Raw genomic sequence first — 57,671 nt, 5'->3', positions numbered from 1 at the left:
CGATGCGCGGCCTCGGCGCCCGCGCGGGCGTCCGCGGCGAACGCCGTCGGCGCCTCCGCGTAGCGCGGACCGCTGCCGCCCGCCGCCGTCCACGCCTCCACGAGCGACGCGTCCGGATCCGTCGAGAAGATGCCGTCGCCGAGCTCGGCCGCGAGGCTCGCCGCCTGCGGGCCGCCGGCAGCCACGACGATCTCGGGCAGCGTCTCGGGCAGGTCGTAGACGCGCGCGTCCTCGAGCCGCAGGTGCTCGCCGCGATACGAGTGCGTGCCGCCGGACCAGAGCATGCGGATGATCTCGAGCGCCTCGCGCAGACGTGCGTGCCGGTCGCCCACCTCGGGCCAGCCCTGGCCGACGATGCGCTCGCTCAGCCGCTCGCCCGCACCGATGCCGAGCGTGAAGCGGCCGTCGGAGATGATCTGCAGCGTCGCGGCCGCCTGCGCGATGATCGCGGGGTGGTAGCGCACCGACGGGCACGTGACGCCCGTCGCGATGCGCAGCGTCGTCGTCTGCGCGGCGATGGCCGAGAGGATCGCCCACGCGAACGACGAGTGGCCGTGCTCGGGCAGCCACGGGTGGAAGTGGTCCGAGATCTCGACGAAGTCGAAGCCCGCCCGCTCGGCCTCCACGGCCCTGCGGATGAGCTCCTTGGGCGCGACGTCCTCGGCGAAGAGCTTGTATCCGATCTGCATGGTGCGACGCTCGCAGCCGCGGGCGTCGCGCCGCGACCGGTGGCGCCCACGCCGCGGGCGCGCTATGCGGGTCGCGTCGTCGTGCGCACGCGGTAGACGCTCGTCGTCGCCGTCATCCACAGCCAGCCGTCGTCGCCGAAGGTCACGTTCGCGACGACCTCGGGCACGGGCACGAACGCCAGCCGCTCGCCCGAGGGCGCCAGCACGTGCACGCCGTCGCCGCTCGACGACCACACGCGGCCGGCGACGTCGACGGCGATGCCGTCGGGCGTCCCGCCCTCGATGCGCGCGAGGCGGCGCCCCTCGATCGCGCGAGCGTCGGCGCCCTCGCCCTCGAGGCGATAGGCGCGGATCGTCGCGACCTCGTCGGTGTCCTCGGGTCCGGCCGACTCCGTGACGTAGAGGACGCGCCGATCGGGCGAGAAGGCGATGCCGTTGGGCTTGGCCATGTCCGTCACGACCGGATGGATGCCGTCGCGCTCGCTCCAGCGGAAGACGAAGCAGCCGCCGTACTCGCGCTCCCCGGGGTAGCCCTCCTTCGGCTGCTCGATGCCGTACGGCGGATCCGTGAACCAGATGGAGCCGTCGGGGTGCTCGACGAGGTCGTTCGGCGAGTTCAGACGGTGCTCCCCGAACCGGTCGACGAGCACCGTCACGACGCCGTCGCGCTCGAGCTCGAGCGCACGTCGACCGTGCGAGCACTGCACGACGCCGCCGCGAGCGGCGATGCGCGCGTTCGTGAACTCCACCCGCTCCCGGTGCACGCGCGCGACGCCGGCCTCGTCGACCTCGAGGATGCGGTCGCCGTGGATGTCCGACCAGCGCAGCACGCGCGACTCGGGCATCCACAGCGGTCCCTCGCTCCAGCCGCAGCCGGAGGCCATGCGCTCGACGACCGCGTCGGCGGCGAGGAGGGCGTGCGGGTCGAGGATGGCGGGCTGGTCGTGCGAGGACGGCGTCGTCATGCCTCGAGCCAAGCAGCACGAGGCGGTGGCGCGCGAGACCGTGCACCCCGCATGGAGCCGCGGCTAGCCTGGGAGGGCATCCCCCGCCTCACGACTGGAGCAGCATGCCCACCGCCAACATCGCCGTCGTCGGACTCGCCGTCATGGGCTCGAACCTCGCCCGCAACCTCGCAAGCCGCGAGGGCAACACCGTCGCGGTGTACAACCGTACGACCGCGAAGACCGACGCGCTCGTCGAGGCGCATCCCGAGGCCGGCTTCGTGAAGGCGACGACGATGCAGGAGCTCGCCGACAGCCTGCAGACCCCGCGCACCGCGATCATCATGGTGAAGGCCGGTCGTCCCACCGACGCCGTCATCGACGAGCTCGTGTCGGTGTTCGAGCCCGGCGACATCATCGTCGATGGCGGCAACGCCCTCTTCACCGACACCATCGAGCGCGAGCGCCGCGTGCGCGAGACGGGCATCCACTTCGTCGGCTGCGGCATCTCCGGCGGCGAGGAGGGCGCGCTGCACGGCCCCTCGCTCATGCCCGGCGGCACGGCGGAGTCGTACGAGACGCTCGGCCCGATCCTCGAGCGCATCGCCGCGGTCGCCGAGGGCGAGCCATGCGTGACGCACGTCGGCGCCGACGGCGCCGGCCACTTCGTGAAGATGATCCACAACGGCATCGAGTACGCCGACATGCAGCTCATCGCCGAGGCGTACGACCTCATCCGCCACGCGACGGGCAAGAGCCCCGCCGAGATCGCCGACATCTTCGCCGAGTGGAACGAGGGCGACCTCGAGTCGTACCTCATCGAGATCACGGCCGAGGTGCTGCGCCAGGTCGACGCGAAGACCGGGAAGCCGCTCGTCGACGTCATCCTCGACGCCGCCGGCGCGAAGGGCACGGGTGCGTGGACGGTGCAGACGGCGCTCGACCTCGGCGTGCCGGTGTCGGGCATCGCCGAGGCCGTGTTCGCCCGCTCGCTGTCGTCGAAGCCCGAGCAGCGCGCCGCGGGCGCGAGCCTGCCCGGCCCCTCGACGCCGTGGTCGGTGCAGGACCCCGAGCAGTTCGTCGAGGACGTGCGCCTGGCGCTCTACGCGTCGAAGGTCATCGCCTACTCGCAGGGCTTCGACGCGATCGTGCAGGGCGCGATCGACCACGACTGGGCGATCGACAAGGGCGAGGTCGCGCGCATCTGGCGCGGCGGCTGCATCATCCGCGCCCGCTTCCTGAACCGCATCACCGAGGCGTACGCGGCCGACCCGGGCCTCGTCGCGCTCGTGACGGCGCCGTTCTTCGCCGACGTCATGGCGACGGCGCAGGACTCGTGGCGCCGCATCGTCGCGGGCGCAGCCCAGTCGGGCATCCCCATCCCCGCGTTCGCCTCCTCGCTCGCGTACTACGACGGCCTGCGCGCGACGCGCCTGCCCGCGGCGCTCGTGCAGGGGCAGCGCGACTTCTTCGGCGCGCACACGTACAGGCGCGTCGACGCAGAGGGCACGTTCCACACGCTGTGGTCGGGCGACCGCTCCGAGGTCGAGGCCGAGGACACGCACTGAGCCGCTGAGCTCGCGCGCACGGCGCGTCGCCCCTCGCGGGCGGCGCGCCGCTCGCGAGGGGCGCATCCGCCCGCGTGGCACGATCGAGGGATGAGCGCCTTCCACGCCGACGCATCCGACCTCCCCGAGCCCGAGCGCGAGGTGCTGACGTGGCAGGGATTCGGGGATGCAGGGCGCGAGCTCGCTCGCACGATCGCCGCCGACGGCTACCAGCCGGAGATCGTCATCGCGATCGCCCGCGGCGGCCTGCTGCCCGCCGGGCACCTCGCGTACGCGCTCGGCCTCAAGCTCGCCGACGCGATCAACGTCGAGTTCTACACCGACGTGCACCAGACGCTCCCCGATCCCGTGCTGCTCGAGCCGATGCTCGATGCGGAGGCGATCCGCGGTCGACGCCTGCTCGTCGTCGACGACGTCGCCGACTCGGGCCGCACGCTCGCGCTCGTGCTCGACGTGCTGCGCAGGATGGGCGCCGAGGCCCGCTCGGCGGTGCTCTACGCGAAGCCGGCCTCGGTCGTCGATCCCGACTTCGTGTGGCGGCGCACCGACCGCTGGATCGTGTTCCCCTGGTCGGCCGAGCCGCCCGTCACCGCCTGACGCGTTCGCTCACGCGCGGCGGCGGTACTCGAGCTCCGGCCGGCCGCGCGTGCCGTAGCGCGGGGTGCGCTCGACGACGCCCGCGTCCGCGAGGTGCTCGAGGTAGCGGCGCGCCGTGACGCGCGAGAGCCCGAGGTCGGCCGCGACCTCGGTCGCGCTGCGCGCACCGCCCTCGCCGAGCAGGGCGGACACCGACTCGAGCGTCTCCGCCGACAGGCCCTTCGCGAGCCCGGGCGCGTTCGTCGTGCGCAGCGCCGCGATCGCGCGATCGACCTCCTGCTGCGTCAGGCTCGACGCCCCCTCGAGCTCGTCGCGGTAGGCGCGGTACTGCCGCATGCGCTCGGCGAAGACGGCGAAGCCGAACGGCTTGATGAGGTACTGCACGACGCCCACCGCGACCGCCTCGCGCACGATGTCGAGCTCGCGCACGGCCGTGACGGCGATGACGTCGACGACGAGGCCCGCCGCCCGCAGTTCGCGGCACACCTGGAGGCCGTGGCCGTCGGGCAGGTTCATGTCGAGCAGCAGCAGGTCGATGCGATCGCCGCCCTGCTGCGCCTCGCGCAGCGCGCGGATCGCGGCGGTCGCCGTGTGCGCCACGCCGGCGAGCTCGAAGCCGTCGCAGCGGCCGACGTACGCGGCGTGGGCCTCGGCGGTGCCGCGATCGTCCTCGACGACGAGCACGCGGATCACGACGGCCGCCTCGCGCGCCCGGCGGCATCCGCCGCATCCCCCGCTCCACCCGCGTCGCCGTCGGCGGGTGCCGCGGACGCGGGCCGCGGCAGCACGACCGTGACGACGGCGCCGAGCTCGCGGCCCAGCTCGATCGTGCCCCCGAGGCGCTCGACCGTCTGGCGCACGAGCGCGAGGCCGAAGCCGCGGCCGTCGGCACCGTGCTCCTTCGTCGTCCACCCTTGCTCGAACGCGAGCTCGCGCGCGTCGTCGGGAACGCCCTCCCCCGAGTCCGACACCTGCATGACGATCGCGCCGTCGTCGTCGGCGCCGAGGTACACGGCGACCCATCGCGCGCCGAGCTCCCGCGACGTCGCGCCGGTGCGCGCGCGAGCGGTCGCCGCGGCGTCGATGGCGTTGTCGACGAGGTTGCCGAGGATCGTGACGAAGTCGATGGGATCGATCCAGTGCGTGCCGGGGTCGAGCCGCGTCTCGAAGTGCAGCTCGACGGCGCGCTCGCGCGCCTGCGCCGTCTTGCCGAGGAGCAGCGCGGCGATGACGGGCTCCTCGTCGGCGCCGACGACGCGGTCGGCGAGCCGCTGGCCGAGGTCGCGCTCGGCGGCGGCGACCTCGAGGGCGCGCTCCGACTCGCCGAGCGAGAGCAGCGACGCGATCGTGTGCATCCGATTGCCGAACTCGTGCGTCTGCGCCCGCAGCGCCGTCGCGAGCGTGCGCACCGCGTCGAGCTCGCCCGCCATGCTGCTCAGCTCGGTGCGGTCGCGGATCGTGAGCATCGTGGCGGTGCCGGATGCGACCGCGGCGTCGTGGCGTTCGACGAGGAGCGAGCGGCGATCCACGAGCGCCGGCGCGACGCCGTCGCCGGGCTGCGCCAGCGCATCCTGCACCGTCTGCGGCAGCGCGTCGTCGACGGCGACGGGCAGGTCGACGTCGTCGAGGCCGAGCAGCGTGCGCGCACGATCGTTCGCGAGCACGACGCGACCGCCCTCGACGAGCAGCAGGCCGTCGTCGACGGTGTGCAGCACGGCCTCGTGCGCCGCGAACAGCCGCGCGAGCTCCTCGACCCCGCGACCGCCGGTCGCGGCGCGCAGGCGACGCGCGAGGAGCCAGGCCGCGAGCGCGGCGAGCAGCACGGCGGCGACGAGCACGATCGCGACGACCACGAGCCGCGTCACGACCTCGCCCGACACCTGCGCGATCGTCACGCCGCCCGAGACGAGCCCGACGACCTCGCCGTCGACGACGACGGGCGCGACGGCGCGGGCGGACGGGCCGAGCGTGCCCTCGAAGGTCTCGGTGACGACCCGGCCGGCGAGCGCAGGCGCCGTCGTGCCGAGGAACTGCTGACCGATCCGATCCTCGTCGGGATGCGTGTAGCGGATGCCCGAGGTGTGCATGATCGTGACGAAGTCGAGCCTGGTGCCGTCGACGACGTCGCGTGCGAACGGCTGGAGCGCCTCCGAGGCACGGCGCACGGTGCCCGCCTCGTCCGCGTCGAAGGTCGCGTACGCCTCGGCCACCGCCTCCTGCACCGTCGGGTCGGCGGCGAGCGTCAGCACGACGTCGCGCGAGAGCACCGTCGCCTCGTGCTCGGCATCGGTGCGCGCGTCGATCGCGAGCAGCGTGAACGCGACGACGGCGCTCAGCACCATGAGCACGGTCGACTGCACGAACAGCCGCGTCGCGATGCTCGCATCGCGCCATCGACGACGCATGCGCTCCCCCCTCGTCGCGGACCGTCCCCGCTGCGAACACTATGCACGAAAGGCGCGTCGTGCGACGGCCGAGGACGATGCTCGACGACGCTAGGCGCCGCACCGCTGCGGCGCCGAGGAGGAAGCACCATGGCGACGACGCCCACCACCAGCACATCGAAGCACCGCGCGCGCTTCGCCACCCACGGCCTCTACGTCGCCGTGATCATCGCGGTCGTGCTCGGCGCCGCCGTCGGCCTCATCTGGCCCGAGGTCGGCGTCGCGCTCAAGCCCATCGGCACCGCGTTCGTCGCGCTCATCAAGATGATGATCGCCCCCGTCATCTTCTGCACGATCGTGCTCGGCATCGGCTCGATCGCGAAGGCCGCGACGGTCGGCAAGGTCGGCGGCCTCGCGCTCGGCTACTTCGTCGTCATGTCGACCTTCGCGCTCGCGATCGGCCTCGTGGTCGGCAACTTCGTGCACCCCGGCGAGGGCCTCAACATCGCGTCCGCCGAGTACGACGCCCCGGCCGCCGAGGAGGGCGGCCCGATGTTCGGCATCATCCCGACGACGCTCGTGTCGGCGCTCACGGGCAGCCACGTGCTGCCGGTCCTCTTCGTCGCGCTGCTCGTCGGCTTCGCGCTGCAGAAGATGGGCGACCGCGGCAAGCCGCTGCTCGAGACGCTCGGCCTCATCCAGACGCTCGTGTTCCGCATCCTCACGATGATCCTGTGGCTCGCACCCATCGGCGCGTTCGGCGCCATCGCCGGCGTCGTCGGCGAGACCGGCTGGGCGGCCATCGGCGCCCTCGCGACCCTCATGCTCGCCTTCTACGCCACGTGCGTCGTCTTCATCGTCGGCGTGCTCGGCACGCTCCTGTGGGTCGTCGCGCGGGTCAACATCTTCACGCTCATGGCGTACCTGGGCAAGGAGTACCTCCTCATCGTCTCGACGTCGTCGTCGGAGTCGGCGCTCCCCCGCCTCATGGCGAAGCTCGAGCACATGGGCGTGTCGAAGCCGGTCGTCGGCATCACGGTGCCGACCGGGTACTCGTTCAACCTCGACGGCACCGCGATCTACCTCACGATGGCATCGCTGTTCATCGCGACGGGCATGGGCGTGCCGATGTCGATCCCCGAGCAGATCGGCCTGCTGCTGTTCATGATCATCGCCTCCAAGGGCGCCGCAGGCGTCACCGGCGCCGGTCTCGCGACCCTCGCCGCCGGCCTGCAGACCTACCGCCCCGACCTCGTCGACGGCGTGGGCGTCATCGTGGGCATCGACCGCTTCATGTCGGAGGCGCGCGCGCTCACGAACTTCACCGGCAACGCCGTCGCGACGGTGCTCATCGGCACCTGGACGCGGCAGATCGACCACGGTCGCGTCGCGAACGTGCTCGCCAAGCGCGACCCGTTCGACGAGGCGACGATGGAGGACGCGCACGGCGCGGGCTCCGGCACGCCGCAGACGGCGACCGAGGCGGTGCGGGTGAGCGCGGGCGTGCGCTGACGCCACCCCTCCCGTGAGACGCGAGCGGGCCGGATCCTCCCCATGGGATCCGGCCCGCTCGTTCGCATGCGCGTGCGACGCGGCGCAGGTCAGTCGGCGGCGCGACGCAGCCGGACGGCGCGGATGCCGAGCGCCAGGGCGAGCCACAGCGCAGAGGCGACGACGCCGTACCAGGGCAGCGTGACGACGAGCAGCGCGCACAGCACGAGGCCGACGAGCGAGACCCACGCCGGCACCCACGCCTCGCGCCGCCGGGCGCCGCCGTCGCTCGAGTCGGCGTCCGCGGCCGCGAGGCGCAGCGTGCGCCGCATGCGGAGCGCGCCGACGTGGCCGATGCCGTAGTACGCGAGCACCGACGTCGACGAGAGGGCGACGAGCACGACGGGCGGCGCGACGAGCACGAGCACGATCGCGAGCGCCGCCATCGCCCCCTCGGCGACCGCCGGCGCCTTCGTGCGCGCGGAGATGCGCGCGAGCGGGCCGGGCAGCTCGCCGTCCCGCGCCATCGCGAGGCTCGTGCGCGAGAGTCCGGCGAGGATCCCCATGAGCGAGCCGAGGCACGCGATGGCAGCGACGACGAGCAGCACCCGGTGCAGCGCCGGATCGCCGACGAGCGAGGCGACGGGCGTCTCGGGCCACAGGATCGCGTCGGCGTACGCGGTCGTCGTCGCCCACGCGACGAGGGCGTAGATGGCCAGCACGATGCCGAGCGCGCCGAGGATCGCGAGGGGCAGGGTGCGACGCGGGTCGCGCACCTCCTCGCCGAGCGTCGCCATGCGCGCGTAGCCGGCGAAGGCGAAGAACAGCAATCCGGCGCCCTGCAGCACCGCGAGCGGTCCGGCGGGCGTCGCGAGCGCGCCGACGTCGCTGCACGCGGCGCGTGCCGCCTCCGCGCCGCCGACGAGCCCGAACGAGCAGCCCTCGCCGCCGGCCATGACGAACGTCGAGTCGGACAGCGGGGCGTACGCCGTCCAGGCCCATCCGCCGGCCGCCGACGGCAGGCCCAGCGCCGTCCACGTCAGCGCGAGCGCGATGCCGGCGAGCGCGAGCGCGACCACGACCCACGTGATCCACGCGGTCACGCGGATGCCCTGCGCGTTCGCGAGCGCGAGCACGACGATCGCCGCGATCGCGATCGGCTGCTCCCATCCCGGCCACAGGTGCGAGGCGGCGACGAGGGCGATCGCAGCCGCCGAGCACGTCTTGCCCGTGAGGAACAGCCAGCCGGCGGCGAAGCCCGTCGTGGGCGAGAGCTCGGCGCGCGCGTAGGCGTAGCCGCCGCCGGAGACCGGATGCCGCATTGCGAGCTGCGCCGTCGACAGCGCGTTCGCGATCGCGACGGCCGCGGCGAGCACGAGCGCGAGCCAGAGCCACTGCCCCGCGACGGCGACGGCTGGCGTCCAGACGAAGAAGACGCCCGCGCCGAGCATGGCGCACAGCCCCACCACCATCGCGCCGGGCACGCCGAGGCGTCGTTCGAGCGCGGTCACGAGGTGCGGGCGGAGGTCGGCACGAGCGCACGCTAGCAGGGCGAGGTGACGCGCTCGTGCCGCGTCCTGCGCGTCAGCGGCGCTCGAGCAGCACGAGCACCTCGGCGTGGTCGTTGTGCGGGAACATGTCGAACATCCGCGCCCGCACGGGCCGCAGCGACGGCATGGCAGCGAGGTCGCGCGCGAGCGTCGCGGGATTGCAGCTCGAGTAGACGACGTGGCGGGCGGCCGACGCCTCGAGCCTCGCCGCGAGCGCGCCGATGCCGCGCCGCGGCGGATTCACGACGACGAGGGCGGCGTCGACGGTCCGATCGTCCGCAGCGGTCGCGTCGCCGACCGCGAAGCGCGCCGACGATCCCATGGCGCTGGCCGTCTCGATCGCGCCCGCGATGGCCTCGGCGCTCGTCTCGACGCCGACGACGTCGCGATGCGGGCGCGCGGCGTGCAGCGCGAAGCCTCCGACGCCGCAGTACAGGTCGGCGACGGAGGCGGGGTCGACCTCGTCGATCCACGTCGCCGCCTCCCGGTAGAGGGCTGCCGCGACCGCGGAGTTCGTCTGGAAGAAGCCGCCGGGTCGCAGGCGCAGCGGCACGTCGTTCAGCCGCATCGTGAGCGACTGCCGATCCGTGAGCGGCACCTCGACGTCGCCCTCCACGACGGCCTTGTGCTCGGGCAGGATGCTCGCCGACGCGACGACGAGGCCGGGGATGCGCTCGCGCAGCGCGTCCATCCGCTTGGCGATGCGCGGCACGGCCTCCGTCGAGCGCAGCACGAACCGCACCATGAGCTCCGCGTCGGGACTCGCGGTCACGAGCACGTGCTTGAGCTCGCCGCGCCGCTCGGGCACGTCGTACGGCGGGATGCGCGCGTCGGTGACGAGGGCCGCGAGGTGCGGCAGCGCGTCCCGGATCGGCTGCTCGTGCAGCGGGCACGCGCGCAGGTCGATGCCGCGGCGCTCGCCGTCGAGGATGCCGAGCGTCGGCGCGTCGACGGTGCCGCCCGCCACCATCTTCGCCTTGTTGCGGAAGGCCGAGATGGCGGACGCGTGCGGCGCGAGCCATGCGGCGCCGGGCGCCGCGGCCTCGGCGCCGAGCTGCTTGCGAGCGAGCTGGGCGTCGTAGGCGTCGTCGATGCGCGTGCACGAGTGGCACAGCCCCGCCCGGTGGTAGCCGCAGTCGAGCGCGGGCGCGAAGACGGTCATCCTCGCATCCTGCCGACGAGCGGATCGTGCCGCATGCTCGGCAGCACCACCGCACGCCAGCGTTGCGCCTGCACGGCGCCGAGGACGCCGAGCGCGAGGGCGCCGACGGCCGCGGCGAGCGCCCAGGGACCGAGCCCGCGCCAGCCCTCGACGATCGCGAGCCGCTCGGGCGACGGATTCGCGATGCCCGGGCCGAGCTCGGCGGCGACGACGAGCATCGCGAGCGCCGCCGCGACCGTGCCGACGACGCGGCCGACGAGCTCGAGCGCGCGCGGCCACGCGATCGCGTGGTCGAGCCACTCGGCCGGCGGCAGCGCATCCGTCGCCGCGCGCCGTGCCGCCGCCGCCTCGCGCACCGTCTCGCCGACCAGCCACACGACGCCCAGCAGCCCTGCCAGCGACAGCATCGTGACGAAGGCGACGAGCCCGACGGCCGCGACGCCGTCGACCGCGCGCTCGCCCCACGGGTCGTACGTCACGGGCTCGCAGGTGCGGCACTGCTTGCGGAGGAAGACGCCCAGCACGACGATGCCGAACGCCACGGGCAGGCCGACGGCGACGACGCTCGCGAGGCGGTCGAACACTCCGCGGGCTCCCGGATGCCGGCTGCGACGACGCTCATGCCGCGGCCGTAGGGCGCGCTCGCGAGCCAGGCGCGGGCCCGTCGCCTCGTCGGCGGCGTCGAAGCGCGGCCACGCCGCGCGGAGCCGACCCAGCGCGTCCTGCCACGCCGCATCCGCCGCGCGCAGCGCCACCGCGGCGACGACGTGCGCGCCGCCGACGACGAGGGCGATCGCGCCGACGCCGACGAGGACGCCGTCACGGGAGGCGATGCCCGCACCACCCGCCACGAGGGCGACGAGCGCCGCGATCGACGCGAGCACGACGCACAGGATCCGCGCCGTGCCCACCGCGCCCCGCACGAGCTCTCGGCGCTCCGCGGCGGGTGGCATCGGCGCGCCCTCGGCGGCGAGTCGCAGGGCGGTGCGCATCCGCAGCGCGCGCTCGAGCGCCACGCGCACGGCCTCGCCGACCCCACCGACGCCTGCGACGACGAAGAGCCCGACGATGCTCGTGCGGGCCGCGACGTCCACGTCGCCCGGCAGGACGCCGAGCAGCTCCTCGACGCCGACGATCACGAAGACGCCGACGAAGATCCACAGCACCACGACCGCGAGCGCACCCTGCGTCAGCGCTGCGGCACCGGCGAGGATCGCCGTCGCGGGCCCGATCGGCGCGGGCGCGATCCGCGGCATGGTGGCGACGACGTGCGTCAGGCGGCGCCGTCGAACATCGACGTCACCGAGCCGTCCTCGAAGACCTCGCGGATCGCACGGGCGAGCAGCGGTGCGATCGAGAGCACCTCGAGGCAGTCGAAGCGCTGCTCGGGCGCGAGCGGGATGGAGTCGGTGACGACGACGCGGTCGATGACGCCCGAGCCGAGCAGCTCCGGTGCCGGGTCGGAGAAGATCGCGTGCGTCGCCGCCACGATGACGCGGGTGGCACCGTTCTTCTTGAGTGCCTCCGCCGCCTTGAGGATCGTGCGCCCCGTGTCGATCATGTCGTCGACGAGCAGGCACGTCCGCCCCGCGACGTTGCCGACGATCTCGTGCACGGAGACCTGGTTCGGCACGAGCGGGTCGCGACGCTTGTGGATGATCGCGAGCGGCGCGCCGAGCTTGTCGCTCCACACGTCCGCGACGCGCACGCGGCCCATGTCGGGCGAGACGACCGTGAGGTCCGCCGGGTCGAGGGTGTCGCGGAAGTGCTCGAGGAGCACGGGCATCGCGAACAGGTGGTCGAAGGGCCCGTCGAAGAAGCCCTGGATCTGCGAGGCGTGGATGTCGACCGACATGATGCGGTCGGCACCGGCCGTCTTGAACAGGTCCGCGACCAGGCGGGCCGAGATCGGCTCGCGGCCGCGGCCCTTCTTGTCCTGCCGCGAGTACGGGTAGTACGGCATGACGACGGTGATGCGCTTCGCGGAGGCGCGCTTCAGCGCATCCACCATGATGAGCTGCTCCATGAGCCACTCGTTCACGGGCTTGCCGTACGACTGCAGCACGAACGCGTCGGAGCCCCGCACCGAGTCGAGCATGCGGGCGTAGATCTCGCCGTTGGCGAAGGTGCGGGTGTCGGTGCCCATGAGCTCGGTGCCGAGCTCGGCGGCGACGGCCTCGGCGAGCGCGGGGTGCGAGCGACCCGGGATGAGCACGAGGTGCTTCCGGTTCTTGGCGACGATCGAGGACACGGTGCTCCTACTGCTGCTGGTCGGCGTCGGGCTCGGCGGCATCCGCCGAGGGCTGGCTCGCGTGCTGGGCGGCGAGGGCTGCGTCGGCGGCTGCGGCGGCATCGGTGCCGGCGCGGCGCTCCTGCACCCAGCCGGCGACGTTGCGCTGGGGTGCGACGGTCATGGCGAGCGCGCCCGGCGGCACGTCCTTGCGGACGACGGCGCCCGCGGCGGTCTTCGCGCCGGCGCCGAGCGTCACGGGTGCGACGAGCACCGTGTGCGACGAGGTGTGCACGTGGTCGCCGACGATCGTGCGGTGCTTGCGCACGTCGTCGTAGTTGGCCGTGATCGTGCCGGCGCCGAGGTTGACGCCCTCGCCGATCTCGGCGTCGCCGACGTACGAGAGGTGCGGCACCTTCGAGCCGTCGCCGATGACGGCGTTCTTCGTCTCGACGGCCGCGCCGATCTTGCCGCCCGCACCGAGGATCGTGCCGGCGCGCAGGTACGAGAAGGGGCCGACGGAGGCGCCCGCTCCGATGACCGCGAGCGTGACGTCGGAGCGGCGGATGACCGCATCCTCGCCCACCTCGGTGTCGGTCACGGTGGTGTCGGGGCCGATCGTCGCGCCGCGGGCGACGCTCGTCGCGCCGTGCAGCTGGGTGCCCGGGAGGATCGTGACGTCCTCGGCGATCGACACGTCGGCGTCGATCCACGTCGAGGCGGGGTCGACGATCGTCGCGCCGGCGAGCTGATGGCGGCGGACGATGCGGCGGTTGAGCTCGAGCGCGATGTCGCTCAGCTGCGCACGGTCGTTGACGCCGGCGACGAGCCAGTGGTCGTCGATCGGCACGGCCTCGATGCGGCCGCCGGCGGCCTGGATGCGCAGGGCCGCGTCGGTGAGGTACTTCTCGCCCTGATCGTTGTCCATGCCGATGCCGGCGAGGGCGTCGCGCAGCTGCACGGCGCCGAAGACGTAGATGCCGCCGTTCACCTCGTCGATCGCGCGCGTGGCCGCGTCGGCGTCGCGCTCCTCGACGATGGCCTGGAAGTGGCCGGCGCGGTTGCGGATGATGCGGCCGAAGCCCGTCGGATCGGGCAGGCGCGTCGAGAGCACCGTGAGGGCGTTCTGCGCCGTCTCGTGCTCGCGCACGAGCTCGCGCAGGGTGCCGGCGTCGATGAGCGGCACGTCGCCCGAGAGCACGACGACGAGACCGTCGAAGTCGGCGGGGAGCTGGGCCATCGCGACCTCGACCGCGCGACCGGTGCCGGGCACCTCGTCCTGGTCGGCGATGCGCGCGCTCGGCGCGTGGTGGGCGATCTCCTCGACGAGCAGGTCGCGCTCGTGCCGCACGACGGCGACGAGGTGGGCGGGATCGAGCTCGTGCGCCGTGTGCAGCACGTGGGCGATGAGCGAGCGGCCGGCGAGCGCGTGCAGCGGCTTGGGGGTCGCGCTGCGCATGCGCGTGCCGGCTCCGGCCGCGAGCACGACGACGGCGATCTGGGGCATCCGCACCTTCCCTCGTCTGACCGGCATCCACCGTATCGCTCCTCGCGCGTCGTGCGGCACGCCGGGTGACCGCCCCTACCCGCCATCGCGCTGGCCCTGACCGGTCACGACTGGCCACGAATGGCGCCACGGTGGCCACGGGAGGCGACCAATGGCCACGAAGGGCAGCCCTTCGTGGCCAGTCCCGATGACGGAGAGGAGCGGCGTGCGGGCTCAGGCGCCCTGCGGCGGATGCACCAGCAGGTCGACCTGGTCGGCGAGGTAGGCGTCGAGCCGCGTGCGCTCCGCCGCGGTGCGACCCCACCGCACCCACGCGACGTCGTCGCGGATCGCGAGCACCGCATCCGCGGGCGCGTCGACGAGGGATGCGTCGATCGGGATGGGCGCGGTGCCGTGGTTCACGACCTCCCCGAGCGCGAAGCCGCCCGCGAGCGCCGCCGCCCGCTCCGCGCGCCGCAGCTCCACCGATGCCGTGAGCCCCTGCGGTCGGCCGGGATCCGTCACGCGCGTGATCGTGCCCGTGGCATGCACGGATCCGTCGCGTGCGAGCAGCAGCGCTCCGACCCTCCAGACGCGCCCGCGGCGGTCGATGCGCGGCGGCCGGCCGACGCCGAGGATGCGACGCGGCACCACGACCTCGCCGAGCCACTCCTCGCGCGCACCCGCGGCGGCGAGGCGCCGCACGGCGTCGTCGATCGTGGCGCGCACCGCGGCGACGGCAGCGTCGTGGGTCACGAGCTGCGCCGTCCGGCCGGGCTCGCGATGCGCATGCAGCGAGCGTAGCGAGGCGCTCCGCCACCAGGATTCGAACCTGGACTGCACGGCTCCAAAGGCCGGCGTGCTGCCGTTACACCATGGCGGATCGCGCCCTCCAGCCTACGAGGCGCGCACCGCGCCGCCGTCCGCGTCAGCGTGCCTCGTCGGACGCGCGACGGTCGCGATCGTCGGCGCGACGCTCGGCCTCGACGTCCTCGTCGCCCTCGGGTCCCACGTCGAGCCCGGGGTCGCCGGCGTGCGGCTGCTCCTCGGCCTCGGGCAGCTGTCCTCGGGTCTTGACGAGGCTCGCGATCGTGGCGACGACGATCGTCGCGGCGATGACGATGAGCGAGAGCCACGTCGGGATCTCGGGCACCTGCTCGAGCGGCTCGCCGCCGTTGACGAAGGGCAGCTCGTTGACGTGGAGGGCGTGCAGCAGCAGCTTGACGCCGATGAAGGCGAGGATGAACGCGAGGCCCTGCGCGAGGTAGACCAGCCGCTTGAGCAGGCCGCCGACGAGGAAGTACAGCTGCCGCAGGCCCATGAGCGCGAACGCGTTCGCGGTGAAGACGATGTACGCCTCCGACGTCAGGCCGTAGATCGCGGGGATGGAGTCGACGGCGAAGATGAGGTCGACGACGCCGATCGCGACGATCGTGAGCAGCATGGGCGTGACGTAGCGCTTGCCGTCGAGCTCGACGGTGAGCCGGTCGCCGTGGTACTTCTCCGTGACCGGCAGGCGACGTCGAAGGAAGCGCATCGCACGGCTGTTCGTCGGGTCCGCCTCATGGTCCGAGAACGCCTGGCGCCATGCGAGCACGAGCAGCAGCGCGCCGAAGACGTAGAAGATCCACGAGAAGTTCGAGATGAGCGCGGAGCCCGCGGCGATGAACCCGCCGCGCATGACGAGCGCGATCACGATGCCGATGAGCAGCACCTTCTGCTGGTACTCGCGCGGCACCGCGAACGCCGTCATGACGAGGAGGAAGACGAAGATGTTGTCGACGGAGAGCGCCTTCTCCGTCAGGTACCCGGCGAAGTACTCGCCGCCGAAGTCCCACCCCGACACGAGGCCGATGCCGACGCCGAAGAGCAGCGCGAGCCCGATGTAGAACGCCGACCAGCGCGCCGCCTCGCCGAGCGACGGCTCGTGCGGCGTGCGCACGTGCGCGAAGAACTCGAACACGAAGAACGCGATCGTCACGGCGATCGTGACGATCCAGACCAGCAGGCTGACCTCCACGAAGGCCCCTCCCCGACGGGTGCGATGGACGAGTTCAGGATCGCAACGCCGACTCGGGTGCAGCAATGCTGGGCATTCCCATAGCAATCCATGCCATCGGCGGGATGCGAGACTGGCGTCGTGCCCGCACACGACGAGGTCGACGACATCATCGCGCAGTGGGTGCGCGTGCGCCCCGACGCCGACGTCGCCCCCTTCGCGGTCCTGTCCCGGCTCACGAGGCTCGCGCGCCGCCTCCAGCGCGTGCGCGCGGCGGCATTCGCGGATGCGGGGCTCGAGGCGTGGGAGTGGGACGTGCTGGCGGCGCTGCGGCGCGCGGATGGCGCGTTGACCCCGAAGGAGCTCATCGCGCAGACCATGGTCACGAGCGGCACGATGACGAACCGCATCGACGGGCTCGCCGCGCGCGGGCTCGTCGAGCGCATGGCCCACGACAGCGACCGTCGGTCGACCCGCGTCCGCCTCACCGACGACGGGCTCGACCGCGTCGACTCGGCGCTCGACGCGCTGCTCGACGCCGAGCACCGACTGCTCGCCGGCATGGGCGACGACGACCGTCGACGCCTCGCCCGTCTGCTGCGCGCGCTCGGCGAGGGCCTCGACGACTGAGTCGCTCGCGCACGAGATGCGCGCGGGCGCAAGGTCGAGGGTGCATCGCGCTCGATGCGCCGCTCGGGATCATCTCCTGCGCGGTCCCGTGAGCCAGCGCCCGGCCGAGGCTGGGATGCTCGAGGCGTGGACCGCCCTGCGTTCGTCGCCCGCGCCTCCTGGCGTCGCATCTTCGCCTCGTGGCTCGGGCTCGCGCTCGCGGTCGCGGGCATGGCGATCTTCGCGGTCGGCGCGCTCATCGGCCCGGTGGGCGCCGCGCTGGCGCTCCTCGCCATCGGCGTCCCGGCGTGGCAGTGGCAGGCGCTGCGGCGACGCCGCATCGAGGTCGACCTTCCCGGTGCAGGAGCCATGCTGCGCCTCGGCCGCGACGCGGCGGCGACGACGGTGCCGCTCGACGCCATCGCGGGCGGCATCGTCCATCGCACGCCGGGCGCGACGTCCCGTGGCATCCGCGTGGGCGCGGACGTCGAGCGCTGGCTCGTCGTCGGTCAGGACGGCCGCATCCTCGCGCGCCTCGACGGACGCGGCTTCGCCGAGGCCGACCTCGAGACGGCACGCGAGCGCATCGGCGGCGTCTGGATGTCCGCGGCCCGTGCGCGGCAGCTCGGCGTCCTGCCTGCGGACGCGCCGTGGCACATGCGCCGACCGCGCCTCGCCGTGACGCTCGCGCTGGCCGCGGTCGTCGGCACGGCGCTCGTGCTGCTCGTGGTGTTCGTCGTGCTCGCGGAGCTGGGCCGCGCGGCGTTCCTCTGGCCGTGGTGGGCGTAGGGACGACGTCGGCTCGTCGTCCCTGCGCCCTCAGTACCGGTAGTGGTCCGGCTTGAACGGGCCCGCGACGGGCACGCCGATGTAGCGCGCCTGGCGGTCGGTGAGCGTCGTCAGCCGCACGCCGAGCGCGTCGAGGTGGAGGCGGGCGACCTCCTCGTCGAGCACCTTCGGCAGCACGTGCACGTCGGTCGTGTACTCGCTCGCGCGCTGCGCGAGCTCGATCTGCGCGAGCACCTGGTTCGAGAAGGAGTTCGACATGACGAACGAGGGATGCCCCGTCGCGTTGCCGAGGTTCATGAGGCGCCCCTCGGAGAGCACGAGGATCGAGCGGCCCGTCGGCAGTCGCCACTCGTGCACCTGCGGCTTGATCTCGATGCGCTCGGCACCCGTCCTCGCGAGGCCCGCGACGTCGATCTCGTTGTCGAAGTGCCCGACGTTCGCGACGATCGCGAGGTGCTTCATGCCGAGCATGTGATCGGTCGTGATGACGTGCTCGTTGCCCGTCGTCGTGACCCAGATGTCGACCTCGTCGAGCACGTCCTCGACGCGTGCGACCTGGTACCCGTCCATCGCCGCCTGCAGCGCGCAGATCGGGTCGACCTCGGACACGATGACCCGCGCGCCCTGGCCGCGCAGCGACTCCGCAGCACCCTTGCCGACGTCGCCGTAGCCGACGACGAACGCGACCTTGCCGCCGATGAGCACGTCGGTGGCGCGGTTCAAGCCGTCGGGCAGCGAGTGCCGGATGCCGTAGCGGTTGTCGAACTTCGACTTCGTGACGGCGTCGTTCACGTTGATCGCCGGGAACAGCAGCTGGCCCTCGCGCGCGAGCTCGTAGAGGCGGTGCACGCCCGTCGTCGTCTCCTCGGTGACGCCGAGCAGGCCGTCGGCGATGCGCGTCCAGTACCGGCCGTCGGCCGAGATCGACGCCGTCAGCACCGCGTCGACGACGCGCTCCTCCTCGCTCGCGTCGTCGGGCGTGACGGGCAGGCGCCCCTCCTGCTCGAGCGCGCGGCCGCGATGCACGAGCAGCGTGGCGTCGCCGCCGTCGTCGAGGATGAGCGTCGGGCCCTCCGCGAAGGCGAAGATCTGCTGCGTGCAGGCCCAGTACTCCTCGAGGGTCTCGCCCTTCCACGCGAAGACGGGCACGCCGGCGGGCTCGTCGACCGTGCCCGTCGGGCCGACGACGACCGCGGCGGCCGCCTCGTCCTGCGTGGAGAAGATGTTGCACGACGCCCAGCGCACGTCGGCGCCGAGCGCGACGAGCGTCTCGATGAGCACGGCGGTCTGCACGGTCATGTGCAGGGAGCCTGCGATGCGCTGGCCCGCGAGGGGCTGCTCGGCGGCGTAGCGCTCGCGGAGCGCCATGAGGCCGGGCATCTCGTGCTCGGCGAGGCGGATCTGGTGGCGTCCGGCGTCCGCGAGCGCGAGGTCGCGCACCTGGAAGTCGAGTCGGCTGGCTGCATCCACGGTCATGCCTTCATCCTCCCACCCGGCGCGCGGGCGAGGCGACGGGTGGCGAGACGCGTCAGGCGCGGATGATCGCCAGCGCAGCGTCCCGGATGCGGTCGGCGGACCGCAGCACGCCGCACGCCCCGAGCCGTCCGCGTGCGAGCCGGCGGACGACGCGGACCCTCGGATCATCAGGATGCGACCAGCACACCCGTTCCGCGGCGCGCGTCGGGCAGCATCCGGGCGCCACGCCGACCCTCACGACGACTCAGGCGCGGATGATTGCGAGCGCGGCGTCCCGGATGCGTTCCATGGTCCCAGCATCCTCCGCCTCGACGTTGAGGCGCAGCAGCGGCTCGGTGTTCGACGGGCGCACGGACAGCCACCACGACCCGTCGTGGGCGGTGAGGAACAGGCCGTCGAGGTCGTCGAGCACGCCGTCGTGCGCGAACGCCTCGACGATGCGCGCGTAGGCGGCGGGCACGTCGTGCACGGTCGAGTTGATCTCGCCGGATGCGTGGTACGGCGTGAAGCGGGCGGCGAGCGAGGACATCGGCTCGTCGGACGCGCCGAGCTGCGCGAGCACGTGCAGCGCCGCGAGCATGCCGTTGTCGGCGCCGAAGAAGTCGCGGAAGTAGTAGTGCGCGCTGTGCTCGCCGCCGAAGACCGCGTTCGTGCGCGCCATCTCGGCCTTGATGAGCGAGTGGCCGACGCGCGTGCGCACGGGCGTGGCGCCGGCGGCGACGATGGTCTCGGGCACGATGCGCGACGAGATGAGGTTGTGCAGCACGACGACGTCCGTCTCCCCCTCAGCCTGCACCCGACGCACCTCGCGCAGGGCGACGATCGCCGAGATCGCCGACGGCGACACGGCGGCGCCGTGCTCGTCGACGACGAAGCACCGGTCGGCGTCGCCGTCGAAGGCGAGCCCGAGGTCGGCGTCGTGCTGCACGACCGCGGCCTGCAGGTCGACGAGGTTCTTCGGCTCGAGGGGGTTCGCCTCGTGGTTCGGGAAGGTGCCGTCGAGCTCGAAGTACATGGGCACGACCTCGATGGGCAGCGCGGGAAGCCCTGCGGCGGTGCCGAGCACGGCGGGGACCGTGAGCCCGCCCATGCCGTTCGCGGCGTCGACGACGACCTTCAGCGGTCGGCTGCGGGAGAGGTCGACGAGCGAGCGCAGGAGGCTCGCGTAGTCGGCGAGGACGTCGCGGTCGACGACCGTCCCGCGCTCGACCGCATCCGGGATGCCGGACGCGAGGTAGCCGGCTGCGCGGTCGCGGATCGCCGCGAGCCCCGTGTCGAGGCTCATGGCCTGCGCGCCGGCGCGCGAGAGCTTCATGCCGTTGTACGCCGCGGGGTTGTGGGATGCGGTGAACATGATCGCGGGCGCGTCGAGGCTGCCCGAGGCGAAGTACGACTCGTCGGTCGAGCACAGCCCGATGCGCACGACGTCGCCGCCGCGCGCGACGACGCCCTCGGCGGCGGCGGCGGCGAGCTCGGGCGACGAGGGACGCATGTCGTGGCCGATGACCACGGGAGCGGACGCGCCCACCTCGTCGAGGAAGGCGGCGCCGAGCGCTCGCACGACGTCAGGGGTGAGCTGGCCGTCGACGAGCCCGCGCACGTCGTAGGCCTTGACGATCGTGGCGAGGACGTCGGCGTCGGTCATGGTCGGTCCAATCGGTGTCGGGTCGGGCCGTCGCGGCGCTCAGGCGTCCGTGCGCCCGGCGTCGGCGCGGTGCTGCACGATCGTCCATCCGGCCGGCGGCTGGATGCGCGCGGCGTGCACGTCGCAGAGGTCGTAGCCGCCCTCCTGCCTCGCGTCGAGCAGCGGGCCGATCGCCATCATGCGGTCGTCGTAGTCGTACGTGAGCGTGCGGTCGGCGTAGTTGCGGCACGTGGGCCTCGAGCACAGCCTGCCGTCCATCGCGCCCAGGCTACTCGTACGATGGGGAGCATGCCCCGTGCACGCACCCGACGACGGCACGACCGGGGTCCCAGGTCCTCGCTGGCCGGGCCGGTGCTGCCGCTGCTCGAGTCGCGCGAGACGCGGTTCGAGGACACGGTCGCGGACGCCGCGGAGTACCTGCTGGGGCTGTGGCCCGACGAGCTCGCCGGTGCGCGCTTCCGCTGGTCGGACATGCCGCCGTCCGAGCTCGCGCCGACGGCCACCGAGGTGCCGCAGTGGTGGGTCGACCATCACGAGCGCACGATCACGGTCTTCCGCCTGCCCATCCAGCGGCTCGTGCAGCTGCACGTCGACGACGACTGGCATCGGCGCGTCGCGATCGAGTCGTGCGTCTTCCGCGCGGCCGCCGAGCTCATCGGTCGCGAGCCGTGGGAGATCGCGCCGGACCGCTACCGGCATCACTGACGAGGCGGCGTCAGAGCACGACGTCGATGCTCGATCGCACCGCGATCGGCGGCGTGATGGCGTAGCCGGCGATGCCGGAGCCTCCCGCGTACGAGACGGCGGCGACGACCTGCGAGCCCTCGATCGTCGTCGTCCCGGCCGCGAGCGGCACGGAGCGGATGCCGCCGGGCACGAGCCCCACCTCCGTCTCACCCACGCGCACGGTGGTCGGCTCGTCGGCGAGGGAGAGCAGGTGGAGCGTCGGAGACTCGCCGGGCGCCACGGCGACGGCCGTCGCGCCGTCGAGCGCCTCCGTCTGCCCCTGCACCCAGTCGAGGTCCACGGCGTCGCCGTCGACGCGGATCGCGCGCGCAGCGGCGACCACGGGCACGTCGGAGGCGATCCTGAACGCGTACGTGCCGGGCGCGAGCCCCGAGAGGTCGACCTCGGCGACGCTGCCGCCGACGAGGTCGAGGGTCGAGTCGATGGGCTCCTCGCCCGCGGCGATCGTCGTGATGGTGACGCGCGTCGACTCCTGGGCGAGCAGGCGCAGGGCCGGCGCGGCGTCGGCGAAGCCCTCCTGCGTCTGCAGGCCCGTCGCCTCCCCGATCGTGACGGCGGGGATCGCGACGTCCGTGCCCGCGTGGGACGGGTCGACGATCTCGACGCCGCCCGGATCGAGCGTGCGCACGACGCGGTGCTGGAGGTGCGCGACGACGGGCCCGCCGGTCGTCGCGACCTGCACGACGGGCGATACGAGCCCGGGGGCCAGGGCCGCGAGGTCGACGAGCACGACGCTACCCGCCCCGACGGCGATGCCGGTGCTGCCGACGGCGTCGACGCGACCGTCGGGGCCATGGACGGCGAGGTCGACGGACGTCGGGGTCGTGCCGGGGTTCGCGATCGTGAGGACGCTGCTGCGCCCCGTCGTCGTGGAGCCGCCGACGAGCCACTGCGACGTCGCCGGCTGGCCGCACTCGCTCGCGGCGGCACCGCGTGCGACGTCGCTCGCCACCGTGAGCCACTCGGCGCCGGCGAGGTCGGTGCCTCGCAGCACCTCGGGCGCCGCGTCGACGCCCGCGACGGCGAGGGGCTCCCGCTCGCTGGCCGACGCCTCGAGCCGATCGTCGGCGAGCACCTCGATCGCCGCGGCGTCGCCGCTGGCGTCGCCGATGCCGATGAGCGGTCCCGCGCACACGCGGGTCTCCTCGGGGGCGTCGGGGGCGACGGTCGCCGTGCGCGGGTCGGCCTCCACGCTCGGCAGCGTCGGCGCGGCGAGCACGCCGAGCACGCCGACCGCGATCGTCGCGGCCCCCGCTGTGGCGCGCAGCGCCCAGAGCCCGGGCCTGCGCCGCTCGCGAGCCCGCTCCCGCTCCGCCGCCTCGTTGGCCGCCGCCTCCCGATCCGTAGCCACGACGTCGGTGGCGAGGTCGACGTCCGCGTCGCCGTCACGAGCCGGGGGCTCGCGGGACGCGTCGACGTCGTCGAGCGGGGCGCCGGGGTCGGCGTCGCCGGCCTCGACACGAGTCGCGTCGACGGTCGGAGCCGACGCGTCCGGCGCCTCGGGTCGCGGCGCGTCCGCGTCGTCCGGCGCGGTGGCTGGCTGCACGTCGTCGCGCTCGTCGGAGCCGCTGCGGTCGTCGCTCATGCCCAGTCCTTCACGATCTTCGCCCGACGCGACCGCACGCGTGCGCCGCGCCGCGCCGACGGCAGCGCGAGGACGATCGCGATGCCGAGGGCGAGCAGCTGCCCGGCCAGCAGGAGCGCGGCCCACGTCGACGGCGCCGCCGCGGGCTCGACGACGACGTCGCGCTGCCAGAGCACGCCGAACGTCGTCTCCCCGATCGTCTCGAGCCCGTCGCGCTCGGAGAGGCTCGACTCGACGACGTCGCCGAGGGAGGCGTCGCCGTCGGCGAGCAGGACGTAGCGGACCGACCAGTCGTCGAGGCGTCCGTCGACGTCGCCGCCGCCCGCGACGAGGTTCGCGGCGACCGTGGCGAGGGCCTCGTCCTGCGGTCCGACGGGCGCGGTCGCGACGAGGGTGGAGGCGTCGGTGAGCGTGGAGCCCGCTCCGCGCTCGATGCGCGCGGCGATCGTGCCGTCGTCGAGGGGCGCGAGCACCAGGGTGCCGACGTCGGCGTCCGCGTCGGCGACGACGAAGGCGGGCAGCGCGCGCTCGGGCGCCGCCTCGAGCGCGGGGGCGAGCATGCCGAGCACGACGGCGGGCGCGGCCCCGAGCGCGGCGACGAGGGTCACGAGGGAGATCGGGATGCCGGCGCGCGCCTCGAGCGCGTCGACCGCGCGCGTCGCCGCGACGAGCAGCCCCAGCAGCATGAGGCTCACGCCCGAGCCCGCCCACACCGTCACGACCTCGGTGCCGGTCGAGGCGACGGCGACGTGCGTCTGCCCGATCGCCGTCGCCAGGCCGAGCGCGGCGATCCCGATGCCCACGAGCGCGCGCAGGCGCAGGATCGGGCCGAGCACGGCGAGCACGAGCAGCGGCGCCGCGAGCGCGATCGCGAGCCAGCGCGCCTCGAAGCCGAGCGCGTCTGCGACGAGCCCGACGCCGCCGAGGTCGCCCTCCGGCATGCCCAGCAGGAGCTGCAGCGGCGTCGCCGGCGGGCTCGCGAGCGGCACGCCGGGATCGGCGAGGGCGTGCAGCGGCGTGCCTGCGAGCCACTGCGTCACGACCGTCGGGCCGACGAGCAGCAGCGCGGGCACGGCGGCGAGGAGCACGCGCGGCGATCGCCACGACGCCGCCGCGACGCCGAGGACGCCGACGAGCAGCGCGGGCAGCAGCGACGGCGCGCCTGCGGCGACGGCCGCGAGTGCGAGGGCGGCGCCTCCGGTCGCGCGCCAGGATGCCGACGCGCGCAGCGCGCACCCGGCGGCGACCGGCAGCAGCACGTGGGCCACCACGGCACCGAGTCGACCCTCGTGCACCGCGAGCAGGAGCGCGGGCGCGAACGCCCACGCGGCGGCACCCGCCGTCGGCATCCATCGGCTCGTCGTGCACGACCGCACGAACCACCAGGCGGCGATCGCCGCGAGGGGCGCGGCGAGCACGAGCACGAGCACGACGATCACGCTCGCGGACGGCATCCACGGCGCGAGCGTGCCGAGGGCTGCGACGAGGATCGCGAAGCCGTCGGCGGGGCCGACGACGTCGCCGACGCCGTCTCGCACGCCCCACGTCGCATCCGCCCACAGCCCGCCGACCGTGGCGTCGAGCGGGAGGAGGGCGCCGCCCGTCAGGGCACCGGCGCCGATGAGCGGCGCGAGCACGAGCACGCCGACGACGGCTGCGAGCGCAGCGACCCAGAGGCCCGCGCCCTCGACGAAGCCGACGCGCTCGTCGACGACGCGGGCGTTGTGGTCGACGTCGTCGCCGACGCGCTGACGGTGCTCGCGCAGCGCGCGCCACGACACGCGCAGCGGTCGCAGGTCGCGCCAGCGCGCCACGCGCGTCCGTCGGATGCGGCGCCGCGCGCGGGCGACGCGACCGAGCCGCACGGCCGCGGCCGCGGCAGCGGCCCACTCGGCCGGGATGCTGCCCGGCCGCTTGGCCAGCACGTGGCCGATGGATCGCACGAGCGCGAGCGGGAGCAGCGCGAGCCAGTGCAGGGGCACGAGCACCGCGGCCGCGTACGCGAGCCGCCGATGCAGCTGCGCGGCACGCCCGATGCGCGTGCGTCTGGCGTCGGAGACGTGCCGCAGCCGGAAGTGCTCGGGACCGCCGGCGCGCCGCACGCGTGCCGCGGGCTGCAGCGCGACCCGATGGCCGGCCAGTCGCGCGCGGACGCCGAGGTCGAGCCCCGCGTCGACGCTCGGCAGCGCGGGGTCGAGGCCGCCGAGCGCTTCGAGCACGTCGCGCCGCACGAGCACGCCGGACTCGGCCACGCCGAGCGCATCGGAGTCCCCGTCGTGCTGGCCCTGGTCGAGCTCGCCGTCGTGCAGACGCACGCTGCGGCCGAGGGGCGTCATCGTCTGGCCGTACTCCGCGAACGTATCGGGCTCCGCCGCGCGCATGACCTTCGGTCCGACGACGGCGACCGACGGGCTCGTCTCGACGGTCGCGAGCAGCATCTCGAGCGCGCGGTCATGCGGCACGGCGTCGTGCGCGAGGAACCAGAGCCAGTCGCCCTCCTCGGCCGCCGGCAGCGACGCGACCCCGGCCCGGATCGCGTCGACGTACGACGCGGTCGAGGGTGCGTCGACGAGCGCGACGTCGGCGCCGTCGAGCAGTCGACGCGATGCGTCCGTGCTGCGCGCGTCGACGGCGACGACGCGCTCGGGCGCCACGGACTGCGCCGCGATCGCCTCGAGCGTCCGCTGCAGGTAGTCGGCGCCGTTCCGGACGGCGAGCACGACGAGGACACGCTGACGCACCCGGCAAGGCTAGGCACCCGCGCGGCGCTTCGGGCACAACCGCGTCGGTGCGGCGCGAAGTCGCGTCCGCGCGGCGCTCGCGGTCAGGCGGAGCGGCGGAGCCTGCGGCGCTCGCGCTCGGAGAGCCCGCCCCAGATGCCGAAGCGCTCGTCGTTGCGCAGCGCGTAGTCGAGGCACTGCGCACGCACGTCGCAGCCCTCGCAGATGCGCTTCGCGTCGCGCGTCGACCCGCCCTTCTCGGGGAAGAAGGCCTCGGGATCGGTCTGCGCGCACAGGGCGTCGGCCTGCCACGCCAGCTGGCCGTCGTCGTCGACGTCGACGGAGGCGGTCCGACGGAGCGGAGATCCGGGAACCCCCAGCTGGACGGGGTCGACGTACCAGTCCTCGGGAACGCTGCGGCGGTTCGAGTCGCGCATGCGGTGCTCCTTGATCCCCTGATGACGCCGCTCGGCCTGCGGCGCGCTTGGGCAATTACACCGTTGTGATTCCCCCCGCGTCAAGTCGCGGACCTTACAACTCGCTGGATGATATGCGCGGATGCGCGGCGCTCACGGCGTGTCGAGGGTCTCCAGCGCCAGCCAGGCGTCGGGCGTGTCGACGCGGATGCCATCGGGACTCGATGCGAAGGCCGCCTCGCCGCGTGCCAGGTCGAGCCGCTCCCCCGCGACCTCGACGCTCGTCGGCGCGGCGGCGAGCACGATCGCGCAGGCGGCAGGGCCGGCCTCGTGAGATCCGACGACGTGGCGCAGCTCGAACGGCGCCGCGGGTCGGTACGCGATGGCGCCCTCGAGCGGCTCGGGCCGCATGCGGGGATCCTCGACGGGCGCGACGTCGACGATGCGCAGCAGCTCGTCGCGGTCGACGTGCTTGGGCGTGAGACCGCCGCGCAGCACGTTGTCGCTCGCCTCCATGAGCTCGATCCCGAGGCCCGAGAGGTAGGCGTGCAGGTTGCCGGCCGGCAGGAAGACGCCCTCGCCGGGCGCGAGCGAGACGCGATGCAGCATGAGCGCCGTCGCGATGCCCGCGTCGTCCGGGTAGTCGGCGTGCAAGCGTGCGACCGTGTCGACGGCGGCGGCGTGCTCGGCGCCGAGCCGCGGCGCCGCGGCGACGACCCCCGCCACGACGGCGTCGACGTCGTCGCCGCCCGCGAGCAGCCAGGCGAGCGCCTCCCGCGTCGAGCTGCGGACCACCGACGCGTAGGGGGCGACGCGGTCGTCGAGCGCGGCGAGCGCGTCGAGCACGGCCAGGGTGCGAGCGGTCGGCTGGAAGCCCGACAGCGCCTCGAACGGCGTGACGGCCACGATGAGCTCGGGCTTCGATCGCGGGTCCTTGTAGGAGCGGTGGGCGGCGCCGAGCGGCACGCCCGCAGCCTCCTCCGCGGCGAACCCCGCTCGCGCCTGCGCCGTCGACGGATGCACCTGCAGCGAGAGCGCGTGCGCCGCGGCGAGCACCTTGAGCAGGATGCCCGGCTGCGCAGCGCCCGCCTCCGCGAGCGCCGCGTCGAGCGGCGTGCCGTCGTCGAGGCGCGCGGGCCAGGCCGGGTGCGCGCCGAGCCACAGCTCGGCCTCCGGGCCTCCCGACGGCGCTCGTCCGAGGTAGTCGGCGACGAGCGTCTCGCTGCCCCATGCGTAGTCGCGCACGTCGTTGGCGATGCGCGCCAAGCGGACGGTCGGCGTGCCCTCGCTCATGGTGAGCGACGCTACAACACGCATGCGGCGCACGGGCGTCGTGCATAGGCTGCCATCCGATCGTGCGTCGAAGGAGCCCCATGACCCTCACCCCGCTGCCCAGCGACTTCTATCGTCTGGAGTCGCAGCTCACCGAGCGCGAGCAGGAGGCGATCGCAGTGCTGCGCGAGGCCATGGAGCCCATGCGCGACGTCATCGACGAGCACTGGCACCGCGACGAGTTCCCCATGGACGTCATCCCCGCCATCGCGGCGACGGGCGTGCTCGGGCACTCGTGGGAGGAGACGCAGACCTTCCCCGCCTCGGCCGTCTACCGCGGCTGGGCGGCGCTCGAGATGGCGCGCGTCGACGCGTCGCTGTCGACGTTCGTCGGCGTGCAGAACGGACTCGCCGCCGGCTCGATCGGCGCGTGCGGCTCGCCCGAGCAGCGCGCCGAGTGGCTGCCGCGCCTCGCCTCGGGCGAGGTCCTCGGCGCCTTCGGCCTCACCGAGCCGCTCTCCGGGTCCGACGCCGCACGCGGCCTGCGCACGAGCGCGCGTCGCGAGGGCGACGAGTGGGTGCTCGACGGCGCGAAGCGATGGATCGGCAACGCGACGTTCGCCGACGTCGTCATCGTCTGGGCGAAGGACGTCGCCGACGGGCAGGTGAAGGGATTCATCGTGCCCACGACGACGCCCGGCTTCCAGGCGACGAAGATCGAGCGCAAGATCGCGCTGCGGATGGTGCAGAACGCCGACATCGTGCTGGACGGCGTGCGCGTTCCCGAGTCGCTGCGGCTGCAGCGCGCGGAGTCGTTCCGCGACACCGCGCGCGTGCTGCGCCTCACGCGGGCGGAGGTCGCGTGGGCGGCGGTCGGCGTCATGGCCGGCGCCTACGAGGCGGCCGTGCGCTACACGAGCGAGCGGGAGCAGTTCGGCGAGCCCATCGCCGGGCACCAGCTCGTGCAGGACCTGCTGGCGAAGTCGCTCGGCGCCATCACGGCGTCCATCGCGCTGTGCGTGCAGGTGTCGCGCATGCAGGACGAGGACCGCCAGGACGACGCGCACTCGGCGCTCGCGAAGGCCTACGCCACGGCGCGGATGCGCGAGGTCGTCGCGTGGTGCCGCGAGGTGTGCGGCGGCAACGGCATCGTGACCGACCACGACGTCGCCCGCTTCTTCGCCGACGCCGAGGCGCTCTACTCGTACGAGGGCACGTTCCAGATGAACCAGCTCATCGTGGGACGCGCGATCACGGGACGGGCTGCGTTCGTCTGACCCGACGCACGAGCGTCAGCCGCCGGCGACGGCGAAGCCATCCTCGGTCACGACGAGCTCGCCGCCCAGGTCGCATACGAGCCAGCCCTCGACGACCTGCAGCCCGCCGACGCACGTGTCGGGATCGTCGAGGAACGCGAGCAGTGCGGGATCGGGCGTCGTTCGCTGGTCGTCGCCGACGATGACGGCGGTGATGCCCTGCGCGGACGGATCGCCGACGACGGTCACGCCCTCCTGGGCGCGCGCGTTCCAGCCGTCGTGCCCCGGCACGTAGACGACGGGCTCGGCGTCGAGCTCGAGCAACGTCTCGACGGCGAGGTCGACCGCGTCGCGCTCGGTGAGCGCGACGCGGACGAACGACGCCGTCCCGCTCCACGCCGCGCCGATCCCGACGACGACGGCGGCGGCGGCCGCGCCGATCCGTCGCGGCGTCCACGACGTCGCGACGCGCACGCGACGCACGAGCTCGACCAGCCCGACCCCGGCGAGCGCGGTCGGCATCCAGATCCAGCCGAGCAGGTACTGCGGCAGCGCGACGGGCGACGCGGACAGGGCGACGATGGAGAGCGCGGTCGCGGTCGTCAGGGTCGCGACGAGCGCGCGCGCCGGGCGCGCGAGCCAGGCGGTCGCGGCTCCCAGCACGATGCCGATGGAGGGCACGATGCCGGTGCCGTCGAGGGCGAAGCGCAAGGTCGCCCACCACGGCGCGGCGGCGTGCACGACGCCGTCGATGCGCACGGCATGGCCACCCTGCGCGTGCGCGAGCTGGTAGTCGGCCATCGCCTGCACCGCGGCGACGCCGCCGAAGGGCACGAGGACCGCCGCGGCGAGCGCGATGCCCGCCGCAGCGAACAGCCCGATGCCGACGAGCGCGCGACGCGCTCCCGGTCGACCCGGACCGACGAGGAGGACGAGGAAGGCAGGGACGAGGACGAGCGCCGAGACCTTGCAGAGGCACGCGGCCGCCATCGCCGCGCCCGAGGCCGCGAGCCAGCCGGCGCCGCCGCCGCGCCGCCAGCGCCAGGCGAACGCGAACGCCCAGGCGCTGCCGAGCACGACGAACGCCTCGAGCGTCACGAGCCGATCGATCCGATCGCCGTGCACGGTGTGATCGGCGACGAGGACCACGACGGCCGGCACGATCGCGGCGCGCGCGCCGAGCTCGCCGCGCAGCATCCACCAGATCGCCGAGGCGGTGCCGAGCGCCATCGCCGCGACGAGGAGCCTGCCTGCGACCGCGCCCTCGAAGACCAGCGACTGCCAGGCTCCCAGCACGAGCTTCGCGAGCGGCGGATGCTCGGGGTTGGGCGAGAGGTCGCCGCGCATGTACGCGAGCCCGGCCTCCAGGTAGGTGTGCTCGTCGCCGCCGACGCTCTGCGCGTCGATGCGCCCGACGAGGATGAACGCGATCGCTACGGCGCCGAGGACGCTCGCCACGATCGCCGTGGCGCGTCCGACGCCCCTCGCCTGCACGCCGCTCCTCCCGGCCCCACCCTCGCGATGGGCGCCGCATCGATGCTACGCGGGGCGGGTCCGCGGGTCAGAGCACTCGGGAGCGCCTGCGAGCGCGGGCGAGCCGACGGCCCAGGCCCCACCCGGTGACCTTCACGAGCGCCTCGAGCACGATGGAGCCCGACATCTTCGAGACGCCTGCGGCGCGCTCGACGAAGGCGATGGGCACCTCGACGATGCGTGCACCGACGTCGGAGGCCGCGATCGTCATCTCGATCTGGAAGGCGTAGCCGCGCGAGTCGATCGCCTCGAGATCGAGCTCGCGCAGCAGGGACGTGCGGTAGGCCCGGAACCCGGCGGTGACGTCGTGGACGGGGATGCCCAGCAGGAGGCGCGCGTACACGTTCGCACCGCGCGACAGGAGCTCGCGGCGCATCGGCCAGTCGACGACGCTGCCGCCGCGCACCCAGCGCGAGCCGATGGAGAGGTCCGCACCGCCCTCGACCTCGCGGAGCATGGCGGGCAGCGTCTCGGGCGGGTGCGAGCCATCGGCGTCCATCTCGACCACGACGTCGTAGCCGCGCGAGATCGCCTCGTGGAAGCCCGCGACGTAGGCGGCGCCGAGCCCCTGCTTCCCGGGGCGGTGCAGCACGGCGATGCGCGCGTCGTCCGCGGCCATCGCATCGGCGAGCGCGCCCGTGCCGTCCGGGCTCGCGTCGTCGAGCACGAGCACGTGGACGTCCGGGACCGCGTCGAGCAGCCGGCGCAGCGTCACGGGGAGCGACTCCCGCTCGTCGTAGGTCGGGACGAGCACGATGGTGCCAGGCACGCCCGCTCCTCTCGGTCGTCGGGTCGCCCGATCATGGCACATGCGATGCGGTGGGACATGAACGGGAGGCGTCCGGATGGTGCTTCGCAGCGGGAGCGCCTGCCGGATGGCCGCGCGCCCGCGTGCGACGATGGACGGCATGACTCCCCGGCCGGCATCGCTGCTGGCCGGCTGGGCGATCGCGCTCCTCGCCGCCGGCGACGCCGTGCGCTACACGGTGGGCTACGCCGGCTGGGCGGTGCTCTGCGGGCTCACGCTCGTCGCCGCGGTCGTCGTCCTCGTCCGAGCGCGCGCGCGACTGCGCGCGACGCCGGTCGCGCTCGCGATGCTGCTCGCCCTCATGCTGCTCTCCGCGATCTGGGCGGTCGCGCCGCTCGCGACGCTGCTCGGGGCGACGCTGCAGGTCGCGACCGCGATCGCAGGGGTGCTGCTGGCGCAGCTCGACCTCGAGCGCCTGCTGCGCCTGGCGCATGCCGTGCTCCAGGGCATCCTCGTCGTCTCGATCGTCTTCGAGCTCGCCGTCGCGCTGCTGGTCGGCGGTCGCCTGTACCCGCTCGTGCCGATGCCCGGCGTCGAGTCCTACGGACCCGACTCGCCCGCCGCGTTCGCATGGTCGCGCGGCCTGCTGCTCGAGGGCGGCCGCATCCAGGGCATCGTCGGCAACGCCAACCTGCTGGCGATGCTCGCGCTGCTCGCGCTCGTGCTCGCCGGCTGCCTCGCCGCGTCGCGCAGGCTGCGCGCGTGGCCGGCATGGGTGGCCCTGCCGCTCGTCACGCTCGCGCTGACGCGATCGGCGACCGTCCTCGCCGCGCTCGGCGTCGTCGCCGTCGTCGCCGCGCTCGTCGTCGCCTGGCGACGGCTCCCCATGCGCGCCTTCCGCTGGACGCTCGTCGCCGTCGGCGCGCTCGCCGTCGCCGCGGTCGCGAGCGTCCTCGTCCTGCGCGACGTGCTGCTCGGGCTCGTCGGTCGCGACGGCGACCTGACGGGCCGGACCGACATCTGGGCCGCCGTCGTCGCCGAGTGGCTGCGCAGCCCCGTCGTGGGCACGGGATGGGTGGGCTACTGGCCACCGTTCGCCGCGCCGTACGACGACCTCGCGGTGCACGACGGCGTCGTGTACCTGCAGGCGCACTCCGTCGTGCTCGACGTGCTCATGCAGATCGGCGTCGTCGGCCTCCTCGCCTGGCTCGCCCTGCAGGCGACGACGCTCGTCGGAGCCGTGCGCTGGCTCCGCGACGCGTCCGCGGGCGACGCGGGCCTGCGGGCGGCGCCGCTGCTCGTGCTCGTCGCGCTCCTCGCGCAGGGGCTCGCGGAGTCGCGGCCCCTCATCGAGCTCGGCTTCGCCCTCCTCGTCGCGTTCGCCTGGCTGCTGCCGGCGCGCAGCCGCTCCCGGGCGGTCGCCGCGTGAGCCGCTTCCTCGAGGTCGCCGACCACCTGCTGGGTCAGGCGCGCTTCATCCAGGCGCTCACGGCGACGTCGATCGGGGTCGCGGTGCTCGCGCCCCTCATCGTGCGGCTGTCGGGCTGGGCGGGCCTCGCCGGCGTCCTCGCCGTGCTCGTCGTCCTCGCCGCAGGCTCGCTGTGGTCGATGCGGCTCGAGCTCGAGGTGCGCTACGTGCCGATCACGCTCGCGGCCTTCGTGGCGTACGCAGCGCTGTCGATCGTCTGGTCCCGCTACACCGGCGCGGCGGCGCTCGGCGTGCTCGAGCTCGTCGCCTTCGGCCTGCTCGGCGCCTACGTCGCGCTCACGCGGGACATCTCGCAGATCGTGCGCGCGTTCGGCGGCGTCCTGCGGCTCGTCCTGCTGGGCTCGTTCGTCATCGAGATGCTGCTCGGCATCGTGCTCGACATGCCGCTGCCGGGCCTCGGCGTGCACGGCAACCTCATCCGCCTCGGCCCCGTGCAGGGCCTCATGGGGCGCGCCGAGCTCATGGGCATCGTCGCCGTGCTCGCGCTCGTGACGTTCGTCGTCGAGCTGCGGATGCGGTCGATGCCGCTGTGGCCGGGGCTCGCGTGGGTCGCCGGAGCCGTCGCGGCGCTGCTCCTCAGCCGCTCGTCGACGGCGCTCGTCCTCGCGCTCGTCGCCGTCGCAGCCTACGGCGCGCTCGCATTCATCCGAGCCGCGCAGCCCGCCCTGCGCACGAGCCGCCAGGTCGCCGTCGCGCTCGTCGGCGTCGCGGTCGGCGTCGTCGTCTACGCGGCTCGCTGGCCGCTCGTCGACCTGCTGGGGGGCACCACGGAGGCCCTGTACCGCATCGACGTGTGGCGGCAGGTCCTCGCCCTGCAGCGGGTGCAGTCGCAGTGGCTCGAGGGGCGCGGATTCGTCGGCAGGTGGAACCTCGACGTCGCGCCCTACTCCGAGATCGCCAACGTGCAGTCGCGCCAGGTCGTGGACGCGTCGAGCGCCTACATCGACGCGCTCGTGCAGGTCGGGGCGCTGGGCTTCGCGATCTTCCTGCTCGCGCTCGCCGCCGCCACCGGCCGGTCGTGGCTGCTCGCGTCGCGCAAGCGGTCGGTCGTCTACGTGTGGCCAGCGGTCGTGCTCGCCGTCATGGTCGCATCCGGCTTCGCCACGAGCATCATGCTCTTCGAGCTCGGCTGGCTGCTCGTCGTCGTGTGCGCGGTGAAGGCGTCGCACCAGATCACATGGCGCTCGGCGCTCGACGTGCGCCCGCCCGCGGGCTGACGAGCGCACCGCGCGACCCCGGTAGGCTCGTGGCCGAGCCACGATGGAGGTCGCATGTCGAACGCGGAGCGCACGGTCGTCACGGGTGCCGGAGGCTACGTCGGACGGCACGTCGTGCGGGCGCTGCTCGACGACGGCGTGGCCGTGACCGCGGTCGTCCGTCCCGGCTCGAGCGCCCAGGTGGACGAGCGGGCCACGCGCCTCGAGCTCGACGTGCTCGGCGACGAGGCGGGCGTCGCCCGGCTCGGCGAGACCGGCCCGACGGCCCTCATCCACCTCGCGTGGCAGGACGGCTTCCGGCACGCGGCTCCGTCGCACATGGAGCTGCTCTCGTCGCACGTGCGCCTCCTCACGCAGGTCGCCGACTGGCCGAGCCTCGACCGGCTCGCCGTGCTCGGCACCATGCACGAGATCGGCTACGTCGAGGGCGCGATCGACGCGGACACCCCGACGAACCCCACGACCCTCTACGGCATCGCGAAGGATGCGCTGCGCCGCTGGACGCTCGCGGCGCTCGCCGGTCGCGACGACCTCTCGGTCTCGTGGCTGCGCTGCTACTACATCTACGGCGACGACGAGGGCGGCCAGTCGATCTTCGCGAAGCTGCTCGCCGCGGCCGCGGAGGGCAAGCGCACGTTCCCCTTCACGACCGGCAGGACGCTCTACGACTTCATCCCGGTCGACGAGCTCGGCAGGCAGATCGCCGCGGTCTCGGAGCAGTCGGAGATCGACGGCGTCATCAACTGCTGCACCGGCGAGCCCGAGTCGCTCGCGTCGCGCGTGACGGGCTACATCGCGGAGCACGACCTCGACATCGAGCTCGAGTACGGCGCCTTCCCCGATCGCCCGTACGACTCCCCCGGCGTGTGGGGCGACGCGACGCTCATCCGTCGCATCATGGCGGCGCACGCAGCGCGCTGACCACCCTCGCGACGCCGAGCCCGCGAGGGCGCCGACGCGCGAGCGCCGTCAGCGCGGGATCGGCTGCCCTGCGCGGAGCAGCCCCACGACCTCCCCCGTGACGGGCGTGATGCCCACGAGCGGTGCGCCCAGGCGGTCGATCGCGCGCTGCGTCAGCAGCTCTCGGCTCGTGCCGCCCTCGACGAGCCACGTGCGTCCGGAGACCGTGACGTACTGGGTGACGGGGGAGCCGGCGGGCAGCACCGAGCAGAGGGCGGACGGGATCGTCGTGTGCGACACGTTCCAGGCGCTGGCGACCGCGGAGGACGCGTAGGGCATGAGTCGACCCCCGACGGCGAAGCCGACGGTCGTGCCGCAACGGACCGCAGGGGTCGAGATGGTCGTGCCGGTCGTCGAGAGCGACGCGAACGTCGCGTCGATGGCCGTGGGCGCGCCACCGCCGAAGCCGACCGCGAGGCCCGGCGTCGAGAAGGGCAGGATCGTCGTGCCGTCGTAGTACCCGACCGTCCCGGACGGCAGCCGCACGAACGAGCCGGCGGCTGCGGCCTGCGTGATCGTGCCCCGCACGGGCAGCTGCGCGAGCATCGCGGCGTCGGCGCGCGAGACGGCCAGGCCGTCGCGCGCAGCCTGCGCCGCAGCGCCCTGCAGCAGGTAGCGACCGCCCCCGTCGATGCGGAATGCGTTGCCGGCCGCGTCGAGCGTCGTCGTCCCGAACGCCCCGGCGACGAGGGTCGAGCGGGCGCAGGTCGCGGCGGCGAGCGGCAGCGGCGTGCGACCCCACTCGGCGGCGACCGCGGCCGAGATGCCGTGACGGAAGCCGTTGGAGGCGAAGTACGTCGTGCCGGCGCAGGAGATCAGGTTCGACGACAGCGTGCCCGCGACGGGCCCGCGCGCGGCGAGGACGTCGGGCGACACGAGCGTCGAGCTCGTCGACAGGCCGAGGCTCGTGAGGATGCGGGAGTCGGCGATCGCGTAGCGTCGCCCCTCGTCGACGAGGTACCACACGGGGTCGCTCGCCGTGCGCACGACCTGGCTCGTGGCGACCTGGGCTGCCATGGGCATGTCCCGCAGCACGCCGACGGCGCCCACGTGCACGCGCGACGAGACCCCGTACGTCCGCACGACCCAGTCGATGTCCGCCTGCGTCGCCATCGGCTGCAGGATGCCGGAGGACACGAGGTAGGTCGTGGTCGACGTGCCGCGCTCGCGCAGGAAGAACGGCGGCGTCGGCGTCGACGTCTGCGGCAGGCCCTCGAGCGTCGCGGCGTCGACCGCGGTGAACATGCTCGTGCCGCCCATCTGCGCCGCATCGACGCGCAGCCATCCGTCCGCGGCGAGGATCGCGGTCGTGGAGCCGTTGCGCACCCGCAGCGGGAGCGTGCCGTTGCCCGTGGCGACGAGCGCGAGGGATGCGGCCGTGACGTCGCGTGCCGCGAGCGTGAACGGCAGCCCGTCGGACGCGCTCGACACCGCCCAGGCACCGGTGCCCGTGATGAGTCGCACCCATTGGCCGGCCGCCGTGGCGTACACGCCGGGGCCGAGCACGGGCGGTCCGAGCCGCATGCCGCTCACCGAGGAGGCGGTGAGGTTCGATGCGAGCGCAGGGATGCCGTACTGCGGCAGCAGGGAGAGGTCGACGATCTCGCGGCGCTGCTGGCCCTGGACGAGCCACTGGACGCCGTCCGGGGTGCGCGCGACCTGGTTGAGCCACTCCTGACCCGCGCGCATCGTCGCGAGCTGCGACGACGTCAGCTGCGGCAGGCCGCCGCACGCCGCGCCGTAGTCCTGCGCCTGCGTGCAGCTGCGGAATCGCAGCAGCCTGCCGTCGTCGACGTAGTAGGCGGTGCCGTCGGCCGCCTGCACGGCACGGGAGATGTCCGGCCCGTCCGCGTACGACTCGATCTCCTGCAGGCTCACGATGCGCACGGGGCCGAGCGACTGGTACTGCAGGTAGAGGTCGTAGCTGCGGAAGCGGTGGCGCGTCTGCCCGGAGATGAGGAAGACGTCGCCGCCCTGCGACGACTGCATGAGGCTCGCGCCGCTCGTGGGGTCGCCGAACCAGTCGGTCCACTGCCGCCAGAAGTTGCGGTTGCCGTACGCGGAGCACGCGTCGCCGGTGCCGTAGAGGTTCGCGAGGGCGGCCGAGTTCGGCTGGTACGGCGTGTAGTTGTACAGGCCCGCGGTGGCGAAGTTCGCGACGTAGATGCGGCTCGAGCCGCATGCGCTGTTCGGGTGGTAGAGCACCGTGTTCCACGCCGCGGGCTGATGATTGAAGCTCGTCGGGAAGGTCTTGTAGACGTTGAACTGCCGCGCGGCGTAGTACACCTGGTAGAAGAAGCCGCCGAAGCTCGAGTCGCAGGGCGCGGTGTCCGGGCAGGCGAAGCCGGTGGCGCTCGAGTAGCGCCAGGGTGCGGGCGCGCGGCTCGTGACGAGCCCCTGCTCCTTCTCGAGCAGGACGAGGAGCGCGCGCTGCGAGATGTTGCAGGCGGCGCCGACCGCGGCGATGATCTGCGCGGCCGACATGCCGCCGGAGCCCCCGATGGGCTGGCAGTAGGCGTTGCCGGCCATCGTCGGCGTCGCCTGCCAGTACTGGTACAGGCAGGTGTAGCCGCTCGTGCACGACGAGTTGCGGCTCTCGATGAACGACTGCACCTGCTGGGCGCTCATCGTGCCGCCCGCGTAGAAGTTGGCGTCGGAGATGATGTTGCCGGCGTTGAAGTTGCGCCAGTCCGCCGCTGCGGGCAGCGGCGCGATGGCAGCGGCGGGCGCCTGCTGCTCGGCCGACGCCGGGGCGTCGACCTGCGCGGCGGCGGCATCGACGCTCGCGACCGCGGCGGGCTCGGCGGCGGGGAGCGCCTGCGCCTGCGCCGCGACGGGCTCGGCGGCGGGGAGCGCCTGCGCCTGCGCCGCGACGGGCTTCGCGACCGAGGGGAGCGCCTGGGCGGATGTCGCGGTGCCGGGCTGGAGCATGCCCACGACGCTCGCGAGGGCGGCGATCGCGACGAGCGCGGATCGCGTGCTGGAGCGGCGCATGGGAGCCCCTCCCTCCTGAGACTGTGACCCGATGCTATGCGACAGGGGTACGCAGGCTGGGAAGGGCGCGCCGGATGGGCGTCCCACGCAGCCCGCGCGGGACGCCGATGCCGGCGCCGCTGAAGGTCAGCGCAGCCGCGAGAGGGGCACGAGCGGCTGCTCGGGCTCGAGGCCGCCGAAGGTGGCGTCGAGCGCCACGATGCCGCCGGCGTTGTCGCGCTCGCCGCGCTGCAGCGTGAACGACGCCCCGCGCTGGAACGCGTCGTAGATGACGGTGCGACGGAAGTCCTGCACGACCGTCGAGACGTCGTACATGCCCGGCAGCAGCGGCAGCCCCGACACGTGCACGTCGATCGTGCCGGTGCCAGGCTCGATGCGCTCCGGCACCCAGCCGGCGTCGAATCCGTGCGTCCCCCACACGTGGATGCCCTCGCGCGTGCCGATCGACACGCCGAGGACGGGTCGCTCGACGGTCTCGTGCGCGCGGTAGTGCACGCGCACGAGCAGGCCGTCGCCCGTCTGCAGGCCCCCGGCGTCGCCGCCGTCCGCCGCGAGCAGCTCGATGCGCTCCACGAGCATCTCGCCCGAGCCGAAGCGCGTCCCACCGCCGTCCACGGGCTTCGCCGCGTGGCTGGAGTCCGCGTACTCGTCGACGATGCGACGCGCGGGACCGACGTCCTGGACGACGCCGTGGTCGAGCCAGGCGGCCTGGTCGCAGAACGAGCGCATCTGCTCGAGTCCGTGGGAGACGACGACGACCGTGCGGCCCTCGTCGCGGAACTGGGCGAACTTCTCGAGGCACTTCTCCTGGAAGTCCATGTCGCCGACGGCGAGCACCTCGTCGACGAGCAGGATGTCGGGCTCGACGTGGATCGACACCGCGAAGCCCAGGCGAACGTACATGCCGCTCGAGTAGTTCTTGACGGGCTGGTCGATGAAGTCGCCGACGCCCGAGAACTCGACGATCCGATCGAACTTGCGGTCGATCTCCTCCTTGCGCATCCCGAGGATCGCGCCGTTGAGGTAGACGTTCTCGCGGCCGGAGAGCTCGGGGTGGAAGCCCGACCCGACCTCGAGCATCGCCGCGACGCGACCGTCCATCGCGATCGAGCCCGAGTCGGGGTTGAGGATGCGCGCCATCACCTTGAGCAGGGTCGACTTGCCCGAGCCGTTGCGACCGAGCAGGCCGAACGTCGAGCCCTTCGGGATCTGGAACGACACGTCCTGCAGAGCGTGGAAGTCGGTGTACTTCGCCCGACCGCGCTGCAGGACCGCGGCCTTGATCGACTGGTTGCGCTCCTGGTAGACGCGGAAGGACTTGGAGACGCGGTCGACGACGACGGCGGGTTCGGTCACTAGAGCTCCTCCACCACGTCGCGCGAGAACCGACGGAACACGAGGGCGCCGACGACGAGGAGCCCGAAGGACCACGCCCCGATGTAGAGCCATGTGTCGAGGCTCGGCACGGCGTAGTCGTAGATGATGTTGCGGAACGCCGCGAGGATGCGCTCGGTCGGGTTGAGCTCGAAGATCGTCACGAGCGGCAGCGGCTGCCCGTCGAGGAGGACGCCCTCGCTCGCGAGCTGGTCCTGCGCCTGTTGGACGAGCGCGACGGGGAACATGACGCCCGAGGCGTACATCCAGATCTGCGTGAAGATCGCCCAGAGGTGCTGCAGGTCGCGGAAGTAGACGAGCGCGACGCTCAGCATGAGCGAGAGTCCGATGACGAACGCGATGGTGAGCGCCAGCAGCGGCACGAGCAGCGGCACGTACAGCAGCACCGCGGGTCCGCCGATGAGCGCCGTGATGAGCACGAGCACGACGAGCTCCGTGAGGTACGTCGTCGTGCTCGCCACGATCGACGACACGACGAGCACCGACCGCTCGAAGTACACCTTCGTCAGCAGTCCCTGGTTGGCGAGCAGCGACGACATGCCGCCGGAGATGCTGCCCGACACGTACGCCCAGGTGATCACGCCGATGCCGATCCACAGGGGGAAGAAGTGGATCTCGGAGTTCGTGCCCGTCGGCACGGGCAGGCGCAGCAGCAGGCCGAAGACGAGCGAGAAGATCGCGATCTGCGCGACGGGGTTCAGCAGCGACCACACGCGGCCGAGGACCGTGCGCTTGTACTCGGCACGGATCTCGCGCAGGGCGAGGTTGCGCATGAGGCTGAACGCGGTCGCGCGCTCCTCCTTGCGCCTCGCGCGCCGCTCCTGCGCGGTCAGGGCGATGGCGCTCACGGCTGCGCCGGCGGCGGGAAGGTGAGGTGCCGCTGTGCGATCTCGAGGATCACGACCTCAGGCTGATGCTCTTCCACGAGCGCTCCGATGTCGGGGATGGTGCTGGGGGCGTCGACGTTGTGGCGCACCTGGACGGTCTCGCGGAACGCGTCGTGCCAGTACGGCGCGAGCGCGGTGCCCATCGAGTCGCGGAGGATGAGCGCCGTCATGTCGAGCTGCGCGGCGGGGTTCGACGTCGTGGCAGGCAGCGGGTCGAAGCCCATCGCCTGGTCGCCGGCGTAGGTCTGCACGGAGCCGTCGGCGGCGGTGACCTCGACCGGGCCGAGCGGCTCGGCGAGCACGGGGGCCACGAAGTCGTCGCTCGCCGGCACGCCGTACTGCTCGAACTCGTTCGAGGGCTCCTCGGCGACGGTGTCGACGATCGTCGGGGGCGTGAGGCCCGCGAGGGCGGGCGACGAGTCCGCCATGCACGTCGCCATCTGCTGCCAAGCCACGGCAGCACCGTAGTCGGTCCAGTGGCTGTTCGTGTCGGGGAACACGGGGGCCGTGCCGGCGGCGTCGCGCAGCGTCTGCCGCACGTCGACCCACGGCAGCTCGGGATGCAGCGCGAGCAGCTGGTCGAAGGGGCCGGAGCCGCGGATCTGCTGCATCCACTCGGGCAGGAGCTCGGGGTACACGTCCCACTTCGCGGGCGCGATCGTCACGTACAGCTCGATGCCCTGCGCCGCGAGGTCCGCCTCGAGGGTGCCGACGAACGAAGCCCACGTGTCGATCTCGGCCTGCGACAGGACGCGCCTTCCGACCGCCTGCGACATGTTGAGCGCCTGCACGTCGCTCCAGAAGACCATGCCGTCCTGCCCCTGGATCCACGGCTGCGCGATCTCGCCGGCGTGGGCATCCCACTCGGCGGTCGCGGCCGTGATGCGGTCGGCGTCGCCCGAGAGCCACGGCTGCGGCTCGGGCTGCTCGACGGCGGGCGTGCACGACGCCGCGAGGGTCGACGGCGCCACCTCGTCGGGCAGCGCGACCGGTGCCGCCTCCGCGTCCCACCCCGCCTGCAGCTGGCGCTGCGTGACGAATCCGACGATCGTGAGCACGATCGCGATGACGACGAGCATCACGAGGGGGACGTAGCGCAGGCCGCGCAGCCGTGCGATGGGCCGCACGCCCTCGGCGACGCGGACGTCGTGGCCGCTGCCGGCGGTCATGCCGCTGCCTCCAGCTCCCGCGCTCGGCGCGTCGACGAGAAGCCCGGCACGACGATGCGGTCGCGGATGCGATCCTCGACGGGCTTCCATCGGGCGAGCAGCCATGCCAGCCAGCGCGGCGTCCAGTTCTTGAGGCTCAGCGCCGGCTTCTCGATCAGGTGCCAGCTCGCGAAGGCGAGGATGTGCACCACGACGACGATCACGACGTGGTAGACGAGCCAGCCGGCGTCCTGCAGCCCGAAGTACGCGGCGAACTGCATGATGGGCCAGGCGAAGATGTAGATGCCGTACGACATGTCGCCGGGCCGCTCCCAGCCCTGCAGCGCGGTCACGCGGATCGCGAACCACATGAGGAAGTAGCAGAACGCGTACTGGCCGATGAACAGCCATCCGCCGAACGCGTACGTGACGCCTGCGAAGAGGACCGCGGCGATCGCGAGGCGATCGTCGATGGGGATCTTGTCGCCGAACAGCGCGAACAGCATGCCGAACGCGAACGGCGCGAGCAGCAGCAGGTAGAAGATGTTGCCGAAGAGGCCGTTGATCATCGTCAGGTTGCCGACGTACGCCCACTGCATGCACGCGAGCAGGATGATGATGCCCGCGACCGCGCCACCGATCCAACGGTGCCAGAGCATGCCGAAGAGGCCCAGGAGGCCCACGATGATGTACGCGCGGAACTCGTAGAGCAGCGTCCACGCGCTGCCGTTCCAGTCGTAGCCGCCGTGGTCGGCGCCGAAGGGGATCGTCGATCCCATGCCCGCGATGTTCTTCTGCACGAGCGTGAGCCACATGTTGTGGAAGAAGTACGTCCATGGCGACTCGTCGGTCGCGTTCCAGAAGCCGTCCCACGTGCCGGCCTCCTGCCGCCACGCGAGCGGCGCCAGGACGAAGCCCGTGAGGAGCAGGGCGAGCCACCACGCGGGGAAGATGCGCAGCGCACGGCGCCAGAAGTAGCGGAAGATCGTCGACGATCCCATGCGGGACTTCGTGATGAGGAAGCCCGAGAGGAAGAAGAAGCCGGCGACGGCGACGCCGCCGATCGACTGCTCGGACGAGATCTGGGTGCCGAGGTCGCGGCCGCCGTAGAACCCGGCGAGCGGTCCGGCGTGCGAGAAGATCACGGCGAACGCCATGAGCCAGCGCAGGAAGCCGATGCTGTTCGCGCGCGGGTCGAACGCCTCCTGGAGCGTCTTGGGCATCAGCTGCTCCTCCTGGGCAGTCGTCGCAGCCTCCGCCACGTGTCACGGACGACGCCGTAGACGGGGCGGAGCCGCTCGGCGGCCTTGGGGTGGCGCGCGCGCACGATCTGCTTCGCAGCGCCGATGATCGAGCCGTCGCCGCCTGGTCCCATGTGCTGCAGGTAGTGCACCTGCTCGTAGGGGTAGCCGGGCAGGTACGCGCTCATCGCCTGCAGCTTGTACTCCATGAAGGTGTGGCTGATCGCCACGTGCTCGGCGTTCGCGATCGTGCGCACGTGGTACCCGGCATCGGCCGCCGCGTACGCGACGATGCGCTCCTGCAGGTGCGCGAGGCTGCCGTCCTTGTGCTCGGCCTCGCTCTGGTAGTCCTCGAACGTCCACTCGCGGCTCGTGACCTTGAGCAGCGCCTCGGGTCGTGCGACCCACATCGCGCCGTACGGCGCGAGCGGCGAGACGTCGTCGAGCCTCGCCTCGATGCCGAGGTCCTGCATGAGCTCGGCGGTCTTCCAGTAGTTCGTGAACCAGCCGCGCCCCGCGGTGGGGAACCCGATGTGGATCATGGGCGGGAAGACGACGCCGAGCGTCGGCTGCTGCTGGAAGAGGGCGAGCATGTTCGCCGCGTAGCCCGGCGACGAGAGCAGGTTCTCGAACTGCTGGCGCTTGAAGAGGTGACCGGCGTTGTAGCCCGCCTGCACGGTCTTCTTCGAGTGGATCTTCACGACCAGGTCGTACTCGCCGGAGGTGAGGACGTCGCGGCATCCGACGAAGAAGCCGGACAGGTCGCGACCGCGGTTCGAGGCGAGCACGCGCACCTCGCTCCTCGCGATCCGATCGCTGGAGCGCAGCGCGACGGCGGCGCGGATGCGCTCCGCCTTCGCCTCGTCGGTCGTCGTGACGTACAGGTCGACCGGCACCGGCAGATGGCCGATGCGGTCGAGCATCTCGTCGATCATCTCGTCGTAGAAGACGTGCAGGGTCGCGGCGACCTTCGGCGGGCTCGACGGGTCGTACGACACGTCCTGATCCGGCAGGACCTGCAGCATCGACGCGTTCGTGTTGAGCACGCGCGGCTGGGCGGCGCGGACGACGTTGGACCAGATGAGGTCCTCGGGGAAGCCCTCGGCGCACGCGGTCTCGACGACCCAGCGCACGATGATGGCCTCCTTGTCGAGGTAGAGCGGGTCGTGGAAGAACATGCGCCGCTTGAGGATGGGGCAGCCCTGCTGGATGAGCAGCTCGGCGTTCTCGAACACCGGGTGCACGCTGCCGTAGTCCTGGTGCGGGAACGACACGGCGTAGTCGTAGCCGAGGTCGTCGAAGTGCTTCGTGAAGCGCGACTCGTGCTGCGTGATCGAGTCGGCGTACGACGTGATCTCGGGCATCTCGTCCCAGTACGCGCGCCAGTCGTCGCTCTGCAGGATGCTTCGGCGCACGGCGATCCAGTGCGACTGGATGTGCGAGGGCATCGTGCCGCGCAGATGGTAGGGATGCGGCGTCACGGGCCCGTGGTCCGTGATGCCCCAGAAGTCGATGTCGTCGCGCGCGTCCATGGCCGCGAAGATCGGCTCGAAGGGTCGCACGGGCGCGAAGAACGTGTAGTTCATGAGGATGACCTCGTCGAACTCGTCGACGCGGCCGCCGAGGTGCGCGAGCCCCTCCTTGTATCCCCACACGTCGAAGCCGACGTTGTCGCGCACGAGCACGTCGTCGGCGACGTCCTCGAGCAGGGCGCGTCCCGCGTCCTGCAGCGCCCCGTTCACGATGACGAGGATGTGATCCGCGAAGGGCCGCAGCGACCGGAGCGCATGCGGGATGTACTCGTCGACCACGCCCTGCTCGTCGTAGACGAGATAGAGGATCGCTCGCTTCGAGGCGTCGGCGAAGGGTGCTCGCAGTTCGATGGTCGCTGGGTGCACGGCGGTGACGACTTCCTCCCGTTGCGCGCCCGACGCACGACGCGCTCGCATCCTCCGAGGCGGCCGGGCAACCTCCTCAGTATCGCATGGACGCGCGTCGGTCAGCGTCGGCCGGCGCCGCCGAGGCGGCGGGCACCCGCGGCGAGGCGGCCGCGCACGGAGCGCGCCTCGAGCATGCCGCGCAGCGCCACGACCTCCTGGCGGAGCGCCTCGATCTCGGCGTGGCGCGCCGCGACCTCGAGGCCCACGACCTCGAGGTGGGCGCGCTGCGCGTCGAAGCGGGCGTCGAGGTGCGCCGTGATCGCCGCGAGGTGCTGCTGCACGGCGGCGACGTCGGCGCGCGTGCGGTCGTGCAGCGCCGTGACGAACAGCGCGTTGCCGAGGCGAGCGTCGTCCTCGAGGCTGCGGCGCAGGTAGTCGTCGCGGATGGTCTCGTTGAAGCGCTCGTGCACGTGCTCCTCCGCGTGCACGCTGTTGCCCTCGTGACCCTGCTGATGCTCGCGCCGATGCCACAGCGCGAGGGGCGGCCCCTCCACGAGCCCGATGCGGCCGAGGCGCAGCACGCGCAGCAGCAGCTCCCAGTCGGCGAGCGCGTCGAGCGTCGGGTCGTAGCCGCCCGCCTCGTCGTACGCGGCTCGGCGCAGCACGAGGCAGATGGGCGGGGTGGAGTTCTGCGTGAGCGTCGCGATGAACCCGACGCGCGTCATGCCGTCCGAGAGCACCTCGCGACGCAGCTCGCGCACCTCGCCGTCGACGACCTCCTCCCACACCACGGTGCAGCGCGTCGCGACGCCGACCTCCTCGGGATGCGCGTCGAGATGGGCGAGGGTGCGCTCGAGGAACTCCGGCTCCCACGAGTCGTCGTCGTCGTGGAAGACGAACGCGGGCGCGTCGGCCAGCGCCATGCCCGCGAGCATCGCCTGCGGACGACCGACGGACGCCTCGTGGTGCACCACCCGCAGGTCGCCGAGTCGGTCGCGCACGGGCTCGAGCTGCGCCTCGACGCGCGCCGCGTCGCCGCCGTCGTTGACCACGACCACCTGCAGGTCGCGCATCGTCTGCCCCGCGATGCTCGCGAGCGCTCGCTCGAGGAGCAGCGGGCGGTTGCGGGTCCGCACGATGACGGAGGCTCGTGCGGTCACGGCGATCGTCCCTTCCCGGTCGCCGTCGACGGGTCCGACGGCCCGACCGCCGAGTCTAGCCGCGGAGCGGGCCGGGATCGGCTCGGGGCACGGGTAGGCTCGGCCCCGCGCGGCGCGGGCCGCACGGATGGGGGACGCGAGCGGTGCCGAGGGTCGACGTGCTCCTCGCGAGCCACGACGGCGAGCAATGGATCGAGGCGCAGCTGCGCTCGATCCTCGCCCAGCGGGACGTCGACGTGCGCATCCTCGTCTCCGACGACGCGTCGACGGACGGCACGCGCGACGTCGTCGCCCGCATGGCGGTGCACGACGAGCGCGTCGTCCTGCTGCCCGGCGGCACCTACGGCTCGGCGATCGCCAACTTCCTGCACCTCATCCGCGAGGCGGACGTGTCGGGCGCCGATGCCGTCGCCTTCTCCGACCAGGACGACGTGTGGCACCTCGACAGGCTCGCCAGGCAGCTGCCCAGGCTGGACGACGCCGACGGCACGAGCGGCAACGTCACGGCCGTCTACCCGCGGCGTCGCGTGCTCATCGAGAAGCATCACCCGCAGCGCAGGCTCGACTTCGTGTGCGAGAGCGCCGGTCCGGGTTCCACCTTCGTCCTCTCCCCCGCAGCGTTCGCACGCGTGCGCGAGGTGGCGACGACCGACGCGCGCGTCGACGACGCCGCGCAGCACGACTGGCTCGTCTACGCCATCGTCCGCGCGGCCGGGATGCGCTGGACCATCGCCGAGGAGTCGCTGCTCGACTACCGCCAGCACGGCACGAACGTCGTCGGAGCGAACGTCGGTGTCCGCAGCGCGCTGGCCCGCCTGCGGCAGCTGCGCTCGGGCGCCTTCCGCGCCGACGCCGCTCGCGTGGCGCGCATCGCGAGCGACGTGGCGGCGGGACCGCTGCGGGTCGAGCTCGCGCACGTCGCCGAGCTGCTCGAGCGCGACGACGCGGCGGCTCGGCGCGAGCTCGCCGCGCTCACGCCCGAGCTGCGTCGGCGTCCGCGCGAGCAGCGACTGCTGCGCGCGGCGATCGCGGTCGGGGCCTGGTAGCCGCTACGCGAGCAGCGTCTCGAGGTAGCGGCCGTAGCCGCTCTTCACGAGCGGCGCGGCCAGCCTGCCCAGCTGCGCGTCGTCGATCCACCCGGCGCGCCAGGCGATCTCCTCGATGCAGCCGATCTTGAAGCCCTGACGATCCTCGATGACGCGCACGTACTCGCTCGCCTGCATCATCGACTCGAAGGTGCCGGTGTCGAGCCACGCGACGCCGCGGTCGAGGACCTGCACCTGCAGGCGACCCGCGGCGAGGTAGCGCTCGTTGACCGTCGAGATCTCGAGCTCGCCGCGCGCGCTCGGGCGGATCGACTTCGCGATCTCGATCACGTCGTTGTCGTAGAAGTAGAGGCCGGGCACCGCGTAGTTGCTCTTCGGCTGCGCCGGCTTCTCCTCGATGGAGATCGCGCGCATGTCGGCGTCGAACTCGACGACGCCGTACGAGCGCGGGTTCGCGACGTGGTACGCGAAGACGAGTCCGCCCTCGATCTCGCCGTGGGCGCGCAGGCTCGAGCCGAGGCCGACGCCGTGGAAGATGTTGTCGCCCAGCACGAGCGCCACCGACTCGTCGCCGATGAACTCCTCGCCGATGATGAACGCCTGCGCGAGCCCGTCCGGGCTCGGCTGCACGGCGTACTGGATGTCCATGCCGAGATCGCTGCCGTCGCCGAGGAGCGCCTTGAACTGCTCGTTGTACTCGGGCGTCGTGATGACGAGCACCTCGCGGATGCCCGCCATCATGAGCGTCGACAGCGGGTAGTACACCATCGGCTTGTCGTAGATGGGCATCAGCTGCTTGGAGATGCCCTTCGTGATGGGCCACAGCCTCGTGCCCGATCCACCGGCAAGGATGATGCCGCGCATGTCGCCTCGTCTCGTCGTCCGTCCGTGCGACTGTCGAGTCTAGGCGAGTCCCCGTGCGCGGCTGCCCCGCGACCGCGGTCGCGTCGGTGCGGGCTCAGCGGCGTGCGAGGCGCGAGAGCGCGCGCGGCACGGCCGCACGTGCCCAGGCGATCGCCTCGCGCAGCCGCACGGACTCGAGCCCGACGTCGCCGTCGAGGTCGGTCTCGTGCTGCTCGACGAGCCTCGCCCGATCCCGCCACAGTTCCGCCTTGCGGGTCGGCAGCGCCCGGTACTGGTCCCGTCCGTCGTCCACGTACTCGACCTCGAGCGCGACGCGCCGCACGTCCCAGCCCCGGTGACGTGCGACGATCGACGCCCAGAGGTCCTCGACCGCGGCGTAGCGGTTGGGGAGCATCGCGAAGAAGGCGTCGTCGGCGAGCGTCGGGTCGAGCACGGCGCCGCCCGTGCCGACGTAGCCCGCGGGCTCGCCATCCGCGACGAGCCGTCGCTCGTGGTAGTCGTCGGCGACGGGCGCCCATGCCCAGTGGCCCGCGTAGCGGTGCGGCGCGGCAGCGGCGACGAGGGTCGCGACGACGCCCGATCCGAGCCGCATGTCGTCGTCGATCGTGAGGAAGGGCGCGGCATGGCCGGCGTCCGCGAGATGCCGCGCGACGACGAATCGCGCGAGCCCGCCGAGGTTCCACCTGCTGCGCACGAGCCGGACGTCGACGACCGCTCCGGCCGGCATCCGAGCGATGGCTCGGCGCAGCGCGGGAGCGGCGAGGGGATTGTTGCACCAGAGCACGAGGGTGCAGCGCACGTCCCGCTGCCCGGCGAGGTCCGCGAGCAGCCGATCGACGACCTCCGCGCGTCGCCACTGGCAGATCACGACGACGGGCAGGCTCCGATCGATGCCTCGCAGCGCTCGCGGCGGGGCCGCGAGGGATCGCTGCAGCGCGCGGCGCCAACGGCGACCGCGACGAGCCGCCTCGTCTCCCATCGCGACGATGCTAGCGACCGCCCGCTCTCCCGCATCCCATGCGCGAGCCATGCGGGGCTTGACCGCGGGCTGTGCGTGACGCAGCATGTCGGCAGGGAACCTTGTCCCCCACTGCATCTCCGTTCGGGGGACGTGCGACGGTCGACCCACCGCCGCGGGAGGGAATGGACCCATGCGCGGCCTTCGTCGGACGCTCGCCATGGCAGCCGCCGCAGCGGCCGTCGCCACCACGATCACGCTCGCCCCGGCGCCGTCCGCCGACGCCGCGATCACCCGCATCTCCGGCAGCGACCGCTACGCGACGAGCGTCGCGGCCTCGCGCGCGACCGGCTGGACGGGCGGCCCCGTCTTCCTGGCGTCCGGGGCGAGCTTCGCGGATGCGCTCGCCGCGGGTCCCGTCGCCGCCGCCGAGCGCGGCAACCTGCTGCTCACGATGCCGACGGGCCTGCCCCAGGCCGTCGCCGACCGCATCGCGCAGCTCGCGCCGAGCGAGATCGTCATCGTCGGCGGCACCGGCAGCATCTCGAGCACGGTCGAGCAGCAGGCGCAGTCGCTCGCGCCGCTCGTGACCCGCATCTCGGGCTCCGACCGCGTCGAGACGTCGATGCTGCTCCTCGACCGGATGCGCACGAAGGGCGTCGTGCCCTCCGACGTCTGGGTCGTGAGCGGCACGAACTTCGCGGACGCGCTCGCCGCCGGTGCCGTCGCAGCGCGCTACGGGCACGGCCTCGTGCTCGCCACCGCGGGCGACGACCGCTTCCGTCAGCTCATCGGGGCGCGCCTCGAGGGCGTGACGGCGTTCCGCATCGCAGGCGGCAACGCCGCGGTGGACAGCTGGGTGCAGCGCATCCTCTACGACACCGGCCGCGGCATCGACCGCATCGCCGGCGCGAACCGCTATCAGACGGCGGTCGCGATCAACGCGCAGTTCACGCAGACGACCACGAACGCCCGCATCATGCTCGCGAGCGGCGAGTCGTTCCCCGACGGCCTGTCCGCGGCGACCGTCGCCGCGTCGCAGGGCATGCCGCTCTACCTCACGACGCGGCACTGCATGCCGGTGCCCGGGGTGCGTCAGGAGATGCAGCGCCTCGGCGCGCGCGACGTCGTCGTCGTCGGCGGCACCGCGGTCGTGACGAACGCCTCGGCCAACCTCGACGCCTGCCCCGACGTCGGGGCCATCCAGCAGGAGCTCATCTGGCTCGTCAACCAGCAGCGCGCCGCCGCCGGCGTGCCGTCGCTCGGCGCGCACGGCGGGCTCATGTCGATGGCGCAGTCGTGGAGCGGGCAGATGGCGGCGCAGCAGTCGATGGTCCACTCGCAGACCTTCTGCGACGAGACCTTCGCGATGGGCTTCCGACGCTGCGCCGAGAACATCGCACGAACCGGCTCGCCCTCCGCCCAGGGAGTCATGGATGCCTGGATGAACTCGGCAGGGCACCGCGCGAACATCCTGAGCCCGAACCTCACGCACATCGGCGTCGGTCTCGTGCAGGGCAGCGACGGGCGCTGGTACTGGACGCAGAACTTCGGCGGCTACTGACCCCACCGCGACGGCTAGACTCTCTCGGGCGCGCGCCGATCCCGCGTGCTCGGACCACGAAAGAGACCAGCAGCAGTGAAGATCCTCGTCACCGGAGGGGCCGGATTCATCGGCTCCAACTTCGTCCGTCGCACGCTCCAGGACCAGTACGCAGGGCTCGAGGGGGCCGAGGTCGTCGTCCTCGACGCGCTCACCTACTCGGGCAACCAGCAGAACCTCGCGCCCGTGGCGGACAGCCCGCGCTACGAGTTCGTGCACGGCGACATCCGCGACAACGCCCTGCTCGACCGGCTCATCCCGACCGTCGACGCCGTGGTGCACTTCGCCGCCGAGAGCCACGTCGACCGCTCCGTCCGCGACGCCTCGGTCTTCGTCGAGACGAACGTCGTGGGCACGCAGCGCCTGCTCGACGCCGCGCTGCGCCACGACCTGCAGCGCTTCGTCCACGTCTCCACCGACGAGGTGTACGGCTCCATCGCGGAGGGCTCGTGGGACGAGGAGCGCCCGCTCGAGCCCAACAGCCCCTACTCGGCGTCGAAGGCGGGCTCGGACCTGCTCGCGCGCTCCTACCACCGTACGCACGGCCTCAACGTGTCGATCACGCGCTGCAGCAACAACTACGGGCCGTACCACTTCCCCGAGAAGGTCATTCCGCTCTTCGTCACGAACCTCATCGACGACGAGCACGTGCCCCTCTACGGCGAGGGCAACAACATCCGCGACTGGCTGCACGTCGACGACCACTGCCGCGGCATCGCGATGGTGCTCGTGAGCGGTCGCGCCGGCGAGATCTACAACATCGGCGGCGGCACGGAGCTGACGAACAAGGAGCTCACCGAGCTGCTGCTCGAGAAGACCGGCAAGGACTGGTCGTACGTCGACCGCGTCGCCGATCGCCTCGGTCACGACCTGCGGTACTCGGTCGACATCTCGAAGATCCGCGCGGAGCTCGGCTACGAGCCGCAGGTGCCGTTCGAGCAGGGTCTCGCCGACGTCGTGCAGTGGTACCGCGACAACCGCGCCTGGTGGGAGCCGCTCAAGGAGCGCGCGGCCCTCTAGCAGCACGTCCCGCAGCCACGCCCGGTCCTCCGGTGCGTGGCTGCGTCGCGTCGGGGCGATCGAGGGATCGCCGCCGCGCCTCCCTGGCCGGGGCGCTCGGCCGGGCTACCGTGCGTACGTCACGCCGAGGGGAGCGAACCATGCCGTCGAGACTCGCCGGGCTCGCTGCGCTCGCCGCAGCCGTGCTGGTCACGTCCGTCCTGCCCGCCGCCGCGGCCTCGGCCGTCGACCGACCCGTGCCGCAGCGCATCTCAGGACCCGATCGCTACGCGACGGCCGTCGCCATCTCGGACTACTCGTTCGCCGGCTCGACGACGTCGACGGTCTACCTCACGACGGGCGAGTCGTTCCCCGACGCCCTCGCCGCGGCCGCCGCCGCCGGCACGGTCGGCGCTCCCCTGCTGCTCACGAGCGCGGGCGGCCTGCCGAGCTCGACGCTCGACGAGATCCGATCGCTGCGACCCACGACGATCTACGTCGTCGGCGGCACCAACGCGATCCCCGAGGCGCAGATCGACGTCCTGCGCGGCATCGAGAGCCGCCCGACGGTCGCGCGGATCTCGGGCGCCAATCGCTACGAGACCTCGTATCAGGTGGCGACGCAGCGGTTCTCGAACCCGGGCGCCGTCTACGTCGCGACGGGCGGGAGCTACGCCGATGCGCTGTCGGCCGCGGCCGCGGCGGGCTCCGCCGGCATCCCGATCCTGCTCGTGGACGGCACCGACGCGACGCGGCTGCTGCAGGTCGTCGACCAGCTGAACGCGCGCCGCGCGATCCTCGTCGGCGGCACGGGCGTCGTGTCGGCGGAGATCGAGCGGCAGCTCGCCGCATGGCGCGTGCCCGAGACGAACGCGCTGCTGCGGGTCGATCGCTACGCCGGAGCGGATCGCTACGCGACGAGCGCCGTGATCGCTCGCAACTCGTTCCCCGCGCCGCGGTTCGTCTTCCTCGCGAGCGGGTCGAACTTCCCCGACGCCCTCGCCGCCGCCGCGCTCGCCGCCGACCTCGACGCGCCGCTGCTGCTCTCGCAGGCCGCGTGCATCCCGGCGCCGATCGGTGCGTACCTCGACGGCATCGACCCCGACTACCGCAAGGGCATCGGCGGGACGGCGAGCCTCAGCGACGCCGTCGTGCTCTCCGGGGCGCGCTGTGGCTGACGCATCGACGATCGTCCACGTCGTGGTCGACCGCGCTGGCGGCCAGAGCACGTCGCCCGTCGGCCGGTACGGCGTCGCGCTCGCGCAGGCGCTCGCGGCGACCGCGCCGCGAGGCGTCGAGGTCGCCCCGTTCGCGTCGGCCGCCGACGCCGAGCAGCGCGAGCGCGTCGCGGCGCTGCTGCCGGGCCTCGAGGTGGCCTTCGCGAAGGTGCCACCGCGCGAGCTGCGCGAGGCCTGGCTGCACTCCTTCACGACGGCGCGCTTCGACGGCATCCTGCACGCGACGAGCCTGCTCGCGCCGCTGCGCTCGCGCGAGGGCACGCCCGTGCAGTCCGTCGTCACCGTGCACCGGTTGCCGGCGGCCACCGCCCCGGCTGGGCGTCGGGAGCGATGGGAGCGCCGTGCGCTGCGACGCGCCGTGCGGCTCGCCGACGGCATCGTCGTGCCGACGCACGCGCACGCCGCCGCGCTCGAGGAGCTGCACGACGTCGGCGATCGCGTGCGGGTCGTCGCGGGTGGTCCGCCGCGCTGGGCCACGCCGCCCGCGGACGCCGAGGCGCGCCGGGCGCACCTCGGGCTGCCGGGCGAGTACCTCGTCGCCTGGACGTCGCCGGGCGCGCTCGCCGACGCGCAGCGGCTCGTCGACGTCGTGGCCAGCGGTGCGATGCCGAACGTGCCGGTCGTCGTCCTCGGCCCCGTCGCGTTCGGCGACACGACCATCGCCGAGCTCGCGGTCGCCGCAGGGCTGCGCCCCGCCCGCCTGCGCATGCTCGGCGACGTGGCGGACGCGGACGCCGCAGCGGTCGTGCAGGGTGCGACGTCGGCCATCCAGCTGGATCCCGACCCGGGCTTCGCCGCCGAGGTGCTCGGCGCGCTCGCGCTCGGCACGCCCGTCGTGCACCCCGCCTCCGAGGCGCTCCAGGAGATCGCCGCCGAGGCGACGCTCGCGGTGCAGCTCGCGGGCGACGCCTCGGACGCCGACCGCCTCGCCCACGGCCTCGCGCAGGTGCTCGAGCACGAGCCGATGCGCGAGCGGCTCGCGCTGCTCGGCCAGGACCGCGCGCGCGCCTTCGACTGGTCCACGACCGCCACCCAGCTGTGGCACCTGCACGCGGAGCTGTGACCCGCGTCAGCGTCGCCCTCTGCACGCATCAGGGCGAGCGATTCCTCGAGCGGCAGCTGCGCAGCATCCTCGCCCAGTCGCACCCCGTCGACGAGATCGTCGTCGGCGACGACGCCTCCACGGACGGCACCATCGCGATCGTCGAGCGCGTGGCCGCGGAGACGACCGTGCCGATCCTTCTCGAGCGGCACGACCCGCCGCTCGGCGTCGCCGCGAACTTCGCCGACGCCATCGGCCGCACGAGCGGCGACGTCGTCGCGCTCTGCGACCAGGACGACGTGTGGCATCCGGACAAGGTCGAGCGGATGCTCCGGGCGCTCGAGTGCGTCGACCTCGCCCACTCGGACGCGCGACTCGTCGACGAGGAGGGCGCCCTGCTCGGCACGACGCTGCTCGACTCCCTCGAGGCGACGCAGGAGGAGCGCGCCCGCATGGCCGACGGGCGCGCGCTCGACGCGCTGCTGCGCCGCAACCTCGTCACGGGGGCGACGGTGCTCGTCCGCCGCAGCGCCGCCGTCGCCGCGCTGCCCGTGCCCGAGGGATGGATCCACGACGAGTGGCTCGCGATCGTGAGCGCGCTCGGTGGCGGCGTGCGCCTGCTCCCGTCGCCGACCATCGACTACCGCCAGCACGGCGCGAACCAGATCGGCGTGCGCAGGCTCTCGCTGCGGCAGAAGGTCGGTCGGCTGCTCGAGGACGACTCGGGCGCGCACGCGCGCAAGGCGCTGCGTGCGACGTCGCTCGCGCGCGAGGCGAGGGCGCGCGGGCTCGGCACCGCTGCGCAGCGCCGCATCCTCGACGAGAAGGCCGCACACGAGCGGCGTCGCGCCGAGCTGCCCCGCGCGCGCGTGCTGCGGGTGCCCGGCGTGGTCGCCGGCGTCGTGCGCGGCAGGTACGCGCGCCTCTCCCGCGGGCTGCTCGACGTCGCGCGCGACCTGCTCGAGCGACGCTGACGCGCGACGCCGGGAGCGCAGCGCACCCGGCTACGGCGACGGCGACGGGCTCGGGTCGTCGACGGTCGCCGCCGTCGCGATCGACTCGGCGACCATCGCGTGGACGACGTCGTAGTCCGGGTCCTCCCACGGCACCGCGGGCGGCACGAGCTCGAGGTTCGTGATGGGCAGCTGGCGCGTGCGCTCGGCGAGGTCGGTGAGCGTGCCGATCATCGACTGCGGGATGTCGGTCTGCACGAGGTCCTGGCCCGCGGCCGAGAGCGCCGCGTACTGCGTGAGCAGGGTCTGCGGCGTGAACTGCGCGATGACGGCCTGCTGCACGACGCGCTGCCGCTCCATGCGCTGGTAGTCGTTCGCGCCGGCGCGGCTGCGCGCGTACCAGAGTGCGTGGTAGCCGTCGAGCGTGACGTCCTCGCCGGCGCGGATCCACTCCTCCACCGGTCCGCCCTCGATGGCGATCGGCACGTCGTAGGGGATGTCGATCGTGATGCCGCCGAGCGCGTCGATCAGGTCATCGAAGCCCTGCATGTCGACGATGACGAAGAACTGGATCGGCAGGCCCGTGGCGCCCTCGACGGCCTCGCGCGTCGCCTCGATGCCCGGGCTCGATCCCGAGGCCTCCGCGTCGGGGAAGAGCTCCGGATGGCCCTGGCCGTACGTGTACGCGGCGTTGATGTAGCAGTCGGAGGTGCCGCAGTCGAAGCCGTTCGGCCACTGCGAGGCCATGACGGACCCCTCCGGGAAGGGCACGCGCTGCATGTTCCTCGGCACGCCGATCATCGTGGCAGCGCCGGTGTCCGCGTTCACGGACACGACGGTGATGGAGTCCGGGCGCAGGCCCACGCGATCGGCGCCCGCGTCGCCGCCGAGCAGCATGAACGTGTACTGGCCGTCGATGGGCTCGACCGCGGGCCCGCCGAACGCGAAGACGTTCGAGACGAGTCCGCGACCGGCGTCGATGAGCGTCGCGCCGTAGGCCGCGGCGCCCGCGGGCACCACGGTGACGACGATCGCGAGCGCGGCGATCGCTGCGCGCAGGCGAGGCGCGGCGCGGCCGAGCCGCGCGATGCGCAGCGTGTCGAGCCCGAGCACGAGCCAGAGCACCGCGTAGGCGATCGCGAGGATCTCGAGCACGAGCAGGCCGATGGCGTTGCCGACGACCGTGAGCAGCGCCGCACGAGCGACGAGCCACAGGACGGCGCCGACGACGACGAGCGCGACGAGGACGGCGGTCGCGACGATGCCGATGCGACCGAGCCTGCGGTTGCCCGCGAGCAGCTGCGCGCTGCCCGGCAGCAGGAACCCGAGCGCGACGAGCCACCACGCGCGCCGCGTCATGACCTGCTCGGAGCCGGCGTCGGGGCTCCGCAGGGATGCGCGGGGGGCGAGGAGGACGGTCATGCGCGCTCCTCGCCCGTCCGCACGCGGTCCTGCAGCGCCTGCGCCTTGCGCTCGACGGCCTCCTCGAGCGAGGCCGCGAAGGCGTCGAGCCTGGCCGCGACGTCGGCGTCGGTCGTGCCGAGGATGCGGGCTGCGAGCAGGCCCGCGTTGCGCGCGCCGCCGATGGAGACGGTCGCGACGGGGATCCCGGCGGGCATCTGCACGATGGACAGGAGCGAGTCGAGGCCGTCGAGGCGCTCGAGCGGCACGGGGACGCCGATGACGGGCAGCCGCGTCATCGAGGCGACCATGCCCGGCAGGTGCGCGGCGCCGCCGGCGCCGGCGATGATGACGCGCACGCCCCGGTCGGCGGCGGCGCGCGCGAAGGTCGCCATCTTGTCGGGCGTCCGGTGGGCGGAGACGACGTCGACCTCGTAGCCGACGCCGAGCTCGTCGAGCGCGGCCGCCGCATCCTGCATCACGCGCCAGTCCGAGTCGGACCCCATGATGACGCTCACCTGCACTGCCATGGACTCCAGGGTAGGCCGGTCGCCCATGCGCGTCGCGCGCGCGTGCGGCGCGCCGCGGTCGAGTCGTCCTCAGGCGCGCACGTAGATGCGGCGCCGGTTGAGCACGACCGCGAGCAGCGTCCAGGCGACGATCATGCCGATCGGGAGCCACCACTCGGCGCTCGTGCCGACGACCGAGGCGAACCACGGCTGCCGGTGCAGCACGGCGTTGAGGGCGTGGGAGCCGAAGTAGACGAGCAGCGAGTTCCGGCCGAGCGCGAGGAACGGCTCGAGCGGTCGCAGGCGGCGATGCCGCGCGTCGTCGCTGCCGCGATCGATGACGAGGAACGCCAGCACGAGCACGAGACCCGTCGCGGCGCCGACGAGCAGCGCGAAGGGCGGCGTCCACAGCCGCTTCATGACGAGCATCGGCTCCGCGCCGAGCAGCTGCGGCACGACGATCGCGACGGCGGCGAGCAGCGCGACCGCGGCGGCGACGACCGTGCCGACGGCGAGGGTGCGAGGGAGGGCCCAGCCGTGGTCGCGAGCTCGCAGGATGAGGTGCCCGAAGAGCGCACCGACGCTCGCCTGCAGCGTCGCGCCGAGGATGGCGACGACGCCCTCGGGGTCGTGGCCGGCCGCACCCTGCTGGTACACGTGCGCGACCCACCGCTGCTGCAGGTCGAGGTCGAGCGAGGGGTTGCAGACGGGGGTCACGGCACCGCACGCGATGCCCCACGCGGCGTGCACGACGACGAGCGCCGCGGCGAGGAGCACGACGATCGCAGCCCACGCCCGCACGGACCTCGCCACGAGGTGCAGCAGGGAGACGACGAGGATCACGACCGCGTAGAGCTGCAGCACGCCGAACATGCGCCACGTCGACAGGTCCCAGGTGCCCGAGGTGACGGCGTTGTAGACGAGGCCCGCGAGCAGCAGCACCACGACTCGGCGCACGAGCCGCCACGGCGACTGGATGCCGCGGGCGTACGCGAACGCGATGCCGCAGCCCGTGAGGGTGACGAAGATCGGGAAGATGACGTCGAGGGGCGTCACGCCCTCCCACGCCGCGTGCTGGCTCCACCAGGGCGGCGTCACGATGCTGTCGGTGCCGACGCTCGCGACGAGCATGAGCCCGCGGGTGACGTCGAGCGAGGCGATGCGAGGGCGCTTCCGGCCCGCCACCTGCAGATCGTGCGTCACGCCATCGAGGCTACGGCCTTCGCGGGCGGCCGCCCGCGCGCTGCCGCGCTCGTAGACTCGAGCGCATGCGCCGTCCCCTCCTGCTCGCGTCGGCCGTGGCGTCCTCGCTGCTCGCGACGCTCGGGCTCGGCGCGTGCTCGACGCCGCCCGTCGCGGACGAGCTCACCGTCGTGCTGCTGCCGCATCCCGACGACGAGTTCCAGGTCTGGAGCCAGATCGAGCAGCGTCCGGGAGCCAGGACCGTGTTCGTGCTCATGACCCGCGGCGAGCAGTCGGGCTTCTGCGACTCCGAGATCGGCGGCGGCCGCTGGACCCAGCAGTGCTCGCGTGCCCGGATCGACTCGTGGCTGACCTTCTTCGAGCGCATGGGTGCCTCCGACCCGACGATCCCGAGCGACCTCGGCGAGCCGCAGCGCGTCGAGGGCATCGACCCGCAGGATGCGAACCCCATGCGCGACGACGACGGCACCCTGGTGCCCAGCACCGCCGCCGACGTCTGGCAGGACGCTCAGGGTCGCGGCACGCTCGTCGCGTTCGACCTCGGCGACGGCGATCTCACGACCGCGGAGGTGGAGTGGGCCGTGCGCG

The 57,671-nt window shown here is 73.2% G+C and carries 49 protein-coding genes and 1 tRNA gene (2 of these 50 running past the window's edge); 17 read left to right on the top strand and 33 right to left on the bottom strand.

Going from position 1 to position 57,671, the window contains the following annotated elements:
• Together C1N71_RS03890 and C1N71_RS03885 are read right to left on the bottom strand one after the other, a co-directional pair.
• Positions 1-689, bottom strand: the 5' portion of a protein-coding gene (locus C1N71_RS03890) for a TIGR03557 family F420-dependent LLM class oxidoreductase (protein ID WP_137755216.1). Its footprint begins 268 nt before the window's first position; only the first 689 of its 957 coding nucleotides appear in the window; its start codon is at positions 687-689; its stop codon lies off the left edge, out of view.
• A 62-nt stretch (positions 690-751) separates the two neighbouring features.
• On the bottom strand, positions 752-1,654 hold the full coding sequence (locus C1N71_RS03885) for an SMP-30/gluconolactonase/LRE family protein (RefSeq protein ID WP_137755215.1): 903 nt from the start codon (positions 1,652-1,654) through the stop codon (positions 752-754).
• Between the two features lie 104 nt (positions 1,655-1,758).
• Here C1N71_RS03885 and gndA point away from each other — a divergent pair, with 104 nt between their 5' ends.
• The gene (gndA, locus tag C1N71_RS03880; RefSeq protein WP_137755214.1) at positions 1,759-3,201 is read left to right on the top strand and encodes an NADP-dependent phosphogluconate dehydrogenase; all 1,443 of its coding nucleotides are present in this window, start codon (positions 1,759-1,761) and stop codon (positions 3,199-3,201) included.
• Positions 3,202-3,291: 90 nt separating this feature from the next.
• A complete protein-coding gene (locus C1N71_RS03875) occupies positions 3,292-3,798 on the top strand; it encodes a phosphoribosyltransferase (RefSeq protein WP_137755213.1) in 507 nt (168 codons plus the stop codon).
• A gap of 9 nt (positions 3,799-3,807) precedes the next feature.
• Here C1N71_RS03875 and C1N71_RS03870 read toward each other — a convergent pair whose 3' ends face one another.
• Both C1N71_RS03870 and C1N71_RS03865 read right to left on the bottom strand, forming a co-directional pair.
• Positions 3,808-4,491, bottom strand: a complete 684-nt coding sequence (locus tag C1N71_RS03870; RefSeq protein ID WP_137755212.1) for a response regulator — start codon at positions 4,489-4,491, stop codon at positions 3,808-3,810.
• Entirely contained in the window at positions 4,488-6,203 is a 1,716-nt protein-coding gene (locus C1N71_RS03865) for a sensor histidine kinase (protein ID WP_137755211.1), read from the bottom strand. The genes C1N71_RS03870 and C1N71_RS03865 overlap by 4 nt, the downstream gene beginning before the upstream one ends.
• A gap of 129 nt (positions 6,204-6,332) precedes the next feature.
• On the opposite strand from C1N71_RS03865, the gene C1N71_RS03860 reads away from it, so the two are divergent.
• Positions 6,333-7,694: a cation:dicarboxylate symporter family transporter gene (locus C1N71_RS03860; RefSeq protein ID WP_137755210.1), complete on the top strand. Its 1,362-nt coding sequence runs from the start codon at positions 6,333-6,335 to the stop codon at positions 7,692-7,694.
• 89 nt (positions 7,695-7,783) lie between these two features.
• Here C1N71_RS03860 and C1N71_RS03855 read toward each other — a convergent pair whose 3' ends face one another.
• From C1N71_RS03855 to C1N71_RS03820, 8 genes are all read right to left on the bottom strand, one after another.
• Positions 7,784-9,184 carry an APC family permease gene (locus C1N71_RS03855; protein ID WP_137755209.1) on the bottom strand — a complete coding sequence of 467 codons (1,401 nt, stop codon included), beginning with the start codon at positions 9,182-9,184 and terminating at the stop codon, positions 7,784-7,786.
• Positions 9,185-9,257: 73 nt separating this feature from the next.
• Positions 9,258-10,385, bottom strand: a complete 1,128-nt coding sequence (locus tag C1N71_RS03850; RefSeq protein WP_137755208.1) for a methyltransferase domain-containing protein — start codon at positions 10,383-10,385, stop codon at positions 9,258-9,260.
• Complete coding sequence (locus C1N71_RS03845; RefSeq protein WP_137755207.1) at positions 10,382-11,641, bottom strand: hypothetical protein; 1,260 nt, start codon at positions 11,639-11,641, stop codon at positions 10,382-10,384. Before C1N71_RS03845 ends, C1N71_RS03850 begins: the two co-directional genes overlap by 4 nt.
• A 17-nt stretch (positions 11,642-11,658) precedes the next feature.
• The gene (locus tag C1N71_RS03840) at positions 11,659-12,636 is read right to left on the bottom strand and encodes a ribose-phosphate diphosphokinase (RefSeq protein ID WP_254678089.1); all 978 of its coding nucleotides are present in this window, start codon (positions 12,634-12,636) and stop codon (positions 11,659-11,661) included.
• A 7-nt stretch (positions 12,637-12,643) separates the two neighbouring features.
• Positions 12,644-14,122, bottom strand: a complete 1,479-nt coding sequence (gene glmU / locus C1N71_RS03835) for a bifunctional UDP-N-acetylglucosamine diphosphorylase/glucosamine-1-phosphate N-acetyltransferase GlmU (RefSeq protein ID WP_254678088.1) — start codon at positions 14,120-14,122, stop codon at positions 12,644-12,646.
• Between the two features lie 213 nt (positions 14,123-14,335).
• On the bottom strand, positions 14,336-14,857 hold the full coding sequence (locus C1N71_RS03830; protein WP_254678087.1) for a hypothetical protein: 522 nt from the start codon (positions 14,855-14,857) through the stop codon (positions 14,336-14,338).
• Positions 14,858-14,912: 55 nt separating this feature from the next.
• Positions 14,913-14,984: transfer RNA gene (locus tag C1N71_RS03825), tRNA-Gln, on the bottom strand.
• A 45-nt stretch (positions 14,985-15,029) separates the two neighbouring features.
• Positions 15,030-16,121 carry a TerC family protein gene (locus tag C1N71_RS03820; protein WP_137755204.1) on the bottom strand — a complete coding sequence of 364 codons (1,092 nt, stop codon included), beginning with the start codon at positions 16,119-16,121 and terminating at the stop codon, positions 15,030-15,032.
• A gap of 120 nt (positions 16,122-16,241) precedes the next feature.
• On the opposite strand from C1N71_RS03820, the gene C1N71_RS03815 reads away from it, so the two are divergent.
• Both C1N71_RS03815 and C1N71_RS03810 read left to right on the top strand, forming a co-directional pair.
• A complete protein-coding gene (locus C1N71_RS03815) occupies positions 16,242-16,730 on the top strand; it encodes a MarR family winged helix-turn-helix transcriptional regulator (protein ID WP_368074136.1) in 489 nt (162 codons plus the stop codon).
• A 126-nt stretch (positions 16,731-16,856) separates the two neighbouring features.
• Entirely contained in the window at positions 16,857-17,498 is a 642-nt protein-coding gene (locus C1N71_RS03810; RefSeq protein WP_137755202.1) for a hypothetical protein, read from the top strand.
• Between the two features lie 30 nt (positions 17,499-17,528).
• Here C1N71_RS03810 and ahcY read toward each other — a convergent pair whose 3' ends face one another.
• The 3 genes from ahcY to C1N71_RS03795 all read right to left on the bottom strand — a co-directional run bounded on the left by ahcY (position 17,529) and on the right by C1N71_RS03795 (position 20,877).
• On the bottom strand, positions 17,529-18,974 hold the full coding sequence (gene ahcY / locus C1N71_RS03805; protein WP_137755201.1) for an adenosylhomocysteinase: 1,446 nt from the start codon (positions 18,972-18,974) through the stop codon (positions 17,529-17,531).
• A 244-nt stretch (positions 18,975-19,218) separates the two neighbouring features.
• The gene (locus C1N71_RS03800; RefSeq protein WP_137755200.1) at positions 19,219-20,619 is read right to left on the bottom strand and encodes a phosphomannomutase/phosphoglucomutase; all 1,401 of its coding nucleotides are present in this window, start codon (positions 20,617-20,619) and stop codon (positions 19,219-19,221) included.
• 39 nt (positions 20,620-20,658) lie between these two features.
• Positions 20,659-20,877, bottom strand: a complete 219-nt coding sequence (locus C1N71_RS03795; RefSeq protein WP_137755199.1) for a DUF3499 family protein — start codon at positions 20,875-20,877, stop codon at positions 20,659-20,661.
• A gap of 30 nt (positions 20,878-20,907) precedes the next feature.
• Between C1N71_RS03795 and C1N71_RS03790 the strand changes: the two genes are divergently transcribed.
• Positions 20,908-21,324 (top strand): metallopeptidase family protein, encoded by a 417-nt coding sequence (locus tag C1N71_RS03790; protein WP_254678086.1) that lies wholly within the window; start codon positions 20,908-20,910, stop codon positions 21,322-21,324.
• A gap of 10 nt (positions 21,325-21,334) precedes the next feature.
• On the opposite strand, the gene C1N71_RS03785 is transcribed toward C1N71_RS03790, so the two are convergent.
• From C1N71_RS03785 to manA, 4 genes are all read right to left on the bottom strand, one after another.
• A complete protein-coding gene (locus tag C1N71_RS03785; protein WP_137755197.1) occupies positions 21,335-22,951 on the bottom strand; it encodes a DUF5719 family protein in 1,617 nt (538 codons plus the stop codon).
• Entirely contained in the window at positions 22,948-25,692 is a 2,745-nt protein-coding gene (locus C1N71_RS03780; protein WP_137755196.1) for a glycosyltransferase, read from the bottom strand. Before C1N71_RS03780 ends, C1N71_RS03785 begins: the two co-directional genes overlap by 4 nt.
• 83 nt (positions 25,693-25,775) lie before the next feature.
• Positions 25,776-26,108: a WhiB family transcriptional regulator gene (locus tag C1N71_RS03775; RefSeq protein ID WP_137755195.1), complete on the bottom strand. Its 333-nt coding sequence runs from the start codon at positions 26,106-26,108 to the stop codon at positions 25,776-25,778.
• Positions 26,109-26,240: 132 nt separating this feature from the next.
• On the bottom strand, positions 26,241-27,380 hold the full coding sequence (gene manA / locus C1N71_RS03770) for a mannose-6-phosphate isomerase, class I (protein ID WP_175414090.1): 1,140 nt from the start codon (positions 27,378-27,380) through the stop codon (positions 26,241-26,243).
• A gap of 80 nt (positions 27,381-27,460) precedes the next feature.
• On the opposite strand from manA, the gene C1N71_RS03765 reads away from it, so the two are divergent.
• Entirely contained in the window at positions 27,461-28,636 is a 1,176-nt protein-coding gene (locus C1N71_RS03765; RefSeq protein WP_137755193.1) for an acyl-CoA dehydrogenase family protein, read from the top strand.
• 15 nt (positions 28,637-28,651) lie between these two features.
• Here C1N71_RS03765 and C1N71_RS03760 read toward each other — a convergent pair whose 3' ends face one another.
• Complete coding sequence (locus C1N71_RS03760; RefSeq protein ID WP_137755192.1) at positions 28,652-30,109, bottom strand: glycosyltransferase family 39 protein; 1,458 nt, start codon at positions 30,107-30,109, stop codon at positions 28,652-28,654.
• A 67-nt stretch (positions 30,110-30,176) separates the two neighbouring features.
• Positions 30,177-30,917: a polyprenol monophosphomannose synthase gene (locus C1N71_RS03755; RefSeq protein WP_441297164.1), complete on the bottom strand. Its 741-nt coding sequence runs from the start codon at positions 30,915-30,917 to the stop codon at positions 30,177-30,179.
• Between the two features lie 139 nt (positions 30,918-31,056).
• On the opposite strand from C1N71_RS03755, the gene C1N71_RS03750 reads away from it, so the two are divergent.
• From C1N71_RS03750 to C1N71_RS03740, 3 genes are read left to right on the top strand one after another with little or no spacing between them, the layout of a single operon-like run.
• The gene (locus C1N71_RS03750) at positions 31,057-32,325 is read left to right on the top strand and encodes an O-antigen ligase family protein (RefSeq protein WP_175414089.1); all 1,269 of its coding nucleotides are present in this window, start codon (positions 31,057-31,059) and stop codon (positions 32,323-32,325) included.
• Positions 32,322-33,602 carry an O-antigen ligase family protein gene (locus tag C1N71_RS03745; protein ID WP_137755189.1) on the top strand — a complete coding sequence of 427 codons (1,281 nt, stop codon included), beginning with the start codon at positions 32,322-32,324 and terminating at the stop codon, positions 33,600-33,602. The genes C1N71_RS03750 and C1N71_RS03745 overlap by 4 nt, the downstream gene beginning before the upstream one ends.
• A gap of 54 nt (positions 33,603-33,656) precedes the next feature.
• Complete coding sequence (locus C1N71_RS03740) at positions 33,657-34,523, top strand: NAD-dependent epimerase/dehydratase family protein (protein ID WP_137755188.1); 867 nt, start codon at positions 33,657-33,659, stop codon at positions 34,521-34,523.
• Between the two features lie 48 nt (positions 34,524-34,571).
• On the opposite strand, the gene C1N71_RS03735 is transcribed toward C1N71_RS03740, so the two are convergent.
• The 7 genes from C1N71_RS03735 to C1N71_RS03705 form a co-directional block, all read right to left on the bottom strand.
• Positions 34,572-37,556 (bottom strand): hypothetical protein, encoded by a 2,985-nt coding sequence (locus tag C1N71_RS03735; RefSeq protein WP_137755187.1) that lies wholly within the window; start codon positions 37,554-37,556, stop codon positions 34,572-34,574.
• A gap of 126 nt (positions 37,557-37,682) precedes the next feature.
• Entirely contained in the window at positions 37,683-38,912 is a 1,230-nt protein-coding gene (locus C1N71_RS03730) for an ABC transporter ATP-binding protein (RefSeq protein ID WP_254678085.1), read from the bottom strand.
• Positions 38,912-39,799, bottom strand: a complete 888-nt coding sequence (locus C1N71_RS03725; RefSeq protein ID WP_254678084.1) for an ABC transporter permease — start codon at positions 39,797-39,799, stop codon at positions 38,912-38,914. The genes C1N71_RS03730 and C1N71_RS03725 overlap by 1 nt, the downstream gene beginning before the upstream one ends.
• Positions 39,796-41,007, bottom strand: a complete 1,212-nt coding sequence (locus tag C1N71_RS03720; RefSeq protein WP_175414088.1) for an alginate O-acetyltransferase AlgX-related protein — start codon at positions 41,005-41,007, stop codon at positions 39,796-39,798. Before C1N71_RS03720 ends, C1N71_RS03725 begins: the two co-directional genes overlap by 4 nt.
• The gene (locus C1N71_RS03715; protein WP_137755184.1) at positions 41,004-42,209 is read right to left on the bottom strand and encodes an acyltransferase family protein; all 1,206 of its coding nucleotides are present in this window, start codon (positions 42,207-42,209) and stop codon (positions 41,004-41,006) included. The genes C1N71_RS03720 and C1N71_RS03715 overlap by 4 nt, the downstream gene beginning before the upstream one ends.
• Positions 42,209-44,125, bottom strand: a complete 1,917-nt coding sequence (locus C1N71_RS03710; protein WP_175414087.1) for a rhamnan synthesis F family protein — start codon at positions 44,123-44,125, stop codon at positions 42,209-42,211. The genes C1N71_RS03715 and C1N71_RS03710 overlap by 1 nt, the downstream gene beginning before the upstream one ends.
• 101 nt (positions 44,126-44,226) lie before the next feature.
• Entirely contained in the window at positions 44,227-45,267 is a 1,041-nt protein-coding gene (locus C1N71_RS03705) for a glycosyltransferase family 2 protein (RefSeq protein WP_137755182.1), read from the bottom strand.
• A gap of 158 nt (positions 45,268-45,425) precedes the next feature.
• Here C1N71_RS03705 and C1N71_RS03700 point away from each other — a divergent pair, with 158 nt between their 5' ends.
• Positions 45,426-46,313 carry a glycosyltransferase gene (locus C1N71_RS03700; protein ID WP_175414086.1) on the top strand — a complete coding sequence of 296 codons (888 nt, stop codon included), beginning with the start codon at positions 45,426-45,428 and terminating at the stop codon, positions 46,311-46,313.
• Positions 46,314-46,316: 3 nt separating this feature from the next.
• Here C1N71_RS03700 and rfbA read toward each other — a convergent pair whose 3' ends face one another.
• Positions 46,317-47,177: a glucose-1-phosphate thymidylyltransferase RfbA gene (rfbA, locus tag C1N71_RS03695; RefSeq protein ID WP_137755180.1), complete on the bottom strand. Its 861-nt coding sequence runs from the start codon at positions 47,175-47,177 to the stop codon at positions 46,317-46,319.
• 94 nt (positions 47,178-47,271) lie between these two features.
• Complete coding sequence (locus C1N71_RS03690; protein WP_137755179.1) at positions 47,272-48,156, bottom strand: hypothetical protein; 885 nt, start codon at positions 48,154-48,156, stop codon at positions 47,272-47,274.
• A 199-nt stretch (positions 48,157-48,355) separates the two neighbouring features.
• Here C1N71_RS03690 and C1N71_RS03685 point away from each other — a divergent pair, with 199 nt between their 5' ends.
• The 5 genes from C1N71_RS03685 to C1N71_RS14880 all read left to right on the top strand — a co-directional run bounded on the left by C1N71_RS03685 (position 48,356) and on the right by C1N71_RS14880 (position 53,991).
• Positions 48,356-49,699 (top strand): cell wall-binding repeat-containing protein, encoded by a 1,344-nt coding sequence (locus C1N71_RS03685; protein ID WP_175414085.1) that lies wholly within the window; start codon positions 48,356-48,358, stop codon positions 49,697-49,699.
• 75 nt (positions 49,700-49,774) lie between these two features.
• Positions 49,775-50,758, top strand: coding sequence for a dTDP-glucose 4,6-dehydratase (rfbB, locus tag C1N71_RS03680; RefSeq protein ID WP_137755177.1), 984 nt, complete (start codon positions 49,775-49,777; stop codon positions 50,756-50,758).
• A gap of 140 nt (positions 50,759-50,898) precedes the next feature.
• Entirely contained in the window at positions 50,899-51,915 is a 1,017-nt protein-coding gene (locus C1N71_RS03675; protein ID WP_137755176.1) for a cell wall-binding repeat-containing protein, read from the top strand.
• A 22-nt stretch (positions 51,916-51,937) separates the two neighbouring features.
• Positions 51,938-53,038, top strand: coding sequence for a glycosyltransferase (locus C1N71_RS03670; RefSeq protein WP_175414084.1), 1,101 nt, complete (start codon positions 51,938-51,940; stop codon positions 53,036-53,038).
• Positions 53,035-53,991 carry a glycosyltransferase family 2 protein gene (locus tag C1N71_RS14880; protein WP_175414083.1) on the top strand — a complete coding sequence of 319 codons (957 nt, stop codon included), beginning with the start codon at positions 53,035-53,037 and terminating at the stop codon, positions 53,989-53,991. Before C1N71_RS03670 ends, C1N71_RS14880 begins: the two co-directional genes overlap by 4 nt.
• Before the next feature lie 30 nt (positions 53,992-54,021).
• On the opposite strand, the gene C1N71_RS03660 is transcribed toward C1N71_RS14880, so the two are convergent.
• The 3 genes from C1N71_RS03660 to C1N71_RS03650 form a co-directional block, all read right to left on the bottom strand.
• Positions 54,022-55,392: an LCP family protein gene (locus C1N71_RS03660; protein ID WP_254678083.1), complete on the bottom strand. Its 1,371-nt coding sequence runs from the start codon at positions 55,390-55,392 to the stop codon at positions 54,022-54,024.
• Entirely contained in the window at positions 55,389-55,901 is a 513-nt protein-coding gene (gene purE, locus C1N71_RS03655; RefSeq protein WP_137755174.1) for a 5-(carboxyamino)imidazole ribonucleotide mutase, read from the bottom strand. Before purE ends, C1N71_RS03660 begins: the two co-directional genes overlap by 4 nt.
• 69 nt (positions 55,902-55,970) lie before the next feature.
• A complete protein-coding gene (locus C1N71_RS03650; RefSeq protein WP_137755173.1) occupies positions 55,971-57,083 on the bottom strand; it encodes a heparan-alpha-glucosaminide N-acetyltransferase domain-containing protein in 1,113 nt (370 codons plus the stop codon).
• Positions 57,084-57,148: 65 nt separating this feature from the next.
• On the opposite strand from C1N71_RS03650, the gene C1N71_RS03645 reads away from it, so the two are divergent.
• Positions 57,149-57,671, top strand: partial view of a hypothetical protein gene (locus C1N71_RS03645; RefSeq protein WP_137755172.1) — the 5' portion only. The gene runs 362 nt beyond the window's last position; 523 of the gene's 885 nt are visible here — the first part of the coding sequence; the start codon lies at positions 57,149-57,151; the stop codon falls past the right edge of the window.

Source organism: Agrococcus sp. SGAir0287 (genome assembly GCF_005484985.1).
Taxonomy (GTDB): domain Bacteria; phylum Actinomycetota; class Actinomycetes; order Actinomycetales; family Microbacteriaceae; genus Agrococcus.
Note: the sequence above shows the minus strand (reverse complement) of the source record. Positions and strands in the feature narration are given on the sequence as shown.

Bases quoted from the DNA above. Each gene is read 5' to 3' on its own strand.
- C1N71_RS03765 (WP_137755193.1), top strand. From the start codon at position 27,461: ATGACCCTCACCCCGCTGCCCAGCGACTTCTATCGTCTGGAGTCGCAG.
- C1N71_RS03735 (WP_137755187.1), bottom strand. From the start codon at position 37,556: ATGCGCCGCTCCAGCACGCGATCCGCGCTCGTCGCGATCGCCGCCCTC.
- C1N71_RS03685 (WP_175414085.1), top strand. From the start codon at position 48,356: ATGGCAGCCGCCGCAGCGGCCGTCGCCACCACGATCACGCTCGCCCCG.
- C1N71_RS03720 (WP_175414088.1), bottom strand. From the start codon at position 41,007: ATGACCGCCGGCAGCGGCCACGACGTCCGCGTCGCCGAGGGCGTGCGG.
- glmU (WP_254678088.1), bottom strand. From the start codon at position 14,122: ATGCCCCAGATCGCCGTCGTCGTGCTCGCGGCCGGAGCCGGCACGCGC.
- C1N71_RS03800 (WP_137755200.1), bottom strand. From the start codon at position 20,619: ATGACCGACGCCGACGTCCTCGCCACGATCGTCAAGGCCTACGACGTG.
- gndA (WP_137755214.1), top strand. From the start codon at position 1,759: ATGCCCACCGCCAACATCGCCGTCGTCGGACTCGCCGTCATGGGCTCG.
- C1N71_RS03785 (WP_137755197.1), bottom strand. From the start codon at position 22,951: ATGAGCGACGACCGCAGCGGCTCCGACGAGCGCGACGACGTGCAGCCA.
- C1N71_RS03660 (WP_254678083.1), bottom strand. From the start codon at position 55,392: ATGACCGTCCTCCTCGCCCCCCGCGCATCCCTGCGGAGCCCCGACGCC.
- C1N71_RS03845 (WP_137755207.1), bottom strand. From the start codon at position 11,641: ATGCCGCGGATCGCGCCCGCGCCGATCGGGCCCGCGACGGCGATCCTC.
- C1N71_RS03675 (WP_137755176.1), top strand. From the start codon at position 50,899: ATGCCGTCGAGACTCGCCGGGCTCGCTGCGCTCGCCGCAGCCGTGCTG.
- C1N71_RS03775 (WP_137755195.1), bottom strand. From the start codon at position 26,108: ATGCGCGACTCGAACCGCCGCAGCGTTCCCGAGGACTGGTACGTCGAC.
- ahcY (WP_137755201.1), bottom strand. From the start codon at position 18,974: ATGACCGTGGATGCAGCCAGCCGACTCGACTTCCAGGTGCGCGACCTC.
- C1N71_RS03885 (WP_137755215.1), bottom strand. From the start codon at position 1,654: ATGACGACGCCGTCCTCGCACGACCAGCCCGCCATCCTCGACCCGCAC.
- C1N71_RS03690 (WP_137755179.1), bottom strand. From the start codon at position 48,156: ATGGGAGACGAGGCGGCTCGTCGCGGTCGCCGTTGGCGCCGCGCGCTG.
- manA (WP_175414090.1), bottom strand. From the start codon at position 27,380: ATGAGCGAGGGCACGCCGACCGTCCGCTTGGCGCGCATCGCCAACGAC.
- rfbA (WP_137755180.1), bottom strand. From the start codon at position 47,177: ATGCGCGGCATCATCCTTGCCGGTGGATCGGGCACGAGGCTGTGGCCC.
- C1N71_RS03750 (WP_175414089.1), top strand. From the start codon at position 31,057: ATGACTCCCCGGCCGGCATCGCTGCTGGCCGGCTGGGCGATCGCGCTC.
- C1N71_RS03860 (WP_137755210.1), top strand. From the start codon at position 6,333: ATGGCGACGACGCCCACCACCAGCACATCGAAGCACCGCGCGCGCTTC.
- C1N71_RS03795 (WP_137755199.1), bottom strand. From the start codon at position 20,877: ATGGACGGCAGGCTGTGCTCGAGGCCCACGTGCCGCAACTACGCCGAC.
- C1N71_RS03740 (WP_137755188.1), top strand. From the start codon at position 33,657: ATGTCGAACGCGGAGCGCACGGTCGTCACGGGTGCCGGAGGCTACGTC.
- C1N71_RS03850 (WP_137755208.1), bottom strand. From the start codon at position 10,385: ATGACCGTCTTCGCGCCCGCGCTCGACTGCGGCTACCACCGGGCGGGG.
- C1N71_RS03790 (WP_254678086.1), top strand. From the start codon at position 20,908: ATGCCCCGTGCACGCACCCGACGACGGCACGACCGGGGTCCCAGGTCC.
- purE (WP_137755174.1), bottom strand. From the start codon at position 55,901: ATGGCAGTGCAGGTGAGCGTCATCATGGGGTCCGACTCGGACTGGCGC.
- C1N71_RS03875 (WP_137755213.1), top strand. From the start codon at position 3,292: ATGAGCGCCTTCCACGCCGACGCATCCGACCTCCCCGAGCCCGAGCGC.
- C1N71_RS03865 (WP_137755211.1), bottom strand. From the start codon at position 6,203: ATGCGTCGTCGATGGCGCGATGCGAGCATCGCGACGCGGCTGTTCGTG.
- C1N71_RS03715 (WP_137755184.1), bottom strand. From the start codon at position 42,209: ATGCCCAAGACGCTCCAGGAGGCGTTCGACCCGCGCGCGAACAGCATC.